Source organism: Streptomyces sp. NPDC101225, assembly GCF_044767585.1.
GTDB lineage: Bacteria > Actinomycetota > Actinomycetes > Streptomycetales > Streptomycetaceae > Streptomyces.
Map to the genome: position 1 here is coordinate 25876 of NZ_JBIWOE010000043.1, position 40986 is coordinate 66861.

The window sequence follows — 40986 nt, forward strand, 5'->3', positions numbered from 1 at the left end:
CGCCGTGGTGTGTGTTGGGGTTTGGGTGGCGGGCGGGTCCCGGGCGGCGGGGGGCGCGGGCCGCCCCCGCCCCCCCCCCCCGCCGCCCCCCCCCCGCCCCCCCCCCCCCCGCGCCGGCGTGCGGACTTGAAAGGGATGCTGTGATCTTGTCTGAAAACCCGATGTTCCTGCGGCAGCGGTTGCGGGACCGCCTTAAGAAAGCCCGGGAAGCTGCGGAACTGACCCAGCAGGAGGTCGCCGACACCTTCGGCTGGTCCCCGTCGAAAGTCATCCGGATCGAGAACGGGAAAATCGGGGTCAGTGTCACCGACACGATGGCGCTGGCATCCCGCTACAGCATCGCCGCCGAGGAGCAGCAGGAGCTCGTCGACCTGGCCCGGGCGGCCCGCCAGCCCTCGTGGTACGCGCCTTACAAAGAGGTCATGACGCCGGCGCTGGAGGCGTACATCGCCTACGAGGAGTCGGCCACGATCGTGCGCAACTACGAGCGCAACGTCGTACCCGGCCTGCTGCAGACCGAGGAATACGCTCGCGCCCTGCTGCAGTCCCTCCAGGAGGACGACAACGCGGACACCACCGGAACCAGCCAGCGGCACCTGGAATTGCGGGTCGACCTGCGCATGAAACGCCAAAAAGCGCTGGAGTCGCAGGACGCGCAGTTCTTCTTCATCCTCGACGAGGCGGTCCTGCGCCGCGTGGTGGGCAGCGAGACGGTGATGCGCCAGCAGCACGAGACCCTGCTGCGGCTGAGCGGCCTGCCCAACGTGACCATTTTGTACGTGCCGTTCACGGCGGGGCCCTATCCGCTCTTCCGCAGCCCGTATCAGCTCTTCCAGTTCGGCCCCAGCGACGACGACCTCGTCGCCTACCTGGAAAGCCCCAGCGGTGAGGCGCTGCTGAGCGAGCGGGCCTCCCTGGGCGACCGCAAGGAGCCGGCCGACTACCTGGACGCCTTCTGGGCCGTGGAAAAAAGGCTGGCCAGGCCGATCACCCGTGAGGTGCTGTTCGGCCCGGAGGACTAACGACCGTGCCAGGGAAGGGAGGAATCCGTCTGCAGAGCCCTAACGAAACGGCTCCACGCCCCCGCCGCGAATTCCACCACGGGCGGTGAAGACTGCTTCGAGTCGCGTACCCGCACCACGCCACGCCACGCGACCTCGACGCAGGCACCTTGCTCACTGTAGGAGCTCTTCTTCCAGTGATCTGCAGGGCGAATCACTGCACCTCCCCCATTCCCCGTCAACGGCACAGGGAAGTATGAATGACCGCCCCGCACCCGACAAGGCGGAAAATCAGGCAAGTTATCCGCCACACAAGAAAACAGTGGAAAAGTATATATAGCACCCTCAAAGGTGCCATATACACATTCGGAATTTATTGCCTGAGTGTGTGCAGCAAAAAAGGGAGCCCATGGCCTAGCCGGCAAGCATCCGGCCGCGGGCTCCCCCAGGCGAAGCGTCCCGACCTGATCGATAAGGACACCCCACGCATGAAGTCTAGCGATTCCTCCACTCACGTCATCCGCGCCACCGCGCGAAAACACTGGCAGACCTGGGGCCGCACCACCGCAAGCCACGTCCTGCAGGGCGCCGGCACCGCCGTCGGCGCCGCCCTCGTCTCCTTCATAGTCTGGTGGGCCCAGCGCGGCTAGGGCCAAACTCAGCCCCCACCCAGCGGACCCGCCGCCCCATCGAGCGCCTGCCCCCGCCAGGCGCTCACCCAACCGGGGCACATCGGCCACCGCGCCCATCATGGCCCCGGCCCGGCCCCCTGCGAAGGGCGCGCACCCGGCACGCGGAAGCGCCCCGCACCCACCGCACCCGGGCCTCAGCACGGAGCCGGGAATCCAAACGCCCCCACCCGCCGGCCATGCCCGGATGCGCCCTGCCCCGCACCACCCGCGCAGGCCCCACGGAGTACCCCCGCCGGGCCACCCCCGGCACACGCGCCTCTCCCCGCCGGACCCAGCACACCGCGGGCACGACGACACGCCAGGCACGCGAGCCTCCGGGGCCGTCACCCCCTCCTGCCCCACCGCCCGTCTCCCGCCGTGCGACACCGCCCGGCCGGGAGCGCCCCCAACGACGATCCGCCACCCCCCGGCCGCGAAATCCGGTGCGCCTCGGCCCATTCGTCGTTCTCCTCGCCCCGACCGCGCCGGCAGCCGGACCAGGGTGGTGCGGTCGGGGAAGATGCGATCATGTCGGTGCGGCGGACCTCCTTGTGCGGCCGTTCCTGCGGGTTGTCCGACCAGATCTGATCTGCCGCCAGATCTCGCGCGGGAACACGACGCCGGGGCGCACCCCCGTATCAGGCCGGAACCTATACACCGCCCTGGACACAACCGCCGGGATGGTGTGCCGCCCGAGCGGGCCGCCCAACTGGTGCGTGCAGATGGTCACTTGGAATATGTCTGTTTCCAGCGTGCCCGGTGGCGGGCCTGCCCCTGTCCGCGTCCGTTGACCTCAGCCAGAGACAGCAGTGGTGTGCCGTTGTTCCACAGACCGAAGAAGTCACGGTGCAGGGTGAGGATGTGGTGCTCGACCGCAAACGCCTCGGCCTGGGGGCTGAAGCGTGTGGTCGCGACGAAGACGGCCACGTCCGCCGCGAAGTGCACCTTGGCTCCCAGCAGATCGCGCACCTCGCGGCTGGCGATCGTCCGGTGGGGTGCGTACCGCTTGCACTGGATCACCATCGTCCGGCCATCCGGTAGCGAGCCGAGCACATCGGCCCCGTTGTCCCCGCTCCCGCCCACTCGGCGCACCTGTGTACAGCCATCACGGCGGCACAACTCGGCGACCACTTCCTCGAATTCGGTGCCGGACATCGCATCGACGGCGGCCAGCAACCGCCGGCCTGCCGCGATCTCCTCCTGGCACCTCCAGGCGCTGTCCCTGCTGCGCAACAGCCGGTCGGTACGCCACAGCCGCCACACCACCCAGCCGGCCCCCGCGACGGCCAGCAGGGCGGCGAGGTACAGCAACAGCATCGGCCGCAGCAGACCCAGCAGGACCACAGCGGCAAACGCTCCCGCTGCTGCCTTGTTCCGCGCGGAGCGTCGTCTGCGTACCGGCCCCCTGCCCTTACGTGTGGCCGCCATTCCTGCCCCCTCGTGCACCGGCCGGGATGGATACCTCCCTGTTGTGCAGTGTGGGCATGCCGCGCAGCCCCGCCAGGGCGCAGTCAGGCCATTGGCGTGAACCTCCCCTGCCGGCCGGTGTTTGGCCGTTCCCCTTAAAACCGGAGGCCGTTCGCCTGCCTACCAGGCTGAACGTGGCCGAACTGCCTCTGCAGGACGGGGCGGGGCGCGAAGCGGCGATACGGGGTGCTCAGCTGCCACCCAGGGCCCCCAGGGGCAAGGCCGCAGCGAGTGCATCCTGTGCGCAGCGCCGGGGTGCGCGGGCTGCAAATAGTCGGCCGGACGCCGTCGGCATCACAGCGGAAGGTCGTCGGGCAATACCCGGAACGCCTTGTGGTGGCCGAGCGGGCGCACGGCCCGGAAGTCGCGGCGGTCGAGCGTGAGCACGGCGTCGGTGTCGTACTCGGCGGCCAGGGCCACGTTCACCGCATCCGCGAGGTCCAGGTCCAAATCGCGGTAGCGGGCGCGTACCGACTGGGCGACACCCAAGTGGTCGTCCGTGATCTCGGGCAGGACGACACGACCCCGACGCATCCAGTGCCGGATGTCGTCGACGGCGCTGAGCGCCGCGTCACGGCCGATTTCACGGGTGGCAACGTGGTCGATCTCGGCAAGCAGCAGCGGAGACATCACCAAAAGACCCGCAGCCATGATTGCTTCGTTCGACGCACGGTGTTCGGGATGGGTGGAGTCGAGTGCAGCAAGGAGCCCGGACGTGTCCGCGATGACAATGATCACGCAGCGGTCCCGGGCCCGGTCTCGCGAAGCACCGCGTCGGCGACGGTGTCGCGCACCTCACGCTTACCGGGAGTGCGGCCGGCCCCTTCGAAGGTACGGGAGAAGAGGGGTTCGTCCCAGACACGGTTGGCCATGGCCGCGAGATGGATGCCCTGGCGGATGATCTCGGCCTCGCTGATGCCGCGCCGTTTCGCGGCCTCCTTGATGACGGCCAGGTCTTCAGGATCGGCGTAGACATTGGTTCGCTTCATGGACATGTACCAACCCTAACACATGTACCGGGTTAATGTATGTACGGCAGGATCGGCCTCGCCGCCCGGCTTGGCACACCGCCTCGCCGCAACGTTCCGCCGCCGGCCGGCCCCTACGCGCGACCGCCTCTTTGATGATCTTCAGGCGCTCCTCGTCGGACATCACCGTCGGATACGCCCAGCTCCACGGTCACGACCCATCCGTCACCATCCGCGATGCGAGACGGAGATCCCTCCTGGGCCGCGGCGGCCCGTTCCGGGACACTCCGGTCGATCGGACACCCAGCGGGCGTATACAGACGCAGGCGACGTCACACGGCACCGGCTTCGGTCAGCAGGAACCCCACGCAGACGGCCGGCAGAAAGCTCGGCATCGCCGAGGCGGCCTGGCGAGAGCCATCCGGCGGGCAGGCACCGGACAGGAGTATCGAAACTGTCGGCCCGTTGTGAGCCAGCCCGGGCAGCAGCGCCCCGGAAGCCGGGAAGGAGCACAGCAGCACTCGCCGCCCGGACGGTGGGTGGGCACGGCCGCGGCCGTCTGCGCGAGGACTCGCGCTCCTCCCCCGGTGCAAGTCCTCGCGCCAGATGGTTCGGCATCGCCCGCACGCGCCGATCGGCAACAACGAGCTGGAGTCTCAGCCAACACTCAGCGCGGCTGCCCGGCCAGTGGACGATGATGCCCTCCGGGGCTGCGGGGCGCAGCAGAGCGGATGACCCCGAACCGGGTGATCTCACCGGCGAGTTCGGCGCCGTGACGGTGGACGCGGGCAACGGTGTCCTCGACGTCGTCGACGGCGAACACGACGCGGCGCATGCCCCGAATGTTGTGCGGCCGGTTGCACGGTCCGGCGCTGATCAGTGCTGGGCTGCGGTACGTCGCCGGCTTGAGCCGTCTGCGGCCGTCCGGGGGCCGGTCCATGAGCCGCAGGGCGACTCCCGCCCGTGGGTTTTCACGGCTCCTGGACGACCACGGCGTAGCTGCCGACGCCGATCAGTCCCTGTGCCGGGAGGGTGCCGGACGAGGTGAGCAGGCTCAGCACCCTGCCGTCATCGGGGTCGAAGTCGATGTCGCGGAGAGTGCCGATCTCTGTGCCGCGTTCCGACAGGATGCGCCGGCCATGGAGGTTGCGGCATGCGGCGGCATGCTGGGTGATGTCCTCTTCGGAGTCTCCGTGGGTGCCGGCGCGGGCCATGACCGCATCGGGGCCGATGGCGTGCACGTACGGCCAGGTCAGGAGGGTGCCGCCGCCGTTGGTGTTCTTCAGCCGCAGGGCAACGACGCGGGCCGGGCGGGGTGCGATCACCAGGCTGTCGACCTGGCCGATGCTCTGGGCCACGTCGGTGTCCATCACCGGCCGGTCCGTGATCTCGGAGAGCAGCATCATGACTCCTTGCCGGTCATGCGGCTGCGCAGCTCCGGGATCGCCTTGTCGAGGGTGGCCAGGTCGTCGCTCACGTAGTCGGCCACAGCGGCCGGGACGACGAGTGCCTCGCCCGAGACGGCGGTGGTCCTGGCGAGGGGGATGAACACCGTGCGCTCCTTGCGGCCCAGTGTCCTGGCGGGGGTGATCTCGTATCCGGCGACGACCGCCTGCGACGTGGTCACCTCGATGACCACGTCGGTGACCTGCCCGAGGTCCGTGCCGGTGTCCGTGAGGACCCGGGCTCCGAGGACGTCGCCGCCCGCCGCCTCGGCGGGGTCGGCCACCTCGTCCCGGTCCTTGAGCGCCCTCTCGTCCTGGATCATCACGGCATGCGGGCCCAGGCCCGCCACCGAATCCCAGGGCAGTGCCTGGCGTTTGGGGCCGGACAGCAACCGCAGGCCGCTGAGGGTGAACCCGGCGATCCGGCCCGCCTGGGCGTCGAGGACGACGTCCTTCACCCGGGCCACGGCCTCACCGCCGAGCGTGACCACAACACGTTTGGTGATCTCCGACGCCAGCATGAGCGTGCTCATGCGGCCGTGCCCTTGCCCCTGGAACGGGCACGCCGCACGACGATCACACCGCCGCGCCGACGTTTCGACTGGACACCCATGACAGTCCCGGCCAGAGCCGCGAGCAGGGCCACGGCCACGACGAGCCAGAACCACCACTCCACCGCAGGTACCTCCACCTCGGAGCCGGGGACGTCCCGCCATGCTCTTTGACCAGGATCTCTCCCGGACATGCCACTGTCCAGACAGCGTCCGCACGCCGCCCACGGCAACTCTCCGCGCACGCCACGGAAACGGTCACGCGGTGGCGTGCGCGCAGATCAAAGCCTGCTCGGCCCGCCGGCGGCGTTCCAGGAGCCGATGCGGGAAGGCAACTCCCGGACCTGGGCTCTGGGATGGCCAGTTCGACGATGCCGGCCCTCGTGTCTGCGTTGCGGAGGCATCCGCCTCCGCGGACATGAGGGCGTCGGCAAACGTCTTGGCCGTTGCGCGCGGCAGACGGGACTCGCCGCAGCGAGGCTGTGTTCGGCCGGGGGGGTACAGGGGCACGTCGGGTGTGGTCATCGTGCGGATCTCCTTCGGGGCTTCGACGTTTCGGAGATCAGCCGGTGGCCGGTGCTCTTGTGGTGGGATGCCACCGTCGTCGTCGGAGACGGTGCTCGAGGACTCTTGATGCGCGAGGAGACGGCGGTCCACTTCGGCAGGTGGTCTCTCCGCGGCAGTTGGCGCTTGGGTATCGATCAGCAGCGCCGACGAGTACCGGTTCGTCACCGTCGGCAAGGCGGGGACGAGGGTGTCCCAACTCCTGCGGCACGGGCAGCAGAAGGTCACGCGGGGCACCGCCGTCGAGCCCGCCCGCGGCACTGCCGTGACGCGGTTCGTCGAGCGGCCGTGGAGCAAGGCGCCAGGGTGACAGCGCCTTGGGGTCTGCTGTTACAGCATGAGGGGTGAGGCGGATGCGTAGCTGGAGTCGGCCAGGCCCGCGCACTGCTCGTGTGGGCCCAGGAGGTCGGTGACCACAGCGGTGACGGTGCGGTGCCATAGACCGGGCCGGCGGAGCATGGCGTGATCACCATTGCGGATGAGGATGAGACCGGCGCGGGCCTGGGCGGCACGGGCCCGCTTGATGTAGTCGGCGGAGGCGCGGGGGCTGGTCGTCCTGTCGCACTCGCCGTGCACCACAACAGTCTGCTTTCCGCTCAGCTGTACGACGGGTTCGTCCGGTGGTAGCCACGGCGCCAGCGCGAGGACTCCGCGTACCTGTGGATGCGACGCTGCCCGCAGGGCTGCTCTGCCTCCCATGGAGTGTCCGATGAGGACGGTCGGCACCGGTCCGGCCAACTGACCGAGTTCGCTGAGTGCGCGGTAGGCGTCGTTGAGGGGATCACCATCGTTCCAGCCGCGGTGCCGGTAACGCACGTGTGCCAGAACGACTTCGCCGAGAGACACAGCAGATGCTGCCGCGCGGAGCACGGGGCGCATTCTGAGTGCCGCCAAGTGCCAGTGCTGTGAGGTCTGGTAGCTGTCCGGTCGTCCTCCGTGCAGCGTGATGACCGCAGCACGCGGCCGCCGCGGCCAGTGCCGCAGCCACAGCGCCGAAGTTGTCGACGCTCCGCCATGATCTCGCACGATCGGCGATCGCCTTTCTCTCAGGGGCCACGCGTGCCGGCGACGAACTGCGCACCCCGTGCACCGGGTGCCGCAGCCGAATGCGCGGGGACCGCACGCGACGTGGCCGGGCCCGGTTCCCGGCGTTGTCCCGCGCAGCTTCCAGGTCGCCGTCAGCGGGGGCGTGGAGGATCAGGGCGGGTCGGCCGGGGATCAGATGAAGAGGGCGGACCATGCCTCCCAGGCCGCGCGCAGGTCGGGATGCCAGTGGACGCGCTGGTCTCGTGCGGCCAGGGGCCGTAGTGCGTCCGGAGCCAGCAGATGGATCGTGCCGGGGCCGTCCGGCCACGGCGCACTGCGCAGTAACCCATCCGTGGGCGGGCGGAGTTCCCGCAGATCGAGCCCGATCACAGAGATGCCCGTGCACAGTTCGGTCAGCTCGTCATGCACGGCACGACTGGTGTCGGCAGTCACCGGCCCCGCGCCTGCGCACCACATCCGCGTGCCGCTGACAGCGAGGACCCGTATGCGGAAGAGAGCCGGCATGTGCCTCATGATCCTTACTTCCGCCTGGCAGGTGGGGTCGCGCCGGGAGAGCGGGCAGTGCCAGAGGATGGGGAGGGAGTACGGGGGTTCTGCAGCGGGTCGAAGGCGGGCCTGCGACGGGCCGCGGGAGAACTCGACCGGGGACGCCGGTCCAGCGGGCGTTGCCGACGCAGGGTCCGCCGGCCTCGTTGGACACACAGGTCAGCGTGATGTCCCGCTCGGCCGGCTCACGCCGCAGCAGGTCCTGGAAGCAGAGGGTGAGGGGCCGTCGTACGCCCTTGCCGTGGATGCGCAGCCGCCAGGACGTCGCGTCCGCCTCGGGGACCACCAGCGCGGTGTCGGCCCGGTAGAAGTCACTGTCCGGCGTGGTGAAGGCGCTGGCCCCCGGGATGCGCGGCCCGGAGCTCTTCGGCACGGCGGGAGCGGTGGAGGCGGACGCGGGAAGGACCGTCTTGCCGCGGGAGGCGACGGCGTCCTGGCCGTGGGAGGCGTTCAGCGCACGTCCCAGCGCACCGGTCCCCGCAAACGCCGCGGCGGTGGCCGTCGCGGCGATCACGAAACCACCGACCACGGTGACGGGAGCGGCCTGCGCACGGACCGCCGCCGGCACGAGTCCAGCGACGGCGAGGGCGGCAAGACCTGCGAGAGCACCGCTCAGCGCACCCAGCGTCAGCACGGCCCGGTCGGGGCGGTGGCGTGTCGTCTGCTCGTCGCGGATCACGCGGGGAATCCGGCCCCGAATGCCTGACGGATTGGTCGGCCGCCCGATCGGATGCATCTTCCTCCCGGACCAATCCGCACGCCCTACGGCTACGGATCAGGACACACCTCCCGCTCCTTTGCCCATGCCTGGTGTGTGCGCGGTCCTGGTCCGGTCCGATGCACACGGGCGTGCCGGAACGGGCGCCACGACGAGGACGGGGTCGCTTGCCGAGGAGTGCCTTGCTCGTTGCCTGCGAGTCGAGGGCTGGTGTCGTCGGCGCCGGCATCAGTCCTCAGCGGCCTCGCGTCTTCATCTGCGTCAGCCGGCCCGTCGGCCCGGATGGTTGGTCGATCTCCGCTGCCTCCCGTGGTGGCCGGGGCAGAACACCGCCGTCGCGAAGCCGGCGGCGTGGTGGTGGGCCGGGAGGGAGCCGCCTGCCGGCTGGAGGGTGATGCCCGTCCCGGACACCCCGTCCACGGCGGCCTGCATCACGACGGCCTGCCGGCTGCGGCCGGGATCCATCGGACCGGCCGCCGGCGCGGACGCCCGGTCGTCCACGCGCTCACGGAAGAGCCCGGTTCGGGTGACGCCCCGGGCCGCGCTCAGCGGCGCTGCCCCTCCCCCGCTGCCCCGCTGCCCCGCTGCCCCGCTGCGGCCGGTCGTCCCCCGTCCGCCGGAACGACCTGTTGCGGCGGACGGGAGGTCCTTCTTCGGCCGCGGTCAGTGGTGTGTGCAGTCCCAGTGGCCCTTGACCCAGTGGTGCTCCCAGTGCCCGGGCACGTAGACCCATCGGTAGGAGCGGTGGTGGTCGGTGTATCCGTGGTGCCAGTGGCCGTGGCGGTCACGGTATCCGTGGTGCCACGTCCGGTGGTCGGTCCACTTCTTCTCCCAGTGGCCCTTGACCCACTTGTTCTCCCAGTGGCCCTTGATCCACTGGCATGCGTCGTGGTGACCGTGGTGGACCACCGCGGCGGCCGTCGCAGGTGCGGCGGCCGGGGTCGCGGACGCCGTGCCCGCCAGGCCGAGGGCGGCACCACCGGCCAGCAGGCCGGTCGCGGCGGCCCCTGCCACCAGGCGGTGAACGCTGGTGAAGGCTCTCATCGGGGGTGCTCCTTTGCGTGGGAGGGGCGGTTCCCGGCCGCCTCATGTGCGTGTGTCACAAGGGGTTCGAGGCAGCAGCCTCACCGGATGAGAAGAAAGTGCAGAATTTTCCAGAAACGATATTTTTATAGAGTTTTGCGCCATCCATGAGAGGTGTGGCACCGAATCACCTGCAGAGCATGTGACTCATCGATCGGTGCGAAGGGGTCTGCCATGACCGTCACTCCACCGCTTCCGGCCGCCGGGACCGGTCGCGCCGCGGGCGATGTCGTCAGCCGCCATGTGGTCGCACTGCCGCGCGGGCTGCACGCACCACGGATGGCGCGCCGGGCCGTCGCGCGGTGGGCCGCCCGCTGCCCGCTTGCGTGCACCGCCGATGTGACGCTGATCGTGTCGGAGCTGGTCACCAACGTCGTGCGGCACACCGACTGCTCCTGCGTACTCACCCTCACCCTGTACGAGAAGCAGATGGACATTGCCGTGGCCGACCACAGTGAGGAACTGCCCCAGACGGACAGCCTGCCGGGCGAGCAGGGCGGCTTCGGGCTGGCTCTCGTCGGCGGCCTCGGCGGCCGGGTCACCGTGGTGCCCGCGCTCGGAGGCAAGACCGTGCACGTGACGCTGGACACGACGCCCCCGGCTCACCCACGCCACGCGCCGCTCGTGCCCCGCTGCGGTGCGGGCGCACCTGACTCTCGCGGCGATGCCGGCCTGCGCTCCCATGGCCTGTGATGCATGGTCGGAAAGGAGCGCCTCGCACACGGATGCCGGATTCCCGCCACGGGGCGGCCGCGTGCCGCGGGGAATCCGGGCACCAGATGAGCGTGGAGGAGTTGCTCAGGCGCACCGCATCGGGTGACGAGGCGGCGTTCGCCGGCGTGTATGACGCGCTCGGGCACGCCGTGATGGGCCTGGCCTGCAGAATTCTGCGCGATGCCGCGCAGGCGGAGGACGTCGTGCAGGACGTGATGATCGAGGTCTGGCGCACCGCAGACCGCTACCGGCCCGAGCTCGGCACGGCCAAGGCCTGGGTCCTCACCCTTGCGCACCGGCGCGCGGTGGACCGGGTCCGCGCGGCCCAGGCCCGCACCGCACGCGAGCAGCGGGCCGGGATGCTGTCCGCGGACCGCTGCTACGACGAGGTCGCCGACACCGTCGAACGGCGGGAGGAGCATCGCCGCGTCTACCACTGCCTGGCGGGCCTGGGCGGCCTCGAACGGGTCCCCCTGGTGCTCGCCTACTACCAGGGCATGACCTACCTCGAGGTGGCCGCCTGCCTGTCGACGCCGCCGGGAACGGTCAAGTCCCGCATGCGCGCGGGCCTGCAGCACCTTCACTCCTGTCTGGAGGCCGGCTCGTGACGGGCGCCGACAGTCCGCATCTGGCCGTCGCGGCGTATGCGCTGCACGCACTGCCCCCGGCCGAGGAAGCCGCGTTCGAAGAGCACCTCGCTCACTGTGCCCCGTGCCGCGACGAGCTGGCGCGGCTGCGGCACGCGGCGGCCGAACTCGGCTCGGCCGAACCCCGGCAACCCCCGCCGGAGCTGCGCGCGCGGATCCTCGCCACCGCCGCCCACACACCCCAGGGCGACCCCACCGGCCCGCCGCCGGGGACCCGCACGAGGCGCGTCCTGGCCCTCGCGCTTGCCGCCAGCATCGCCGTGGCCGCGGCGATGGGCGGGGTGGCCGTGTGGCAGCACAACGACGCCCAGGACGCAGCCCGCATGCAGCAGCACGACCGGCAGCAGAGCGCAGAGTTCGCCGCTGTGCTCACTGCTCCCGACGCCGCCTTGTTCACCGGACGTCTCACCGGCGGCGCCTCCGTGAGCGTGGTCGTCTCCCGCGAGCAGGGAAAGGCCGCCTTCACCGCCGACCGGCTGCCCGCCCCGCCCAAGGGAAAGGCGTACGAGCTGTGGTACGCCCAGCCGTCCGGCGCGCTGCGCCCCGCCGGCACCCTGCCACCCACCGGCAGTCGCGCCGCACAGGTACTGGCCGGCCCCGTCGGCGCCGCCGTCGCCGTCGGTGTCACCCTCGAACCCGCCGCAGGCTCCCCGCAGCCCACGTCAAAGGCTCTCGGCATCATCTCCCTCGGTGCCTGACCAGACCACTTCCACAGACCTGCGCCTCCCCTGAGCCAGCAGGCGCCCCAGGAGACACCGGCCTGCTGCTCCGAGCCGGCCGACGGGCCGCAGCGAGCGGTACAAGGCTGGGACTGGCATGCGTGCCGCAGGCTGCGGCGGATCCTGGCCAGGGCCGTGCCGGGCGGTCCACGTCACCTCGGCGGCAAGCGCGTGCGCCCTGCGGGGCCGCTCTTCCGCCCCTGCAGGGCGCACCCCCTCGACAGACACCCAGAGATGCGGGAGCACCCCTGATCGGCGCGGTGTCCGGAGGAGTGCACACGACTCCGGCCAGAAAGCTACCCGGCCCCAGCACGCACCAACCACCCGTGAAAGGCCGCATCAGGCGATGTCTGCCGGCGCTCCTGAACCTCGACTTCCCTCGGGCCCTCGGGCTGCGGTAATGACTGTTCAGGCAGCCGGGGCAGACGGTCGCAGGGGCATGGACGCCCCCGGTGGCTCCCCGTGCAGAACAAGGGGTGCAACGACGGCCCAGTCTCGCTCTCTGCCCGCAGCGCTGCACCCGCCTCTGATCTACGCCGCGGCTGCCGGGACGGCGCAGATCATCGACCGGAAGGCCTCGCACTGTGGCGCCAGGAACCGGGCGGCCGATGCGGTCTCGCGCCACGGTCCCCGGAAGCACGCAACCGGCAGTCGAGCCCCTGCGGCTCCTCCTCGGGCTGCGGTGCGATCGTCGTGAGCACCGCCAGCAGTGCTACTCGGCGCCTTGCTCCGCCGCGGCTCGCCGGGCCAGGCCCGCCGTCCACTTCTCCTCGATGCGGCCGACCTTCCACACCAGCAGAGCAATCGCCCAGGTGGCGAAGAACAGACCGACGATGACGTAGCCGATGATGTTCAGGTCGAGGCCGGAGACCCAGTCCCAGAAGGGGCCGTGCAGGTCTGCCTTCTCGGCGATCAGGCCCAGCAGTTCGACCGTGCCGATGATGAGGGCCACGGCGACGGACAGTCCGGTGATGGTGAGGTTGTAGTACACCTTGCGGACCGGCTTGGAGAACGCCCAGCCGTAGGCGAAGTTCATGAACGAGCCGTCGATGGTGTCCAGCAGGCACATGCCGGCGGCGAAGAGGACCGGCAGGCACAGGATCGCGTACCAGGGCAGGCCCGAGGCCGCGCCGGAGCCGGCCAGCACGAGCAGTGCGATCTCCGTGGCCGTGTCGAAACCGAGGCCGAACAGGACACCGAGCGGGTACATCTGCCAGGGCCTGGTGATCGACTTCATCACCCGGCCGAGGAGGCGGTTCATGAAGCCGCGGTTGTTGAGCTGCTCCTCCAGCGCGGCCTCGTCGAAGTGGCCGGAGCGCATCTGCCTAAAGACCTTCCAGATGCCCACCATGATCAGCAGGTTGATGACCGCGATGACGTAGAGGAAGGTCCCGGAGACGGTCGTGCCGATCCAGCCGGTGACGCTGTGCAGCTCGGAGTCGTCGTTCTCGACCGGTCCGGCCAGCTCCTTCACGCCCAGGGAGAGCAGGAAGGCGAGGGCGAAGACGATCGTGGAGTGGCCGAGGGAGAACCAGAAGCCGACGGACAGCGGGCGCCGGCCCTCGTTCATCAGTTTCCGGGTGGTGTTGTCGATGGCGGCGATGTGGTCGGCGTCGAAGGCGTGCCGCATGCCCAGCGTGTACGCGGTGACGCCGATGCCGATGCCGAAGGACTTCGTACCCAGGCTGTAGTGCTCCGGTGCGACGATCGCGACCAGCGTGAACCAGCCGGTCACATGCAGCGCCAGGATGAAGGCGGCCATCCCGCCGACACCGGCCCACTCCTTGCGGGTCATCGAGGTGCGTATGCGGTGCCACGAGAGTCCGCGTCCGGCGCCGGGCTCGGCAGAGCGGCTGCAAGCGGCATCGGGGGCGGTGCTCATGGGGCGTGGGCCTCACTGCTCGGCGCGCGACTGTTTTCAGCCGCACCCCTCAGACTTCTGCACATTACTTGCAACAACAATATAGTCGCAGCAAAGTCCGAGTCAGGTTTCGGCCGGCGCCCGGGAAAAGAGTGCAGGCCAAGCCCGTTGGGCACGCCGGCAAGGACGAGTCCGGTCGCCGTCCTGTGCCGGTGCTCCGCGTCTGCCGGCCTCGGCCCGAGTACCGGCCGTGCCGGGCGGAAGCACTCCTGGATCACGCCGTGATGCCGAGTTCGAACCAGACCACCTTGCCCGCGCTCAGGCGGGTGGCTCCCCATCGGCGGGCCAGCCGGTTGACGAGGTACAGGCCGCGGCCGTCCTCGTCGGTGGCCCGGGCGTGGCGCAGGCGGGGCAACTGCGGTGCGTCGTCGGTGACTTCGCAGCGCAGTACGTCGGTGCGCAGCAGGCGCAGGCCGAGGGGCCGGGGGGTGTGGCGCACGGCGTTGGTGACGATCTCGCTGACGAGGAGTTCGGCCACCTCGCTGTGCTCGTCCAGCTCCCACTGGGCCAGGGCCTGCCGGGTGAGGCGGCGGGCGCGGCCTGGGGCGGTGTCCTCGCCCTCGAGGGTGAAGGAGGCGACGTCGTGGGGGGCGATGCCGTCGAAGCGGGCGGCCAGCAGGGCGATGTCGTCGTCCCGGTCGCCGGGGCCGATCAGGTCGAGGACCTCGTCGCACAGTGTCTCCAGCGGCGGCGGCTGGCCGGGGCCGGTCTGCTGGGCGGTGGCGGCGAGTTTGTCCCGCACGAGTTCGATGCCGCTCCACACGTCGCGCATCCGTGATTCGACCAGGCCGTCGGTGTAGAGGAGCAGGGTCGCTCCGGCGGGTGCTTCGAGTTCGACGGCCTCGAAGTCGACGCCGCCCACGCCGATCGGTGCGCCCGGCGGCACGCGCAGCACCTCGGCCTGGCCGTCGGTGTGCAGCAGCAGGGGCGGTGGATGGCCGGCGTTGGCGACGGTGATGCGGTGCAGGGCCGGGTCGTAGACGGCGTAGAGGCAGGTCGCCATGCGGTCGGTGCCCAGGCGCTGGGCCTGTTCGTCGAGGTGGTGCAGGACCTCCTGCGGCGGCAGGTCGAGCCCGGCCAGCGTCTGGGCGGTGGTGCGCAGCTGGCCCATGATCGCGGCGGAGGTCATGGAGTGGCCCATGACGTCGCCGACGACGAGGGCGACGCGGCTGCCGGGCAGCGGGATCGCGTCGTACCAGTCGCCGCCCACGCGGGTGGTCTCGGCGGCCGGGAGGTAGCGGGAGGCGAGGTGTACGCCGGTGGAGTGCGGCAGCGTCTCCGGGAGCATGGTGCGCTGCAGCTGGTCGGCGATGTAGGCCTCGCGGCCGTAGAGGACCGCCTTGTCGATGCCGAGCGCGCTGTGTGTGGCGAGCTGGGCCGTCACCAGCAGGTCGTCGTGCTCGAAGGCGTCACGGTGTTCTGCGCGCAGGAACAGCACGGCGCCGATCACGCGGCGCCGGCCGCGCAGCGGGGCGAGGATCGCCTGCCGTCCGCCGGACGGCAGCGCGTCCAGCTCGCCTTCGCCGCCGAGGAGTTCGGCCAGGGCGGCGCGGGCCGCGGGGGTGTCGGTGCGGACCGGGCGCACAGCGCGCAGGACCTCGTAGAGGGCGCTGCCGGGCTTCACCTCGCGCAGTGCGGCGCCGAGCGCGTCGGGCTGCGGCCGGCCTGCCGGCGGGGCGGGGTCGGTGCCCGCTGCGCCGGCGGGGTCGCGTTCGGCGGGGATCCGGTCGGTGTGGCGCAGGCGCAGCAGCAGCCGGTCGGCGGGCCGTTCCTCGCCCACGGGCAGCGGGTCGCGCAGGTAGACGCCGATCGCGTCGCAGAAGGTCGGCACGCTGGCCCGGCACAGCCCCGTCACGATCTCGTCGAGGTCCATGCCGCGGGCGATGCGCCGGGTGGCGGCGCCGACGAACCGCAGCCGGTCCTCGTGGCGCGTCGGCCGGTCCTGCGGTGCGGGCGGCGCGGGCGGCGCGGGCGGCGTGGGCGGCGCGGGGGATCCCGCCGCGCGGGCGGCGATGTCCTCCTTGAGTCTGGCCAGGGAGGCTTCGACGTCCACCAGCGGGGACATGGCGTCGGCGACGGCCGTCTCGGAGGCCTGGGTGAGGGAGGCCAGCGCGGCCTCGTCCTCGTTCTGCGCCGGGGTGGGCCGGGGCGGGGGCGGCGCGTCGGCGGGGGCGGGCACGCCGTGCCGCAGCGGGCGGGGTGCCTCGCCGGGCCGTGTCTGCCCTGCCGTCAGGTCGGCCGGTGTCTCAGCCACGGCCTCCCGCCTCCTTCTCGTCGCTCACGATGCCCAGCCGCTCCAGTTCCGCCCGCAGCGGCTCCAGTGCCCTGCGGGCCTCGGCGATGTGCACCCGCACCGTAGCCCGGGCGATGCCCATCTCCTCGGCGACCTCGGCGGGAGTCAGTCCCGCGAGGAACCGCAGGACCATCGCCCGGCGCGGCCGTTCGTCCAAGCGTGCCATCTCGGTGCAGGTTCTGCGGTGGACCTCCTTGAGGTGGGCCTCCACGGCCATGTCGGGCGCGGCCGGCGCGCCGTCGTGGCGGCCGAGATCGAACAGGACCTCCGTGCCGCGGAGCCGCAGCGCCTCGCGGACCACGGTGGCCGACAGCCAGCTGCCCCAGTGCTCCACCGGCGGCTCGGCCGGGTCGGCCATCCGCCGCCGGCACTGGATGAAGGCCTCCTGCACGGCGTCCTCCGCCACCCGCAGACGGCTGCCCGCGGCCAGGTACGCCTTGGCCAGCAGCGCCCGGTAGAGGGTGCGGTAGAGCGCGTCGACGTCGTCCTCGCCCACCCCGCCCCGTCCTCCTCCCACCCGCCCGGGCGCACCGCCCGGGTGATTCGGCCGGCGCCGGTGCCGGTGCCCTGGGCGCTGCCGCCCCGTCGCGGCATCCGGTACGGCACAGCCGTCATGACAGCCGTCATTGTGGTGCGCCGGCTGCGCTCACGGAGCCAAAAGGCCGAAGCCCGTCCCACTGCGGTCGACCCGACGCCCCCGTCACGGCGGCCGCGGTGGTGCTGCCGGGGCCGAGGCGGCGGTGCAGGGCACGGCCGCCACGCCCGCCGCACGCGGCGTAACCGGCCCGAAAGGCCGGGCCGGCCGGCAGCCCGGCGCTCCGGCCGCCACCCGTTCCCTCCCGCACCGGCCCCCGCCCGGTGCGGGAGGGAACGGGTCAGGCGGGATCGCAGACCGGCGTGCCGGTCTCCAGGCCCACCGCCCCTTCCCCCCTTCTCCCGTTCGCCCGTTCGCCCGGGGCGGAGGCCGACCCGGGCGGCGCTGCGGTGCACCGGGCGGGGTCAGGGCGGAGTGAGGCCGTCGAGCCTCGCGGCGAGGTCGGGATGGGTGGCGGCCAGGTGGGGGCGGGTGGCGGCCAGGGGGGCGACGAGGTCGGCGGGGTCGTCGTGGGCGAGGGCCGCGTGGAGCTCGCCCACGGGCCGGCGAGCGGCTGCGGGCAGGTCGGTGAGGGCGGTGATCTGGCCGGCGAGGCGGCGCAGGTCGGCGGCGTTGTGACGGGCCCAGCCGGCGGTGGTGCGCCTGGCGGCGCGAGCCTGGCGGGTGGCGGTGACGCGCTGTTCGCCGGTGGTGCCGGCGGGACCGGGGCGGCCGCGCAGGTAGCGGCGTTCGGCGGCCTGGCGGCTGGTGACGCCGAGGGGGTGGGCGAGGTCGGCCCAGCTGGCGCCCGCGTCGCGGGCGGTTTCGATCAGGCCGGTCTCCCATCCGGCGAGCTGCTCGCGGATCTGCCGCAGCAGCATCAGGGATGCCAGCGCCTCATCCGGGGCAGGCCCGGCCCCGGGCGGGGCATCGGGAGCCTGGCGGCGGGCGGCGCGCAGGGCGTCGTCCATGGCGTTCAGGGCCGCGGCGGCGGCGAGGAACGACGCCGGGCTGTGGACGTCGGCGCCGGTTACGGACGGCCGCTCTGCTGCAGTCACGGGCACCTCCCTCGGATTGTCATCACAACGACGACATCATGTTTGTCATCCATTGGATGACATGTTACAACGGTGTCAGTGAGGCGCATTGGCAGCAACTGCCCGAACCTGCTGGAGGTGTTTTCCCATGTTGATGCGCACCGACCCCTTCCGTGAGCTGGACCGGCTGGCGCAGCAGCTGATGGGCCCGGGTACCTGGTCAAGGCCGTCGGCGATGCCGATGGACGCCTACCGCGAGGGCGACGAGTACGTGGTGTCCTTCGACCTTCCCGGCGTGACCGCGGACGCGATCGACATCGACGTCGAGCGGAACATGCTCACCGTCAAGGCCGAGCGCCGGCCGGCGGCGAAGGCCGACAACGTGCAGATGGAACTGTCCGAGCGGCCGCTGGGCGTCTTCTCCCGCCAGCTCGTGCTCGCCGACACCCTCGACACCGAGCACATCCAGGCCGACTACGACGCGGGCGTGCTCACCCTGCGCATCCCGATCGCCGAGCGCGCCAAGCCCCGCAAGATCTCCATCGGTGTCGGCTCCGGCCGCAAGGAGATCTCCGGCTGACACCGGCCGAACCGGTGCGGAGGACGGGCACCTGGTCTCCCCCTGATACCGCCCTCCGCACCCCTGTGGGCAGTCCACGCAAGAAGGGGGATGGCGGCCGATGGCTCTGCGACGCGCAGCGTTCCTCGACCACGTGAGAGAACGCGGTGAATACGAGACCGTGCAGGAAGCGGAACGAGCGGCCCGCGTGGTCCTCGCCCTGCTCGGCGCGCATCTGGTCGGCGGGGTCCGGGCCCAGCTCGCCGCACGCCTGCCGGAGGGGTTCGCCCTGATCCTGCTCAACCCGCTGCAGAGCGCCGAGCCGCTGCCCCCGCAACGGTTCGTCCGCGCGACCGCGGCCTGGATCGAGGGCGCCACCGAGCACACCGCGACCTGGGACGTCAGCGCTGTCCTGTCCACGGTCGCCGACACCGCCGACGACGACCTGATGAGGCAAGTCCTGCTCCAGCTCCCCGCCGGCTACGACCTCCTCTTCGGCCGCCCGCAACCCGCCTGACCCAAGACCTGGGGTGGTGCCACACCCCCGGGCACCACCCCATCCCGGCTCCGATGAAAGGCATGCACCGACAGTGATCACCGACGCGCCCGCACCACAAGGGCACCGGCAGCCGTACGGGACGGCGTACGAGCAGATGCTGGAGAAGGTCCGCTACCGGGATTCATTCGCAGTGCCCTGGCGTTCACGCCGGGGGTGAAGCGAATCTGATGGTGGTGACGCGGAGCGTCGCCGCATCTGCTCCGGCGGAGCCGGAGATGGCATATTCGTCACTCATGACGCGAAGCGTCATGACGGCCCGCCCTGGCGGAGCCGGGGAATGCTCATACCGGCCTGTTCTGCTGCTCGATGTACTGCCTGACCACGGTGAGCGGGGCGCCGCCGACAGTTCCGGCGAAGTAGGAGCCGGACCACAGCTTGTTGGCCCGCCAGTAGTGGCGTACCAGGTCGGGAAACTCCTGGCGCAGGCGGCGGGAGGAGACACCCTTGAGGGAGTTGACCAGTTTGGTCACGGCGACCTTGGGCGGGAAGTTCACCAGGAGGTGGACGTGGCTGTCCTCGCCGTTGAACTCCACCAGCTCGCACTCGAAGTCCGTGCACACCGACCGCATGATCTCCTCCATGCGCCTCAAGTGGGCACCGGTGAACACCTTGTGCCGGAACCTGGTCACGAAGACCAAATGGACATGCATCACGAAAGTACAGTGCCTGCCAGTTCTGATCTTCTCCATCTCACCCATAACCCAAGTATGTATCGTGATGGTCATGCAGCTGCGGTACGCGTTTCGCCTGTACCCGGACGCCGGTCAACAGGTCGCGTTGGCGAGGGCGTTCGGGTGTGCGCGTGTCGTGTTCAACGACTGTGTGAGGGCCCGCGAGGACGCCCGCAGGGCGGGCAGGCCCTTCCCGACGGCCGGTGAGCTGTCCACCCGTCTGATCACCCAGGCGAAGAAGACCGCCTCGCGGTCCTGGCTGGGCGAGGTCTCCGCGGTCGTCCTGCAGCAGTCGCTGCGCGACGCCGAGAGTGCCTACAAGAACTTCTTCACCTCCCTGAAGGGTGCCCGCAAAGGCCCGAAACTGGGCGCACCTCGCTTCAAGTCCCGCAAGGATGCCCGGCAGTCGATCCGGTTCACCGCCAACGCCCGCTGGAACATCACCCCTGGCGGCCGACTGAACCTGCCCAAGATCGGGGCGGTGAAGGTGAAATGGTCCCGCCCTCTGCCCGCCACCCCCACCTCCGTCACCGTCATCAAGGACAGTGCGGGCAGATGCTTCGCCTCGTTCGTCATCGACACCGACCCTGCCGCCGACGCGAGCCGGATGCCCGCCACCTACCAGAGCACCGGCATCGACCTCGGTCTCACCCACTTCGCCGTGCTGTCCACCGGCGAGAAGATCGACTCACCCCGGTTCCTGCGCCGGGCGGAGAAGAAGCTGAAGAAAGCCCAGCAGGACCTGTCCCGCAAACAGAAGGGATCGAGGAACCGCGAGAAAGCACGCCTGAAGGTTGCTCGCGCCCACGCCAAGGTCACCGACGCCCGCAAAGAGTTCCACCACCAGCTCTCCACCCGGCTGCTCTCCGAGAACCAAGGAATCGCCGTGGAGAGTCTCTCGGTGACGGGACTGGCGCGCAGCCGGCTGGCCAGGTCCGTCCACGACGCGGGCTGGACGGCGTTCGTGAACATGCTGGAATACAAAGCTGGGCGGTACGGACGCACCCTGATCAAGATCGGCCGGTACGAGCCGACGAGTCAGGTCTGCTCCACCTGTGGCGTCAAGGACGGTCCCAAACCCCTCAACATCCGGGAATGGACCTGCACCGCCTGCGGCACCCTCCACGACCGGGACCACAACGCCGCACTCAACGTCAAACAGGCCGCCGGACTGGCGGTAACAGCCTGTGGAGCGCCGGTAAGACCAGGAGCAATCCCGGCACAGCACGAAGAAACAGGAAGCCACGGATTCCCCACCGCAAACTGTGCCGCGTAGCGGCACAGCAACCGGTAGAGAAGGCCAGAATCCTCGCCTTTCAAGGCGAGGAGCATGTCAAGCGCTGCTGTTCGGCCGCGCCGAACTCACACCCGCCGCGTAGACGGCGACGTCTGTGCTCGGGGCGGGCGCGGCGACCACCGCGCCGCCGTCCGCCCTGCGCCTCTGAGACGCTGCCTTCCTGACCGGGGTCCCGCCCCCCGGCGGTCGTTCACGCGTATCTGGATCGCACGCCCACCACATCCGCCGTGGCGGGACACTCATCCCAGGTCCGGCCATCACGCAGGCGTCCGCCGACCTTCGAAGTCAGCCCACCGACCGGCTTGAAGGACAGAGCCACCCGAAGATCGACACACCGGTCTCGGATGCCGCGAACCCAGGCCAGTCCAACGCCCGGCGAGCCGGGCCGCTCTCGCTGCCGACGATCACCCCGCCGATCCGCGGCAGTCGAGACTGACCACGAGAACGACACGCGTCCCCTCACAGGAGGATCACCCTGCTTCAGGGAGCAAACGGCACGGCAGGGCTCGCTCCGTGGCTCCGTTCTCCCCATCCGGCTCGACCTGATACAGGTGGGCCCGCGGCGTGCGGGTCACCGTTTCCGTCAGGAGGCCGCCCGTGAAGAGGGCGCCGACACCGTCCTCCAGTGCCCACATCGCGGGGAGTACGCCGGTGGCCACGGCTGCTGGGGCAAGCTCTCCGCAGGCCAGCGGGCCGTGAACGTCTCCCACGCCAAGATCCGCGCCCTCGGCGAGCAGGCCATTGCAGCCCTGAAGACCTGGCGGCTGCTGTGCAAGCTCCGCTGCAGCACCACGCGCATCACCGACCTGGTCAAAGCCATCCTCGCCCTCCATCGGGTGACATCACACCGAGTCGAAGAGTGGCCCACGGCCTTCCAGAGGCATCATCACCCGGCGCCCGCACGGCGGTGCACCCTGATGCCCGACGAGACAGCGGTCACAGGGCACGCCACGCATGTGCCCGGCGGCGACGATCACCATCGTCGCCGCCGGGCGTCAGCCACGATCTGAGCGGGTCCCATTTCGTTGACCGGGGCCGCGAACACCGTCCCGGCCCGGCTCAGGGTGCCAGCACAACCCTGCCGAACACCTTGCCTGCGTCCATCTCACGGTGGGCCAGCACCGCCTGATCCAGCGGCAACACTGCATGCACGACTGTGCGCAGGTCCCCGTGCGCAGCATCGGCGAAGTGGGACGACCGCACGGCCTGCCGGTCGGGGCCGGGCACGGTGTCAGCGCTGAAAGTGGCGAACGACAACGACCTGCGGAAGGCGTCCATCAGCCGCATGCCGAAGTCCGCCGGCGGCTGCCCACCGACCACACCGACAGCCACGTACCGCCCGTTGGAGGTCAACTTGTCCAGGAAAAGGGAAAGCTGGGGACCCCCCACGACATCGATCACCACGTCGAAGCCCGCCGGTGCGTCCGAGCCGCCCTCACCGGAGCGGTCAAGGACATGCGTCGCGCCCAAGTCCCGCAGGCGGGCGCCACGCTCCACCGACGAGGTGGTGACCGCCACCGCGTTCGCACCGCCCCTGGCTGCGAGCTGGACCGCCGTAATCCCGATGCTGCCCGCGGCACCGCGCACGAGCACCGTCTCGCCGGACGTGAAACGGGCCCGGTCCAGGGCGAAGTGGGCGACCACGCCGGAGCCGCCGAGGGTCACCGCGTCAGCGCCGGTCAGGCCGTCGGGCAGCGGAAGGACGTCCTCGATCAAGGCGACGGCCTGCTCGGCGTACCCACCGGACAGGCCGGTGAACGCCCACACCCGCCGCCCGATCCACGAGGCGTCCACGTCCCCTCCCACCGCGGTGACCTTGCCCGCGACCTCGCTGCCCAGGACATGGCCCTCCCGGAAGCCGTAGGCGGCAAGCGTTCCCCGGCGGATCACGGCGTCCACGCCGCCTACCCCGATCGCCTCCGTGGCGATCCGCACCTGCCCCGGGGCAGGAACGGGCACGGGCACATCGACGATCTCCAGGCCATCGGGGTCTCCGAACGTCCTGATCACGACGGCTTTCATCTCGGCTCCTCGGGTCGGTGGAAGGACGGATCGCAGCTGCTGCGGCCGCGGGCGTCGAGCCGGCCCCCACGGCCGGAGCACCACCGGCGAAGTGCCGGGACGGGGCGGCAGCACCGCCGTCGGACCGTAACGGACGCCCCCGTCCGTCTGGCTAAAGTGAGAAACGATGACCAGTCGTTTGCCTCAGACCGTGCGCTCCGACGCCCGTGACAACCGGGCCCGCATCCTGGACGCCGCCCGCGCGGTGTTCGGCGAAGAGGGCCTGAGTGCGCCCATGCGCAAGGTCGCCCGGCACGCAGGCGTCGGCCCCGCCACGCTGTACCGGCACTTCCCGGCCAAACAGGCACTGATCGCGGAGACCTTCGCCGAGCAGCGGCGAGCCTGCCACGCCGCCGTCCGCGACGCCCTTTCGGACCCGGACCCGTGGCACGGATTCCGGAGCCTGATCGAGCGGATCTGCGAACTCCACGCGCACAGCCGGGGATTCGCCGACGCCTTCATGACGGCCTTCCCCGAGGCCATGGACTTCGCCGCCGACCAAGAGCAGACTCTGCGCGCGGTCGGAGAACTGGCCCACCGCGCCCAGGGGACCGGCCAGCTGCGCCCCGGCTTCGTCGTCGACGACCTGATCCTCATGCTCATGGCCCACCGGGGCCTCCAAGGCACGCCGCGTGCCGCCCGGGCCACGGCCTCCCGCCGCTTCGCCGCCTACGTGATCGAGGCGTTCCGCGCCGCACCAGAGACGGGAACGCCCACGCCGCTGCCGCCAGCACCGCGCCTGCAGCTCACAGACTCGCCCAGCACGCCGTAAATTCCGTCACCTGCAGATCCGTCAACCGCGCAGCAAGACAGCCTTGCCGGGGCCCTGCCGCAGCCAGGTTGGAAAGGGCTCCCTGCGTTGTTCTGTGGGACGTGGTGAACCCCTCGTATGGTTGACCCGCCCAGGGGTGCCGGGTGTGGTTCAAAAGGCTCTGCCGCTTGTGGCTTTCAGTGATTGGCCGCCCGGCGCCCCGCATCTCGCCCTTGCCGATCGCCACAGGGCGGCGCCCCGCCCCTGATGCCCGAGGGACCCAGGCGTCCGCGGCATGTGCTTGACCGGTCGTCCACGCGCCCTCGAGCAGTCGGTGTCACGGTGTGCCGGAACCGTCCTGCCCTGCCGGACTCAGCCTGCGGAAGGAAGCCGACCCATGGCCCATGCACCGTGGAACGCACCGTTCGAGGACTACGGGTTCACGGACCACGGGTTCGAGGACTACGAGTCCGAGGACTACGGGTTCGAAGGCCACGGGTTCGAGGGCCACGGGTTCGAGGCGGCACCCGGAGGGCATGTCGTCGGCTGAGCCGGCTGTTCCCCGAATGCGGTTCGCCGCTTTCCTCCGATACCCCTCTCCCCGATGAGCAGGGGTCTGAAATACAGGCCGTGGCGCGCATTCGGCATGCCCTGATGCGATCTCGGCATTCGGGTACGGGAATTCTGGTGTCCCGCTCGAGCCGCCTTGGAGCGGCCCGGGGAGTGTATTGACGGGCCCGGACCGGAAAAATAGTGTGACCGGCGCCTGTCAGCGACAGGAATCATCGAAACAATTCCGAAAGAGGTAATGGAATGTCTCTCGACGACAAGCTTCAGGCCACCGACGACGAGAGCCTCCTCGAGGCCGCTGACGCCGAGGTCGAGGAGCTCTCCAACCAGGCGCGCCCCATGCTGATCTCCGAGATCAACGAAGCCTGACCGGTTCGCTCCGCACAGATCCCGGGGGCGGCAAAGGCGGCGCTCCCGGGACTGTCCGGAATCGTTCACCGGAATCGGACGTCATTTAAGGATCTTCCGTGGGTACTGAACATCCGCTCATTCGTCTGATCGATGACGAGGATTTACTGGGCGCGTACTGGAACAAGAAGCACGGATTGTTCAAGCGGGCGTGTCCGGTGGACGGGTTGATCCGCGAGTCCGATATCCAGGACATGCTCGACACGGGGCTGCTGCGGTGGCCGTACTTCACGCTCCTCAAGGAGGGGCAGCAGCCGGAGATCACCGCGTTCACCACGACGCGGACGGTGGCCGGGAGCCCGGTGACCGGGTTCGCCGACGCGGCGAAGGTGCGCGCCCTGCTCGCGGCCGGCGCGACCATGAAGATGAACCAGCTCGAGGACTGGCACCGCCCGCTGGGCACCCTGATGCGCCGGATCGAGGCGCGCCTGCCGGCCGAGCTGAAGACGTACGTGTTCTACACGCCGCGCGACAACACCGGCATGCTCCCCCACCGGGACGGCTCGCACGTGCTCGCCGTGCAGATCGCCGGCGCCAAGGAATGGCGGATCTACGACGAGCCCCGGGAGATCGACTCCCGCTCCGGCCTGGACGTGGACGTCGACAGCCACGCGCACTGTTTCGTGATGGAGCCCGGCGACGTGCTGTACCTGCCGCACGGCATGCCGCACGTGGCGACCGCCCGCGAGGGCACCTCGCTGCACGTGACGTTCACCATCACCGAACCCACCCCCCGCGACCTGGCCGCCTCCTTGATGACGCTGTTCACCGGCGCGTGCGACCGCATCGCGGACCACGATCCGCGCGCCACGCCGGAGGAGCTGGCGGACACGGTGACCAAGTCGCTGCTCGACCACGTCAGTTGTGTGGACACGGACCTCCTCGTCGAGGGGGCCGTGGCCGCGATGCGGGACAGGACGGTCTGACACCATGACCACCGCGACACACACCGGGCGGCTGGCTGAACTCGTCGGCGACGCCGACGCCTTCCACGCCGGCATCTGGGGGGTGCGCGCCGCCGTCTTCCCGGACGCCGCCGCCCCCGCCCTGCTCGGCGCCCTGCCCAGCGCCCAGGAGATCTGGGACGCCTTCGGCCACGGCCTGCTCGTCGCCCCCTACTTCGGCGTCGCCCGCGACGGCGTGGGCGCGCCCGCCGCCGACATCACCGTGACCCGCAGGGTGCAGCAGAAGCCGCGCGCCCGCTACGCCGACGCCGCGGGCGTGCGCCGGTGGTTCACGGCCGGATACACGGTCGGCCTGCGCCAGCCCGACCACTGGCATGCGGGCCTCAAGGACCTCGTCGGCGCGCTGCGCGAGGAGTTGCGGGCCGACGTGCGCTCCTCGGTGTTCCTCAGCCCGCCGTCCCGGGAGGACGCGGGGGCCGGGACGCGGATGCGGGCCGAGACGGCCCATCTGTTCGTGGTGCAGTGCGCGGGCGCAACCCGCTGGCACCTGGGTGACGAGGAGCACCGTCCGCGGCTGTCCCCGGGCGATGTCCTCTACCTCCCGCCCGGGCACCGGCACAGCGTCACCGCACACGAGGAACACGAGGAACACGAGGAGCGCGAAGGACACGAAGGACACGAAGGACACGAAGGACACGAAGAAGGCGCCCTGTATCTCGCCCTGAGCGTGCGCCGGCCCGGCCCCCGTGACCTGGCCGAGGTGGCGCTGGCCGGGTTCCTCAAGAGCGCGCCGGCCGAGGCGATCGCGGGCCGCCACCACTACATGTCCCTGGCGGAGAAGGTGAGTTGGCTGCGCCGCGAGCTGACCTCCTACCTCGCCGGGCAGGACGCCGACGCCCTGGCGGCGACGGCCGTCGGGATGCACCAGCGGGCCGGACAGGCCTGACGACGATGACGGGGGCGGCACAGAACAGGGACCCGGGCGCGGCGGCCCTGGAGGTGCTGCTGGCGCAGCCACGCGTCCAGACCGCCCACCGCCTCGGCCCCACCCTGCTGGTCGAGGCGGAACTGCGGCGGGCCGGCCGCGCCGATCTCGTACCGTTCGTACTCGGCTACGCCCCCGGGCCGGGCGGGCAGCACATCCTGCAGCACGCGCACGCCGCGGCGTCCTCGGTGACCCCCGCCCAGAACGGCGGCTACCTGTTCCTGTCCGACCGGCGCCCCGGCGATGCGGCGGCGCGCGGGCACCGCGGCCGCTCGCTGTGGCGGCACCGGCCGCAGGCCCCCCGCGCGCCGCGGCTCGTGCTGAGCGCGCCGCGCGGTGTCGTCTCCTACGCCGCCTCCCGGACGACCGCCGTCGCCGCCGTCTGGATCCGCGACAAAGCCACCTGCCTGGCCGAGGACCAGCAACAGCGGGAGGCCGACGCACCGGAGGGGGACACGGTCACCCTGGTCCGCGGTGACCTGTGGCCCCGCTCGCCCTACCACCAGCCCGGCGAGACGCTGCGGCTGCTGCACCTCCCCCTGCCCGGCAGTCAACAGCCTCCCGCCGCAGGCGAGTTGCTCGCGCTGCCGCTCGGGGAGGATGTGCGGCTGACCGGTGAGCTGGCGCTGACGCCCGACGGCCTGCGGTGCGCCGCCGGGGTGGCACGGTTCCTGCCCGGCGGGCACCGCCGGCACGGGCTGCTGCTCTTCTCCCCCACGGATCCGGCCGGCGCGCGGGCGGTGTGGCCGGACGGCGACGACCTCTCGGAGCCGGTCGCGGCCCCCGACGGCGCATGGTTCGCGTGCACCGCGGAGCGGATCGCGCGCCCCGGGCTCGGCCCGCGGCAGGAAGCGGTGCTGGTCGCCGCCGACGGCTCGACGGTGGCCCGCCTTGCCCCCCGACACGCCAACTGGCTGCGCCCACGGGCCTGGTGCGGCCCGGGCAGTGTGCTGTGCACCGGGGACGAGGCGGGCCGGCGGCACCTGTGGCGGGTCCGGACCGGCGACGGCACCATCGAGCGGATCGAGGCCGGCAACGGCACCATCGAGCGGATCGAGGCCGGCGACGGCACCATCGAGCGGGTCGAGGCCGGCGGCTCGGTGCAGGCGGTGACCGTCTCCGGCGACGAGGCACTGGTCGTACGCTCCCGGATCGACCTGCCCCCCGAGGTGGTCTCCCTCCCCCTCGATGCAGCCGGTGCCGCACCCGCCACGAAGGCGCGACGCCCCGTGCCCGCCCTGGTGACGGCTCCGGCCGCGGCCGCCACACCGGCCGGGCGCATGGAACGGCTGACGTATCAGGCGCCGGACGGATCGGTGTGGCACAGCCGGCTGTGCCTGCCCGCCTCCGGTCCCGAGCCCGGGCGGGAGCTGCCGGTGCTCGTGTGGTGCCACGGCGGGCCCCTGCTGAGCTGGACCGACTGGTCGTGGCGGTGGAACCCGTGGCCGTTCGTCGCCGAGGGCTACGCCGTCCTGATGCCCGATCCCCCGCTGTCGACCGGGTACGGCCGGCAGGCCGTGGAACGCGGCTGGGGCCGCTGGACCTCCCAGGTGGCCGCCGTCGCGGCAGCCCAGGTGCGGGACGCGCTGACCCACCCCCTCCTGGACGCCGACCGTATCGCCGTCATGGGCGGCAGCTTCGGCGGCTACCTCTCGCTGGCCCTGGCGACGCTGCTGCCTGGCGTCCGCCTCGCCGTCAGCCATGCCGGCTGGGCCGACTTCGCCGCCGTCGCCCGCGTCTGCGACCTGCACTGGCACTGGCTGCGCGAGTACGGCCCGGTGGACCAGGCGCCCGGCTACCGCCAGGAGAGCCTCTCGCTCGACGCGATCGGCGCCGGCACCCGGGTGCTGCTGTCCCACGGCTGCGGCGACACGCACGTCCCGGCCGGCGAGTCCCGTGCGATGTACCGGTCGCTGGAGGGCCGGGGCGTCGACGTGGAGCTGATGCTCCTGCCCGACGAGGGACACAGCATCCGCAGGCCCGCCAACGCGGCGGCCTGGTTCCGATGGGTCCTGAGGGCGTGCCACGCCGCCCTGGGCCACCCGTCCATGGCGAAGGGATCCCCGACAAGATGACCACAGCCGTGCTCAAGTTGCCGGCCAGCGCCGCGCGCCGGCACTGGTTCCCCGGCACCTCGCACCATCCGTCGACGGCCTGTCACACCTCGCTGCGCACCCGCACCCTGGAGGAGACCGAGGCGCTGGCGCAGGCGTCCCTGGAGCGCTGCGGCATCACCCGGATCGCCGACGTCACCGATCTCGACGTCCTCGGCATCCCGGTCTTCCACAGCACCCGTCCGGCGGCGGCCCCCGGCCTCAACACGGTGACCAGCGGCAAGGGCGCCACCCCGCGGGCGGCGCGGGTCTCCGCCATGATGGAGGCGATCGAGCGGACCTGGTGCGAACCGCCCACCGACCCGGCACCCCCGCTGGCCTCCTACGCCCAACTGCGCCGCCAGGGCAAGGCGGTGCTCGACCCCCGCCGGCTCATCCTGCGCCGCGGGCACACCTGGCGTGAGGACGCGCCCATCCACTGGTGGCCGGTGCGGGAGCTGTTCAGCGACACCGAGGTGTGGGTGCCCGCCCTCGCGGTGTTCACCCCCTACCCGCACGAATGCCGGATGGCCAGCTCCAACGTCATCGGGCTCGCCGTCGGCAACAGCCCCCAGGAGGCGCTGCTGCACGGGCTGCTGGAGGCCATCGAGCAGGACTGCACGGCGTTCGGGGAGACCCTCCGCCGCGGCCACCGCGTCCGCCTGGAGTCGCTGCCGGAGCTGCCCGCCGCGCTGGTGGAGCGGTTCCGCAGCAAGGGCGTCCATGTCCAGGTCTTCAGCTACGTCAACGAGATCGGCGTTCCCGCCATGTTCGCCACCACCGACGACACGCACGCCGAGGACGGCATGCTGATCAACGGGGGCGGCGGGGCCCACCTCGACCCGCTCGTGTCCGTCACCCGCGCCCTGACCGAGGCCGCCCAGTCCCGGCTCGCCGTCATCAACGGGGCCCGCGAGGACCTCAACAGCCAGGCCTACCGGCGCCACGCCTCCTACAAGGCCATGCGGGAGATGCTGACCGCGTGGAGTGCCGAGCGCACCGAGATCGACTTCGGTGACCTGCCCAGCACCAGCACCGGCACCACCCAGGGCGATCTGGAGCGCGTCCTGGACGGACTGGACAAGGCGGGCCTGTCCCTGGTGTTCGCCGCCGAACTCGCCCCGGGCGACTTCCCCTTCTCCGTGACCCAGGTGATCGTGCCGGGCCTGGAGGTCTACCACCACGACTTCGCGCGGCTGGGCACCCGCCTGCGCCGCGAGATGGTCGCCGCCAAGATGGTGAGGCCGCGACGATGACCAGCCCGGACACCGAGAACACCCCGGCCACCACCGCCGAGAACGGCGCGGCCACCGCGGCCGCCGATCTTGTCGTGTTCACCGGCCCGTCCCTGCGCGAGCGTGACCTGACGGCCCTGCGTGAGCTCGCCGCCCGCCGCGGCCGCCGCCTGCGGCTGCGCCCGCCGGTGCGCCGGCTCGACCTGCTGGAGCTGACCAAGTCCCGCACCGCGCAGGAAATCCTCATGCTGGACGGCGAGTTCGGGCAGCGGCTGGCCGTCAGCATCACCGAGGTACGCGCCGTCCTGGCCACCGGGCAGCCGCTCGCCGGCGCCAGTTCCATGGGCGCGCTGCGGGCCGTGGAGTGCCACACCCTGGGCATGACCGGCAGCGGCTGGGTGTACGAGCAGTACCGGTGCGGGGCCATCGACTCCGACGGCGACGTGGCGCTGCTGTACGACCCGGAGGACTACACCCCCGTGACGGTCCCGCTGGTCAACGTGCGCTGGCTGCTGGCGCAGAAACAGGCTGCGGGGCTGCTGTCGGCCGGCGCGGCGCAGCAGGCCCTGCGGGTGGCGAAGGACCTCCACTTCCGCGACCGCCGCCCGTCCCTGCTGCGGCGGCGCTGGCGGCAGCGGCTGCCCGCGGGTACGGCGGAGGTGCTGGGGCCGGAGCTGGACGATGAACGGCGCGACGGCTGGGACCGCAAGCGGCTGGACGGCCTGCAGGCGGTACGGGCCGCACTGGGCGCCGACGGCCCGGCGGCGGCCGCATGACACCGTAACGGCGGCCGGCCCCGGGCGGGTTGGGGCGTCGGCCGGCCCCGGGCGGGTTGGGGCGCCGGCCGTTCCTGGCCGCCGACGCCGTCGAGATCCACCGCGATCTCGTCGCCACCCGAACCGGCGTGCGCGGCCACCAAGCCGCAGCCCGCAGGACGCGGCTGGGCGAACGGCCGCCACCGCCAGCCGCCCCGGACGACCGCAGGGTGTGCTGCCCCGGCGCCGGCCTGATCTGCATGTGCGGTCACCGGCGGCGCCGAGACCGGGCTTCTGCCCGGCGCCCGGCTCGTCGGACGATGCAGTGCCGAGATCTCCAAGCGCCTGGACACATACGCCGTCGCTCTCCTCCCCGGCATGCCGGTCGACGGCCCCAGCAACCTCGCCCTCTCCTGCACCCCTCCCCCGGGCTCCCCGTGGGACGCAGTCCAGGTGGGGCCCGGTCCTGGATGAACGACGCCATCTCGACGTACGGCGTCGCGTGCTGGCGCCTTCTGACGCCGGGCACCGGCCCAGGACTGTTGACACCGAGCATTACCTCAATAAAAATTGAGTCAATGAATACTGAGTGGTCTGGATCGACGGTCGCGCGAGCGCAACGGCACGCGGCGCTGGGAGAACCCGCACGCCTGGCGATCATCGACCGGCTCCTGCTGGGCGACGCCTCGCCCGGTGAACTCGGCCAGGAGCTGGGCCTGCCCAGCAACCTCCTGGCCCACCACCTCAAGCTGCTCGAACAGGTCGGCCTGATCGAACGCTCCCGTTCCGAAGGAGACCGACGGCGCACCTATCTGCGCCTACGCGGGCACGCTCTTACCGAGACCGTGCCCGCACCTCTGCGGACGGCGCCTCGCGTGGTGTTCGTCTGCACCCACAACTCCGCCCGCTCCCACCTGGCTGCCGCCCTCTGGAAACGCCACAGCACCGTCCCGACCGCCTCAGCGGGAACTGACCCTGCACAACGCGTCCATCCCCGCGCCGTGGCGACCGCCCGCAAGCACGGCCTCTCCCTGACGCCCGCCCGCACCTCCCACATCGACCAGACGCTGCGCCCGGACGACCTCGTAGTCGCCGTCTGCGACAACGCCCACGAACAGCTCGGTACCCGGGCCCCCGACCGCCTGCACTGGTCGGTCCCCGACCCCACCCGCCCCGGCACCGACGACGCCTTCGCCGACGCCCTGAGCGATCTCGCCGACCGGGTCGACCGGCTGGCGCCCGCCGTCCGCCCCCCAGGAGGCAGCGATGACTGAGACCGCGTCCACCCCGCACCGCAACCTGAGCATCGACCAGCAACTCGCCCTGCGCACCGCCGCCGCTCACCTCAGCCGCGAGTTCGACGGGACCTTCGGCCAGGAGACCATCGAACGGTTCCTGCACACCAGCTACGACCAGTTCGCCGGCCGCAGCACCGTTCCCAACTACCTCCCGCTCATCGCCGAACGCTTCGCCCGCCAGCGCCTGCGCGCCCTGGCCAAAGTCGAGGGCCACCACGTCGACGGCAAGCCAGTGGTGCTCTTCCTGTGCGTGCACAACGCCGGCCGCAGTCAGATGGCCATGGGCTTCTTCCAGCACCTCGCCGGGGACAACGCGGTCGCCTGGTCGGGCGGATCCGAACCCGGCTTCGAGATCAACCCGTCAGCCGTCGCCGCGATGAGCGAACGCGGCATCGACATCTCCCGCGAGTTCGCCAAGCCCTGGACCGACGAGGTCGTCCGCGCGGCGGACGTCGTCGTCAGCATGGGCTGCGGCGACGCCTGCCCGGTCTTCCCCGGCAAGCGATACCTCGACTGGACCCTGGACGACCCCGCGGGCAAGACCGTCGAAGACGTCCGCCCGATCCGCGACGAGATCGAACGCCGCATCCGCGGCCTCCTCGACGACCTCGACGTCCCCGCACAGCACTGACCGCGCGTACGGTGACGCCTGTGGCGGAGTGAGACCGGAACCCACCGTGCACAGGCACGTGTCCAGGCACGACGCCCCTCAGATACGCCGCCAGCGTGCCCCGGGGAACGCGGAACCCGTGTGTCACTGCGAACCCGCGGCCACCAGGGCCGCGGTGAGGGGTTCGAGCTCCGTGATCAGTTCGTCGAGTTCGGCGGGCGACAGGGCGTCGTAGGGCGGGGCGGCGAGTTCGTCGGTGAGGGCTTCGATGCGTTGCTTGGTCGCGCGGCCGGCGTCGGTGAAGTGGCCCTCGGCGTCGAGGAGTCCGCGCTCGCGCAGGCCGTCCATGACCGCGGCCAGCTGCTCCTTCGGCAGGTGATGGATGCGTCCGAACGACTCCGGGGGATGGATGCCCTGCTCCAGGGCGGAGAGCACGTGGGCCTGCGTGCCGCCGATGCGCGCGCCGAGGAGAGCGGCGATGTGCCCGTCGCCGCGGTGCTCGCGCAGCATGGTCGCGCAATGCCACAGCCGGGCGACGGGGTCGACGGGTACCTCGAGGGTGCGCATGCCGGCGTACATCACGCGGCCTTCGGTGGGGGCGCTCGTCGCGGCCTTGGCGGTCAGGTCCGCGGCACGCACCAGGCCCGGGGAGTCGGCCAGCGCGTCGCCGAGGATGCGCCGCAGGGAGGCCGCGCTGCCCCGCTGCCGTGCGGCGAGGGAGGCCTCGGGCGGGATCGTCTCCCAGGCGCTGGGGATGTGCCGTGCGGCCTCGCCGTCGGCGAAGCTGTAGAAGGCCGCGTGCACGACGTGGGCCGGCACCCGGCCCAGCGGCGCGGCGCGGCTGGCGAAGTAGCCGTCCCAGTAGGTGCGGTGGCCGAGTGCGGCCAGCTCCTCGTTGCACTCGTCGGCGAAGTAGGTGACCAGGCAGATCGGCTCCAGGAGCTCGAACATGCGACGGGCGATGTGAGTCGTCGGATACGGGCGCGTCCTGGCCATCGGGTTCTCCCTTTGTTCGGTGTGCCGGCTTGGACCGTCGGGCACACCGAAACTCATCGGCGCCCGCGTCGACACCCGCTCCGGGGGGCCGTCGACGGCCCCCGTCCGCGGCGGGTCACGGACGCCGCGCCCGTGTCCGCGCCCGCGGTCACTGCGGGGTCAGTGCGGGGGTGCGTCGCTCAGGGTGCGTTCCCAGAACAGTTCGTCGCGCCAGGCGCCGCCGATGTGGATGTGGGCGTGGGCGACGCCCCAGGGGGTGAAGCCGTTGCGGCGCAGGACGGCGTGCGAGGCCAGGTTCTCCAGCTGGGTGTGCGCCTCCGCACGGTGCAGACGGAGCTCGTCGCGCATCACGTCGAGGACCTGGGCCACCGCTGCGGCGGCGTGTCCGTGGCCCTGGGCGGTGGTGGCCAGCCAGTAGCTGAGGAAGCCCTTGCGCAGCGGCCCGTGCAGGACGGTGCTCACCGTGACCTGCCCGACCACGGCGCCGCCGGCGACGATGACGCCCGGCCAGCCGCCGCCGGCGTGGTGGGTGGCCAGCAGCTGCTCGATGCGGGCGGCCTGGTGCGGTGCGGTGTGGAAGCCTTCGGGCCGGGCCGGCTGCCAGCGGGCGAACTCGGCGGCGTCACGCGTGAGATGGGCCGCCAGCGCCGGGGCGTCGGCGGTCTCGATCAGCCGTACGGCGGTGGTCGCGGCGGTGGGGGGTGGGGCGGGCACCGGGCGGGCTCCTTGTGCGTCGTGCTCGATGGATGCGTCTGCGGTCGCGCTCGATGGATGCGTCGAGCTCGTTATGCCTCGTGCTCGTTCCGTGCGTCGTGCTCGTTCTGTGCGTCGTGGTCGATCTCTGCGTCGTGGTCGATCTGCCGGGCGTAGTCGGTGGGGTGGGCCGGGGTGCGGGCCGGGTCGCGTTCGGCGATCGGGGCGAGGAGGGTGTCGATGCGGGCCAGTATGCCGTCGTCGAGGTCGATGCCGGAGGCCGCGGCCGTCTGGGTGATCTGCCCCGGGGCGGTGGCGCCCACGATGGCGGACGAGATGTGCGGGTTGCTCAGCACCCAGGCGAGCGCGAGCTGCGGCATCGTGATGCCCAACTCGGCCGCGATGGAGGCGAGTTGGCTCACCCGGTGCAGGACGTCGTCGGTGAGGGCGCCGGTCGCGAACTGCGAGCGGGCCGGGCCGCCGGCCCGGGAGGCGGGCGGCAGCGGCGCACCGGGAAGGTACTTGCCGGTCAGCAGGCCCTGCGCCAGCGGCGACCAGACGAGCTGGCCGATGCCCTCGCGGGCGCACAGCGGCAGCACCTCGGCCTCGATGACCCGCCACACCATGTTGTACTGCGGCTGGTTGGCGACGATGCGGTCGAGTCCCATGTCCGCGGCCGTCTTCAGGGCGGCGGTGATCTGGTCGGCGGTCCACTCGGAGACACCGACGTAGAGCACCTTGCCCTGGCGGACCAGGTCGTCGAAGGCCCGCAGCGTCTCCTCCAGCGGGGTGCGCGGGTCGTAGCGGTGGGCCTGGTAGAGGTCGATGTGGTCGGTGCGCAGCCGGCGCAGGGACCCGGCGGCCGATTCCATGATGTGCTTGCGGGACAGGCCGCGGTCGTTGGGGCCGGGCCCGACCGGGGCGCACACCTTGGTGCTGATCACCACCGACTCCCGGCGGGTGGCGGACAGGACCCGGCCCAGGACCGTCTCGGCGAGTGTTCCGGCGTAGGCGTCGGCCGTGTCGAAGGTGGTGATGCCGGCGTCCAGGGCCTCGCGGGCGACGGCCTCCGCCGCGTCCTCGGTGGTGCTGATCCAGCTTCCGTAGGCGATCTCGCTGATCTGCAGACCGCTCCTGCCCAGCGTCCGGTGTCTCATGCTGCGGCAGCCTAAGTTGCGGGCGGGCGGGCGCGTACGGATCGCGACCGGGGCTCCAGCCGGTCTCGACCCGGTCTGTTGCGCGCGCCCATAGCGTCTCAGCCGGATCTGTGCCGCAGGCGCACGGCGGATGCGTTAGGAGCGTACGAGCGATGCCCTCCCTTCAGCGCGTGGCCGCCGCGGTGATCCCGCGGCCCGGACGTGAACGGCTCCTGTCGTGCGTCAACCTCGCCTACGCGGTGGGCCGGGGGGTCTTCCTCAGCGGCAGCGTCGTCTACTTCACCACCGTCTCCGGGCTGTCGCCGACCCAGGTGGGGCTGGGCACCTCGGCCGCGGCCCTGTCGGGGTTCGCGGCGTCCTTCCTGTGCGGTGCGGCCGCCGACCGGCTCGGCGCGGGCCGCATGCTCGTGGTGCTGTTCGTCGCGCAGGCCGCCGGGTTCGCGCTGTATCCGGCCGTGCATGCCGCGGCACCGTTCTACGCGCTGATCGTCGCCGTGGGCTTCGTCGAGTACGGCGTCGGGCCGACGTTCGGCGCGTTCGTCGGCGCGCTGATCGCCCCCGCGGAACGTGTCCAGGTCAGGGCGATGCTGCGCACCATGTTCAACATCGGCTTCAGCGCCGGCAGCGGCATCACGGCGCTGGCCCTGCTCGGCGGGCACACCCTCGTGAGGGCGCTGCCCTGGCTGAGCGCCGTGCTGCTGCTGGGCACCGCGCTGCTCATCCTGCGCCTGCCCCGCACCACCGCCACCGCGTCGGCCGCCGCCCCCTCGGCCGGGGCGGTACGCCGCTTCGGTGCCCTGCGCGACGTGCGGTTCGTGGCCCTGACCGCGCTGTCCGCGCCGCTGGCCCTGCACGCCTCGCTCCTGCTGGTCGTGCTGCCGCTGTGGGCCGTCACCCGCACCGACGCCCCGCACGCCCTCATCCCGCTGCTGCTGATCGCCAACACCGTCCTGGTCGTGCTGTTCCAGGTGCCCGCCAGCAAGGGCGCCGAGACGGTGCCGGGCGCCGCGCGGCTGGCCCGGCGCTCCGGCCTGTGGCTGGCCGCCGCCTGCGCCGTCGCCGCCTGCGCCGCCTACGGCAACGCGCTGACGGCGTCCGCCGTCCTCATCGCGGCGACCCTGCTGTTCACCCTGGCCGAGCTGCAGCAGTCCGCCTCCGGGTGGGGCCTGTCCCACGGGCTGGCGCCGGACCACGCCCAGGGCGCGTATCTGGGCACGTTCCAGCTGCACATGGTGGCGCAGGGTGTCCTGGGCCCCGGCCTCGTCTCGGCGGCCGCCCTGTCCTGGGGGGCGTGGGGCTGGGCCGCGGTCGCCGCGGCGGTCCTGGCGGCCGGAGCGCTGATCGTGCCGCTGGCGGCCGCCACCCAGCGGGCCACGACCACCCCCGACGCCCTGGATGCCATGGACGGTCCTGACGGCACGGACGGTCCTGACGGCCCTGACGGCACGGACGCGGATGCACCGGCCGCCGGTGCGGGGCAGCTGTCCGCATCCGCCTGAGCGGCCGGACGCATCATCTACAGCTGGACCTTGTGGAGTTGGAGCCCCCGCCATGACACAGACACAGACACAGACGCAGACGCAGACGCAGGCCACGGCCCGCTACGACGACCTGCCCGCCCTGATGGCGCGGATGACCGGCGACGAGAAGCACGCGAAGGCGGCGACCTCGACCCTCGACGTGCTGTGGGTGCTCTACGACCGCGTGCTGCGGGTGAGCCCGCGGATGGCCGAGGACCGCGACCGGTTCTACCTGTCCAAGGGGCACGGCCCGATGGCCTACTACGCGGTCCTGGCCGCCCAAGGCTTCCTGGATCCGGCCGAGTTCGAGCAGTTCGGTGCCTTCCGCTCCCCGCTGGGGCACCACCCGGACCGGATGCTGGTGCCCGGGGTGGAGATCTCCAGCGGCTCCCTCGGGCACGGGCTGCCGCTGGCCGTCGGCACCGCCCTGGGGCTGCGGGCGCGGGGCCTGCTCGAGCCACGCGTGTGGGTGCTGCTCGGCGACGGGGAACTCGACGAGGGCTCCAACCACGAGGCGATCGCCTACGCCGCACGGGCCGGCCTGGACCGCCTGCGGGCCGTCGTCATCGACAACCACTCGGCCACGCAGGGCTGGCCGGGCGGCCTGGAGACCCGCTTCGCCGTCGAGGGCTGGTCCACCGCCCGGGTGGACGGCCGCGACCACGCCGCCCTGGAGGCGGCACTGACCGCCCCGGGCGGCGGCCGGCCCCACCTGGTGGTGGCCGAGGTGGACGAGATCGCCGACAACCACTGACACCCCCGCTTCCCGATGTCCGAGGAGGGCCCGTGCCCGGAGTCATGCGTGAACGCTTCGTCGACGTCACGACGGACCTGCTCACCACCCACGACCGTCTCGCCCTGCTGACCGCCGACCTCAGCGCCAAGCTCTTCGACGACGCCCGCACCGCGCACCCCTCCCGGGTTGTCAACCTCGGCATCCGCGAGCAGCTGCTGATCGGCGTCGCGGGCGGCATGGCGCTGGCCGGGATGCGGCCGATCGCCCACAGCTTCGCCCCGTTCCTGATCGAGCGCCCCTTCGAACAGATCAAACTCGACCTCAACCACCAGGGCGTCGGCGCGATCCTGGTCAGCGCCGGCGCCTCCTACGACATCGCCGGCGGCGGCCGCAGTCACCAGGCGCCCGGCGACGTCGCCCTGCTGTCCACCCTGCCCGGCTGGACCATCCACGTGCCCGGCCACGCCGACGAGGCCGAGGCACAACTGCGCGAGGCGGCCGCCGGCGACGGACTGGTGTACATCCGGCTGTCCAACCAGGCCAACCGGCAGGCCTACGTCCGCAAAGCAGACACCCTCGGCCACGGGCTGCGGGTGCTGCGCCGCGGCCGGGCGGGCACCGTCATCGCCGTCGGCCCGCTCGCCGACACCGTGCTGGCGGCCACCGAGGGCCTGGACGTGAACGTCCTGTACGGCGCCACCGTCCGCCCCTTCGACCACACCGCCCTGCGCGCGGCGGTGGCCGACCAGCCCGACCCGTCCGTCGTCATCGTCGAGCCCTGCCTGGCGGGAACCTCCGTCGCGGAGATCGGCAAGGCGCTGCAGGACCTGCCGCACCGCGTCCTCGGACTGGGCGTCGGCCAGGAGGAGTTGCGCCACTACGGCACCCCGCGCCAGCACGCCATCGCCCACGGGCTCGGCCGCGCCGGGCTGCGTCTGAGCATCGCCTCGTTCCTGGGAAAGTGAGAACAGGCCGCGTGGGCAGGCCGGTTACGCGCGCCGGCGGATGGGCGGTGCCTGCGGGCGGCCGGTTCGGCGGGTGAGCGGGACCGGGACGGCGGGCTCCGCCCACCGTGGCGTCACCGGGCCGCGGCGCCCGCCACCGGCGCGGCGCGCCGGGAGACCAGGTCGGCGATGTCGGCCAGCGGGCGGCGCACCAGGGCCTGCGGCGAGTCCGGGCGGCCGATGGTCAGCAGGCCCAACAGGCTCTCCCCGGAACCGAGTTCGGGCAGGCTGCGGGCGGAGGCGGTACGGGTGGCGAGGTCGGCGGGCTGCCAGGAGCTGGCGTAGCCGCGGGCGTGCAGCAGCAGTTCGAGCGCGTTGAGCGCCGTGTAGACGCGCCGGGTGCGCTCGCCGTCCGACAGGTGCGGGGCGCGGGCGGGCACCAGGACCAGCACGGCCCGCAGCGGCCCGCCGGCCGCCGCCCCGCCTCCGGGGGTGTCACCGGTGCTGTCGAGGATCCAGTGCCAGGGATGCGGGCCCTCGCCGCAGGCCGCGGCGGCCCCCTTGAGCAGGTAGCGCAGTTCCCCGTCCCCCGGGGCCGGGCCGGACAGACGGGCCGGGGCGGGGCGGGTGAGCAGGGCTGTCATGACGTCCACGTGGCACCTCCGGGTTCGGTGTGGGCCGTGTAGCCGACGGCGAGGGGTGAGCGCCGGGGCCGTGATGACGCTCCATGCTCCCAGGGGGCGGCTGCCGGGGCTGAGCCAACCACCGCCGTCTGGACCAGGAGTCGAAGCGGCCTCGAGCGGCACTCCGCCCTCCGGGTCCTCCGGGGTCTCCGGGGTCTCCGGGGCAGGGCCCTGCGCCGCGTGCGCGGGCGGCGGGTAGCGTGCGGGCGCCCGCCTGGCGGGGCGGACGGGCACACCGTCATGTGCGGAGTCGCTCACACCTCTTCGGTGGCGAACAGCTCGAGGTGCCCGCACTTGGGGCAGCGGTAGGCCTCTATCCGCCGGCGGGGCCGGCCCATCCGTTTGGCGCCACCGAAGATGCCCCGCTCCAGCGCGCCCTCGATCCAGCGCGCGTACCCGCGCGATTGCTCTCCCGCGTCCTCGATGAAGCCCTCCGCCAGGCCGGGGGTACCGCAGTGCGTGCACGTCACGGGGAACCGGGCGAGTGAGGGTGGCGTCAGGCCCGAGGTTGCACCGAACTCCTTGGTGAAGAAGTCGGCCGCCTGTTTTACTGCGCGCATGATTACGGGGCTCTGCGCCTTCGTCGGCATGGTGATCGGGGCACTTCTCGTTGCACGGCGAGCGCGGCGAACGGCCGCTCGCGCCGCAGCAGGGGAAGCCGTCTTCTTCCACGTCGGTGCCAACCTGCCGGCCGAGGGACGCCGCCGATACAGCCTTGGCCGAGTGCAGACCGGAGGCGAGTTCCGATGGAAGCCGTCCCGGCCGTGGACTCGGCTGCGTGAACTCCCTGCAGATCTGCGCTACATCCGCGCCCGCGAAGCGAATTTCCGCGAGAGCTTGTGGCTTCCGCCCAGGGCACTGGTGATCGAGTGTGAATCGTCCGCGGGACTCATACAGTTGTGGGCCCGCGAGGAGCAGGCGACGCACGTCGTGGAGATGATCCAGCGTACGAGCACCCCGAATTCGTCGAGCCCGGTTCCCGACATCAGCAGCTGACACCAACGAGACGACCTGGGCGGGTCAGTGCAGGACGGCGGGGGCGAGCCGGATGGTGTTCGTAGTCGCGGACGTTTCTGCGTGCTCTCATGACCCAGGAGATGGCTCGTTCCACTCGCCATCTCCTGAGCAAGGAGCGGGACCAGCCGATCAGTTCGCCGCCGTAGGCGGAGTCGGCCCAGGCCGCGGTGACTTCGGGGTGGGTGAGGCGCAGACGGAAGAGCCCTATCCACTCGGCGAACGGCCACCACCATTCCGGCCCGCGTATGCCCGACAGACTCCGCCGCCCATCACGGAACGTCACAGATCAGCGGTTCCGGCACCGGCACTTACCGGCTCACGGGACCGTCGTCGTCCAGGTGACGGGGAGGCGTCCGGCTCATCGGTTCGGCTCTTCCTTCCGCCGGGGCCGGGGCGCCGGAGCCGGGCTGCAGCCGCGCACGGGGCGGGTGGGGTCAGGCGGCGTCGAGGGCGCCGGTGATCTTGCGGGTCATGGCGTCCAGGGCCGGGCCCGGGCCGCCCTTGCCGGCGCCGGCCG

Annotated in this window: 45 protein-coding genes and 4 pseudogenes; 23 read left to right on the forward strand and 26 right to left on the reverse strand. The window is 71.7% G+C overall.

Going from position 1 to position 40986, the window contains the following annotated elements; all coding sequences use genetic code 11:
• Window positions 1-146 precede the first annotated feature (146 nt).
• Window positions 147-1022 carry a Scr1 family TA system antitoxin-like transcriptional regulator gene (locus ACIRPX_RS37980; RefSeq protein ID WP_404203954.1) on the forward strand — a complete coding sequence of 292 codons (876 nt, stop codon included), beginning with the start codon at window positions 147-149 and terminating at the stop codon, window positions 1020-1022.
• Here the strand turns inward: ACIRPX_RS37980 and ACIRPX_RS37985 are convergent.
• The gene (locus ACIRPX_RS37985; protein WP_404203956.1) at window positions 1019-1543 is read right to left on the reverse strand and encodes a DUF397 domain-containing protein; all 525 of its coding nucleotides are present in this window, start codon (window positions 1541-1543) and stop codon (window positions 1019-1021) included. The genes ACIRPX_RS37980 and ACIRPX_RS37985 overlap by 4 nt on opposite strands.
• Here ACIRPX_RS37985 and ACIRPX_RS37990 point away from each other — a divergent pair.
• Window positions 1490-1651, forward strand: a complete 162-nt coding sequence (locus ACIRPX_RS37990) for a hypothetical protein (RefSeq protein ID WP_404204041.1) — start codon at window positions 1490-1492, stop codon at window positions 1649-1651. The genes ACIRPX_RS37985 and ACIRPX_RS37990 overlap by 54 nt on opposite strands.
• 461 nt (window positions 1652-2112) lie before the next feature.
• Here ACIRPX_RS37990 and ACIRPX_RS37995 read toward each other — a convergent pair.
• The 13 genes and pseudogenes from ACIRPX_RS37995 to ACIRPX_RS38055 form a co-directional block, all read right to left on the reverse strand.
• Window positions 2113-2285: pseudogene (locus ACIRPX_RS37995) on the reverse strand (transposase); the annotation flags it as partial.
• A gap of 113 nt (window positions 2286-2398) precedes the next feature.
• Window positions 2399-2989: a restriction endonuclease gene (locus tag ACIRPX_RS38000; protein WP_404204035.1), complete on the reverse strand. Its 591-nt coding sequence runs from the start codon at window positions 2987-2989 to the stop codon at window positions 2399-2401.
• 444 nt (window positions 2990-3433) lie between these two features.
• Window positions 3434-3877, reverse strand: coding sequence for a PIN domain-containing protein (locus tag ACIRPX_RS38005; protein ID WP_404203958.1), 444 nt, complete (start codon window positions 3875-3877; stop codon window positions 3434-3436).
• Complete coding sequence (locus ACIRPX_RS38010) at window positions 3874-4134, reverse strand: CopG family transcriptional regulator (protein ID WP_404203960.1); 261 nt, start codon at window positions 4132-4134, stop codon at window positions 3874-3876. Before ACIRPX_RS38010 ends, ACIRPX_RS38005 begins: the two co-directional genes overlap by 4 nt.
• Before the next feature lie 640 nt (window positions 4135-4774).
• Entirely contained in the window at window positions 4775-4942 is a 168-nt protein-coding gene (locus ACIRPX_RS38015) for a hypothetical protein (RefSeq protein ID WP_404203961.1), read from the reverse strand.
• 136 nt (window positions 4943-5078) lie between these two features.
• A complete protein-coding gene (locus ACIRPX_RS38020) occupies window positions 5079-5513 on the reverse strand; it encodes a PRC-barrel domain-containing protein (RefSeq protein WP_404203963.1) in 435 nt (144 codons plus the stop codon).
• The gene (locus ACIRPX_RS38025; RefSeq protein ID WP_404203965.1) at window positions 5510-6085 is read right to left on the reverse strand and encodes a PRC-barrel domain-containing protein; all 576 of its coding nucleotides are present in this window, start codon (window positions 6083-6085) and stop codon (window positions 5510-5512) included. The genes ACIRPX_RS38020 and ACIRPX_RS38025 overlap by 4 nt, the downstream gene beginning before the upstream one ends.
• A complete protein-coding gene (locus ACIRPX_RS38030) occupies window positions 6082-6228 on the reverse strand; it encodes a hypothetical protein (protein WP_404203967.1) in 147 nt (48 codons plus the stop codon). The genes ACIRPX_RS38025 and ACIRPX_RS38030 overlap by 4 nt, the downstream gene beginning before the upstream one ends.
• Before the next feature lie 769 nt (window positions 6229-6997).
• Window positions 6998-7693, reverse strand: a complete 696-nt coding sequence (locus ACIRPX_RS38035) for an alpha/beta hydrolase (RefSeq protein ID WP_404203969.1) — start codon at window positions 7691-7693, stop codon at window positions 6998-7000.
• Between the two features lie 192 nt (window positions 7694-7885).
• Complete coding sequence (locus ACIRPX_RS38040; protein ID WP_404203971.1) at window positions 7886-8122, reverse strand: hypothetical protein; 237 nt, start codon at window positions 8120-8122, stop codon at window positions 7886-7888.
• A gap of 196 nt (window positions 8123-8318) precedes the next feature.
• Window positions 8319-8996: pseudogene (locus tag ACIRPX_RS38045) on the reverse strand (molybdopterin-dependent oxidoreductase); the annotation flags it as partial.
• Between the two features lie 243 nt (window positions 8997-9239).
• The gene (locus ACIRPX_RS38050) at window positions 9240-9479 is read right to left on the reverse strand and encodes a hypothetical protein (RefSeq protein WP_404203973.1); all 240 of its coding nucleotides are present in this window, start codon (window positions 9477-9479) and stop codon (window positions 9240-9242) included.
• 162 nt (window positions 9480-9641) lie between these two features.
• Window positions 9642-10022 (reverse strand): hypothetical protein, encoded by a 381-nt coding sequence (locus ACIRPX_RS38055; RefSeq protein ID WP_404203975.1) that lies wholly within the window; start codon window positions 10020-10022, stop codon window positions 9642-9644.
• Between the two features lie 213 nt (window positions 10023-10235).
• On the opposite strand from ACIRPX_RS38055, the gene ACIRPX_RS38060 reads away from it, so the two are divergent.
• Genes ACIRPX_RS38060 through ACIRPX_RS38070 form a run of 3 tightly spaced genes read left to right on the forward strand, consistent with a single transcriptional unit; the run spans window position 10236 to window position 12120 of the window.
• Window positions 10236-10754 (forward strand): ATP-binding protein, encoded by a 519-nt coding sequence (locus tag ACIRPX_RS38060; RefSeq protein ID WP_404203977.1) that lies wholly within the window; start codon window positions 10236-10238, stop codon window positions 10752-10754.
• A 32-nt stretch (window positions 10755-10786) separates the two neighbouring features.
• On the forward strand, window positions 10787-11383 hold the full coding sequence (sigK, locus tag ACIRPX_RS38065) for an ECF RNA polymerase sigma factor SigK (RefSeq protein WP_404203979.1): 597 nt from the start codon (window positions 10787-10789) through the stop codon (window positions 11381-11383).
• Window positions 11380-12120, forward strand: a complete 741-nt coding sequence (locus ACIRPX_RS38070) for an anti-sigma factor domain-containing protein (RefSeq protein ID WP_404203981.1) — start codon at window positions 11380-11382, stop codon at window positions 12118-12120. Before sigK ends, ACIRPX_RS38070 begins: the two co-directional genes overlap by 4 nt.
• Before the next feature lie 733 nt (window positions 12121-12853).
• On the opposite strand, the gene ACIRPX_RS38075 is transcribed toward ACIRPX_RS38070, so the two are convergent.
• The 4 genes from ACIRPX_RS38075 to ACIRPX_RS38090 form a co-directional block, all read right to left on the reverse strand.
• Complete coding sequence (locus ACIRPX_RS38075) at window positions 12854-14023, reverse strand: HoxN/HupN/NixA family nickel/cobalt transporter (protein ID WP_404203984.1); 1170 nt, start codon at window positions 14021-14023, stop codon at window positions 12854-12856.
• Between the two features lie 253 nt (window positions 14024-14276).
• Window positions 14277-16316 carry a SpoIIE family protein phosphatase gene (locus tag ACIRPX_RS38080; RefSeq protein WP_404203986.1) on the reverse strand — a complete coding sequence of 680 codons (2040 nt, stop codon included), beginning with the start codon at window positions 16314-16316 and terminating at the stop codon, window positions 14277-14279.
• Window positions 16309-16851 (reverse strand): RNA polymerase sigma factor, encoded by a 543-nt coding sequence (locus tag ACIRPX_RS38085; RefSeq protein WP_404203988.1) that lies wholly within the window; start codon window positions 16849-16851, stop codon window positions 16309-16311. Before ACIRPX_RS38085 ends, ACIRPX_RS38080 begins: the two co-directional genes overlap by 8 nt.
• 503 nt (window positions 16852-17354) lie before the next feature.
• The gene (locus ACIRPX_RS38090; protein WP_404203990.1) at window positions 17355-17987 is read right to left on the reverse strand and encodes a type III effector protein; all 633 of its coding nucleotides are present in this window, start codon (window positions 17985-17987) and stop codon (window positions 17355-17357) included.
• A 127-nt stretch (window positions 17988-18114) separates the two neighbouring features.
• On the opposite strand from ACIRPX_RS38090, the gene ACIRPX_RS38095 reads away from it, so the two are divergent.
• Window positions 18115-18546: an Hsp20/alpha crystallin family protein gene (locus ACIRPX_RS38095; RefSeq protein ID WP_404203992.1), complete on the forward strand. Its 432-nt coding sequence runs from the start codon at window positions 18115-18117 to the stop codon at window positions 18544-18546.
• 100 nt (window positions 18547-18646) lie between these two features.
• Window positions 18647-19042: a DUF2267 domain-containing protein gene (locus tag ACIRPX_RS38100; protein ID WP_404203994.1), complete on the forward strand. Its 396-nt coding sequence runs from the start codon at window positions 18647-18649 to the stop codon at window positions 19040-19042.
• 323 nt (window positions 19043-19365) lie between these two features.
• On the opposite strand, the gene tnpA is transcribed toward ACIRPX_RS38100, so the two are convergent.
• The gene (gene tnpA / locus ACIRPX_RS38105; RefSeq protein WP_404203996.1) at window positions 19366-19782 is read right to left on the reverse strand and encodes an IS200/IS605 family transposase; all 417 of its coding nucleotides are present in this window, start codon (window positions 19780-19782) and stop codon (window positions 19366-19368) included.
• 25 nt (window positions 19783-19807) lie between these two features.
• Here tnpA and ACIRPX_RS38110 point away from each other — a divergent pair, with 25 nt between their 5' ends.
• On the forward strand, window positions 19808-21031 hold the full coding sequence (locus tag ACIRPX_RS38110; protein WP_404203998.1) for an RNA-guided endonuclease InsQ/TnpB family protein: 1224 nt from the start codon (window positions 19808-19810) through the stop codon (window positions 21029-21031).
• Window positions 21032-21654: 623 nt separating this feature from the next.
• Window positions 21655-21897: pseudogene (locus tag ACIRPX_RS38115) on the forward strand (transposase family protein); the annotation flags it as partial.
• Window positions 21898-22111: 214 nt separating this feature from the next.
• Here ACIRPX_RS38115 and ACIRPX_RS38120 read toward each other — a convergent pair.
• On the reverse strand, window positions 22112-23074 hold the full coding sequence (locus tag ACIRPX_RS38120; protein WP_404204000.1) for a zinc-binding dehydrogenase: 963 nt from the start codon (window positions 23072-23074) through the stop codon (window positions 22112-22114).
• 166 nt (window positions 23075-23240) lie between these two features.
• Between ACIRPX_RS38120 and ACIRPX_RS38125 the strand changes: the two genes are divergently transcribed.
• The 10 genes from ACIRPX_RS38125 (at window position 23241) to ACIRPX_RS38170 (ending at window position 32744) form a co-directional block, all read left to right on the forward strand.
• The gene (locus tag ACIRPX_RS38125) at window positions 23241-23885 is read left to right on the forward strand and encodes a TetR/AcrR family transcriptional regulator (protein ID WP_404204002.1); all 645 of its coding nucleotides are present in this window, start codon (window positions 23241-23243) and stop codon (window positions 23883-23885) included.
• Between the two features lie 376 nt (window positions 23886-24261).
• Window positions 24262-24414 carry a hypothetical protein gene (locus ACIRPX_RS38130; protein WP_404204004.1) on the forward strand — a complete coding sequence of 51 codons (153 nt, stop codon included), beginning with the start codon at window positions 24262-24264 and terminating at the stop codon, window positions 24412-24414.
• A gap of 263 nt (window positions 24415-24677) precedes the next feature.
• Window positions 24678-24803, forward strand: a complete 126-nt coding sequence (locus ACIRPX_RS38135; protein WP_260327424.1) for a hypothetical protein — start codon at window positions 24678-24680, stop codon at window positions 24801-24803.
• 98 nt (window positions 24804-24901) lie between these two features.
• Complete coding sequence (locus tag ACIRPX_RS38140) at window positions 24902-25768, forward strand: JmjC domain-containing protein (protein ID WP_404204006.1); 867 nt, start codon at window positions 24902-24904, stop codon at window positions 25766-25768.
• A gap of 4 nt (window positions 25769-25772) precedes the next feature.
• Window positions 25773-26693, forward strand: coding sequence for an AraC family ligand binding domain-containing protein (locus ACIRPX_RS38145; protein ID WP_404204008.1), 921 nt, complete (start codon window positions 25773-25775; stop codon window positions 26691-26693).
• A 5-nt stretch (window positions 26694-26698) separates the two neighbouring features.
• Window positions 26699-28807 (forward strand): alpha/beta hydrolase family protein, encoded by a 2109-nt coding sequence (locus tag ACIRPX_RS38150; protein ID WP_404204010.1) that lies wholly within the window; start codon window positions 26699-26701, stop codon window positions 28805-28807.
• Window positions 28804-30081, forward strand: coding sequence for a YcaO-like family protein (locus ACIRPX_RS38155; RefSeq protein WP_404204012.1), 1278 nt, complete (start codon window positions 28804-28806; stop codon window positions 30079-30081). The genes ACIRPX_RS38150 and ACIRPX_RS38155 overlap by 4 nt, the downstream gene beginning before the upstream one ends.
• Window positions 30078-30836, forward strand: coding sequence for a TfuA-like protein (locus ACIRPX_RS38160; protein WP_404204014.1), 759 nt, complete (start codon window positions 30078-30080; stop codon window positions 30834-30836). The genes ACIRPX_RS38155 and ACIRPX_RS38160 overlap by 4 nt, the downstream gene beginning before the upstream one ends.
• A gap of 557 nt (window positions 30837-31393) precedes the next feature.
• Window positions 31394-32089 carry a helix-turn-helix domain-containing protein gene (locus ACIRPX_RS38165; protein WP_404204016.1) on the forward strand — a complete coding sequence of 232 codons (696 nt, stop codon included), beginning with the start codon at window positions 31394-31396 and terminating at the stop codon, window positions 32087-32089.
• Window positions 32082-32744, forward strand: a complete 663-nt coding sequence (locus ACIRPX_RS38170) for an arsenate reductase ArsC (protein ID WP_404204018.1) — start codon at window positions 32082-32084, stop codon at window positions 32742-32744. Before ACIRPX_RS38165 ends, ACIRPX_RS38170 begins: the two co-directional genes overlap by 8 nt.
• Window positions 32745-32867: 123 nt before the next feature.
• Here ACIRPX_RS38170 and ACIRPX_RS38175 read toward each other — a convergent pair whose 3' ends face one another.
• The 3 genes from ACIRPX_RS38175 to ACIRPX_RS38185 all read right to left on the reverse strand — a co-directional run bounded on the left by ACIRPX_RS38175 (window position 32868) and on the right by ACIRPX_RS38185 (window position 35569).
• Window positions 32868-33719 (reverse strand): MarR family transcriptional regulator, encoded by an 852-nt coding sequence (locus tag ACIRPX_RS38175; protein ID WP_404204019.1) that lies wholly within the window; start codon window positions 33717-33719, stop codon window positions 32868-32870.
• A gap of 159 nt (window positions 33720-33878) precedes the next feature.
• Complete coding sequence (locus tag ACIRPX_RS38180; RefSeq protein ID WP_404204021.1) at window positions 33879-34433, reverse strand: GNAT family N-acetyltransferase; 555 nt, start codon at window positions 34431-34433, stop codon at window positions 33879-33881.
• A 71-nt stretch (window positions 34434-34504) separates the two neighbouring features.
• Window positions 34505-35569, reverse strand: a complete 1065-nt coding sequence (locus tag ACIRPX_RS38185; protein WP_404204023.1) for an aldo/keto reductase family protein — start codon at window positions 35567-35569, stop codon at window positions 34505-34507.
• Window positions 35570-35721: 152 nt separating this feature from the next.
• Between ACIRPX_RS38185 and ACIRPX_RS38190 the strand changes: the two genes are divergently transcribed.
• Genes ACIRPX_RS38190 through ACIRPX_RS38200 form a run of 3 tightly spaced genes read left to right on the forward strand, consistent with a single transcriptional unit; the run spans window position 35722 to window position 38790 of the window.
• On the forward strand, window positions 35722-37068 hold the full coding sequence (locus ACIRPX_RS38190) for an MFS transporter (RefSeq protein ID WP_404204025.1): 1347 nt from the start codon (window positions 35722-35724) through the stop codon (window positions 37066-37068).
• A 52-nt stretch (window positions 37069-37120) separates the two neighbouring features.
• Window positions 37121-37843: a thiamine pyrophosphate-dependent enzyme gene (locus tag ACIRPX_RS38195; protein WP_404204027.1), complete on the forward strand. Its 723-nt coding sequence runs from the start codon at window positions 37121-37123 to the stop codon at window positions 37841-37843.
• A gap of 44 nt (window positions 37844-37887) precedes the next feature.
• The gene (locus ACIRPX_RS38200) at window positions 37888-38790 is read left to right on the forward strand and encodes a transketolase family protein (protein WP_404204037.1); all 903 of its coding nucleotides are present in this window, start codon (window positions 37888-37890) and stop codon (window positions 38788-38790) included.
• 113 nt (window positions 38791-38903) lie between these two features.
• On the opposite strand, the gene ACIRPX_RS38205 is transcribed toward ACIRPX_RS38200, so the two are convergent.
• Entirely contained in the window at window positions 38904-39422 is a 519-nt protein-coding gene (locus tag ACIRPX_RS38205) for a nitroreductase (protein ID WP_404204029.1), read from the reverse strand.
• Between the two features lie 284 nt (window positions 39423-39706).
• On the reverse strand, window positions 39707-39922 hold the full coding sequence (locus tag ACIRPX_RS38210) for a hypothetical protein (protein WP_404204039.1): 216 nt from the start codon (window positions 39920-39922) through the stop codon (window positions 39707-39709).
• Between the two features lie 88 nt (window positions 39923-40010).
• On the opposite strand from ACIRPX_RS38210, the gene ACIRPX_RS38215 reads away from it, so the two are divergent.
• Entirely contained in the window at window positions 40011-40448 is a 438-nt protein-coding gene (locus ACIRPX_RS38215) for a hypothetical protein (RefSeq protein ID WP_404204031.1), read from the forward strand.
• A gap of 58 nt (window positions 40449-40506) precedes the next feature.
• Here the strand turns inward: ACIRPX_RS38215 and ACIRPX_RS38220 are convergent.
• Window positions 40507-40671 (reverse strand): annotated as a pseudogene (locus tag ACIRPX_RS38220) (IS5/IS1182 family transposase); the annotation flags it as partial.
• Window positions 40672-40986 lie beyond the last annotated feature (315 nt).

Excerpts from the sequence above, each read along its gene's own strand:
- ACIRPX_RS37990 (WP_404204041.1), top strand. The coding sequence starts at position 1,490 with ATGAAGTCTAGCGATTCCTCCACTCACGTCATCCGCGCCACCGCGCGA.
- ACIRPX_RS38000 (WP_404204035.1), bottom strand. The coding sequence starts at position 2,989 with ATGCTGTTGCTGTACCTCGCCGCCCTGCTGGCCGTCGCGGGGGCCGGC.
- ACIRPX_RS38010 (WP_404203960.1), bottom strand. The coding sequence starts at position 4,134 with ATGTCCATGAAGCGAACCAATGTCTACGCCGATCCTGAAGACCTGGCC.
- ACIRPX_RS38015 (WP_404203961.1), bottom strand. The coding sequence starts at position 4,942 with ATGCGCCGCGTCGTGTTCGCCGTCGACGACGTCGAGGACACCGTTGCC.
- ACIRPX_RS38020 (WP_404203963.1), bottom strand. The coding sequence starts at position 5,513 with ATGATGCTGCTCTCCGAGATCACGGACCGGCCGGTGATGGACACCGAC.
- ACIRPX_RS38025 (WP_404203965.1), bottom strand. The coding sequence starts at position 6,085 with ATGAGCACGCTCATGCTGGCGTCGGAGATCACCAAACGTGTTGTGGTC.
- ACIRPX_RS38055 (WP_404203975.1), bottom strand. The coding sequence starts at position 10,022 with ATGAGAGCCTTCACCAGCGTTCACCGCCTGGTGGCAGGGGCCGCCGCG.
- ACIRPX_RS38060 (WP_404203977.1), top strand. The coding sequence starts at position 10,236 with ATGACCGTCACTCCACCGCTTCCGGCCGCCGGGACCGGTCGCGCCGCG.
- sigK (WP_404203979.1), top strand. The coding sequence starts at position 10,787 with ATGCCGGATTCCCGCCACGGGGCGGCCGCGTGCCGCGGGGAATCCGGG.
- ACIRPX_RS38075 (WP_404203984.1), bottom strand. The coding sequence starts at position 14,023 with ATGAGCACCGCCCCCGATGCCGCTTGCAGCCGCTCTGCCGAGCCCGGC.
- ACIRPX_RS38095 (WP_404203992.1), top strand. The coding sequence starts at position 18,115 with ATGTTGATGCGCACCGACCCCTTCCGTGAGCTGGACCGGCTGGCGCAG.
- ACIRPX_RS38100 (WP_404203994.1), top strand. The coding sequence starts at position 18,647 with ATGGCTCTGCGACGCGCAGCGTTCCTCGACCACGTGAGAGAACGCGGT.
- tnpA (WP_404203996.1), bottom strand. The coding sequence starts at position 19,782 with ATGGGTGAGATGGAGAAGATCAGAACTGGCAGGCACTGTACTTTCGTG.
- ACIRPX_RS38110 (WP_404203998.1), top strand. The coding sequence starts at position 19,808 with ATGCAGCTGCGGTACGCGTTTCGCCTGTACCCGGACGCCGGTCAACAG.
- ACIRPX_RS38120 (WP_404204000.1), bottom strand. The coding sequence starts at position 23,074 with ATGAAAGCCGTCGTGATCAGGACGTTCGGAGACCCCGATGGCCTGGAG.
- ACIRPX_RS38125 (WP_404204002.1), top strand. The coding sequence starts at position 23,241 with ATGACCAGTCGTTTGCCTCAGACCGTGCGCTCCGACGCCCGTGACAAC.
- ACIRPX_RS38130 (WP_404204004.1), top strand. The coding sequence starts at position 24,262 with ATGGCCCATGCACCGTGGAACGCACCGTTCGAGGACTACGGGTTCACG.
- ACIRPX_RS38135 (WP_260327424.1), top strand. The coding sequence starts at position 24,678 with ATGTCTCTCGACGACAAGCTTCAGGCCACCGACGACGAGAGCCTCCTC.
- ACIRPX_RS38145 (WP_404204008.1), top strand. The coding sequence starts at position 25,773 with ATGACCACCGCGACACACACCGGGCGGCTGGCTGAACTCGTCGGCGAC.
- ACIRPX_RS38150 (WP_404204010.1), top strand. The coding sequence starts at position 26,699 with ATGACGGGGGCGGCACAGAACAGGGACCCGGGCGCGGCGGCCCTGGAG.
- ACIRPX_RS38155 (WP_404204012.1), top strand. The coding sequence starts at position 28,804 with ATGACCACAGCCGTGCTCAAGTTGCCGGCCAGCGCCGCGCGCCGGCAC.
- ACIRPX_RS38160 (WP_404204014.1), top strand. The coding sequence starts at position 30,078 with ATGACCAGCCCGGACACCGAGAACACCCCGGCCACCACCGCCGAGAAC.
- ACIRPX_RS38165 (WP_404204016.1), top strand. The coding sequence starts at position 31,394 with ATGAATACTGAGTGGTCTGGATCGACGGTCGCGCGAGCGCAACGGCAC.
- ACIRPX_RS38170 (WP_404204018.1), top strand. The coding sequence starts at position 32,082 with ATGACTGAGACCGCGTCCACCCCGCACCGCAACCTGAGCATCGACCAG.
- ACIRPX_RS38175 (WP_404204019.1), bottom strand. The coding sequence starts at position 33,719 with ATGGCCAGGACGCGCCCGTATCCGACGACTCACATCGCCCGTCGCATG.
- ACIRPX_RS38185 (WP_404204023.1), bottom strand. The coding sequence starts at position 35,569 with ATGAGACACCGGACGCTGGGCAGGAGCGGTCTGCAGATCAGCGAGATC.
- ACIRPX_RS38190 (WP_404204025.1), top strand. The coding sequence starts at position 35,722 with ATGCCCTCCCTTCAGCGCGTGGCCGCCGCGGTGATCCCGCGGCCCGGA.
- ACIRPX_RS38195 (WP_404204027.1), top strand. The coding sequence starts at position 37,121 with ATGACACAGACACAGACACAGACGCAGACGCAGACGCAGGCCACGGCC.
- ACIRPX_RS38200 (WP_404204037.1), top strand. The coding sequence starts at position 37,888 with ATGCGTGAACGCTTCGTCGACGTCACGACGGACCTGCTCACCACCCAC.
- ACIRPX_RS38215 (WP_404204031.1), top strand. The coding sequence starts at position 40,011 with ATGATTACGGGGCTCTGCGCCTTCGTCGGCATGGTGATCGGGGCACTT.